We start from the raw sequence: 57,671 nt of genomic DNA on the forward strand, positions 1-57,671 counted from the left end.
AGCGCGGGCGCCGCAGATCAGGGCAAAAGCAGATCAGTCGTCCTTTAAGGGAAGCACAAAGGCCTTGATGCCCGCAACTTTAGGTTCGGATTCGCCGTGCAACGCGTAGAGGTCGCAGAAGGCGAAATGATACTCTTTCCCCGCGGCGTTGCGGGGGCGCATCGTTCCGTGGACGGCGCCTTTGCCCTCGCTGAAAATGATGTCATCGACGTGCATCTCCAGAGTCGTCATGCCCTCCATCTGCTTCATGGCGCGGGTGAAGGCGGCCTTCCCCTCAATAATGGGCTCGCCCACCATCTCCCAGCGCACGTCGTCGGTGACGTTGTTGACGATGAAGTCGAGATCGGGGGCAATGAAGGCATCGTTGTACGCGCGAAGAAACTCGAGATGGGTTTGATGCATAGGATTCTCCCGGGGGTGAAGCGACGGCGCTTTTGCAGCTCAACGCCTGGATGCGCGTTGGGCATACGCGCCGTCGCGGACGACGCGACCCCTTGCCGCGTCTACCTACAGGTCGAATCATGGGCACGTGGATCGACACCGCCGGGTAAATGCGAGGCAGGTCTTATTCTGCCCCTGCCAGTGCTGCCTCAAGCTCATCGAGACTTTTGAGCCAGGCCTGGTAGTCGTCGGACTCTTCCCAGAGCTCGGCGAGTTCCGAGTTGGTACGCACGCGTGCGATCGCGGCGCGGGCGACGGGAGCATGTTTTTCGTAGAGTTCGGCGATGACCTCGTCGTCCTGATCGTCGATCCACTCGATGAGATCGTCGGGAAGGTGCCCGTCATTGTACCCGTCGAGCGCGGCGACCAGTGCGGCGGCGGCCAGCGCGATGCAGCCCAGATCCGCTTCGAGGTATTCGTCAGGTTCTGTGCCGGCGGCCTCACCGAGGGCTTCGATGAGGGGCTCGTCGTCTTCGGCGTCGAGCATCTCGTTGAGCCAGTCCATTGCGTCGTCATTTGAGAAAGGTTCGTGGCCCCAGGCGCCCATGGTGTCCTCGGTAGGAAGATAGAGATGGTTTCGACGGAGTGTTTTGCGTGATGAATCGCTTCTACACGGGAGGAGGGCTCAAGGGCAACGTCGTTGGATGGGCTGTGCTGGCGATGGCGAGGCGTGCGATGTACCTTCCGCCCGGAGACGAGAAGACGTCGCCCCGGAGTCGAGGCGATTTGAGAATGTTCAACATGCAGGAGAGCGCGATGAGCAAGGTTCCGCAGGGTGAATCCACGCATGAGTGGGTCAAAGATTATTATGGCAAACTTCTGGCGAGCTCAGACGATCTTCAGACCAACGCCTGCTGTGCGGCGGGGGCGCCGGCCGGCTGGATCGCGTCGCGGCTGCAGCATGTGCATCCCGAGGTGAGCGAGCGCTTTTACGGATGTGGCTTTCCCATCCCGCAGGCGGTGGAAGGGGCGACGGTGCTGGACCTGGGCTGCGGCACCGGCCGCGACGCCTATGTGATCGCGCAGTTTGTGGGAGAGCAGGGGCGAGTCATCGGTCTGGACATGACCGACGAGCAGCTCAGCGTCGCGCGTAAGACGGAGGCCTGGCACGCCGAGCGATTTGGTTACGCGCAGCCCAACACCTCTTTTGTGCAGGGCTATATCGAAGATCTGAAGGGCGCGGGCATCGAGGACGCTTCGATCGATGTGATCGTGTCGAACTGTGTGGTGAATTTGAGCCCACGCAAAGATCTCGTGCTGGCGGAGGCGTATCGTGCGCTCAAGTCCGGCGGTGAGCTTTATTTCAGTGATGTGTTCGTGGATCGACGTCTTCCCGAAGACGTCGCCAACGATCCCCTGCTGCACGCCGAATGCCTGGGCGGGGCGCTCTACCAGTTTGATTTTGAGACGCTGGCAAAGGCCACCGGGTTTGCCGATCCGCGCGTTGTTTCCACGTCGCCGATCACCATCAACAACCCGGAGATTATGGCGAAGGTGGGCCTGGCGAGTTTTGTGTCGGTGACCTACCGCCTCTTTAAACTCGAGGGGCTGGATGCGCAGTGTGAGGACTACGGGCAGACGGCCACCTACCGCGGCGGGGTGGAGGGGGAGGAGCGGCTTTTCTGGCTCGATGATCATCACGCGTTCGAGGCGGGGCGCCCGGAGCGGGTCTGCGGCAACACCGCGGCGATGCTGGCGTCGACGCGTTTTGCTGAGTTCTTTGAGGGGAAGGGCTGTCGTCAGACCCATTACGGAGCTTTTGCGTGCGGGCCGACGATGGCCGCGGCGCAGTATGCGGGCCGCGAGGTGGAGAGCGGCGCTGTGGGGGCGACGATTAGCGCGCCGAAGACGAGCTGTTGCTGAGCGACGCTCGGATGTGAACGGGCGCCAGGCGAACCGACTGAAGATGAGGAAGGTATGACGCAGAGTTATAGCGACGCCATCGCGCTTAAGCGCGATGAAGGCGGGGTGTTTCACGGTCAGATCGACCGCAGCTGGTATCAGGGGCGCGGCGCATTTGGCGGGGTGAGTGGCGCGGCGATGGTGCGCGCGATGGAGCGCACGCTTGATGCGCCGGAGTTTGCGCTGCGGGCGCTGGCGGTGAACTTCTGCGCGCCGGTCACCGACGAGCCCTTTGAGGTGCACGTGGATGTGGTGCGGCGAGGATCGTCGGTGATCTGCGCGGAATCTCGAATCGTGCAGGAGGGGCAGGCGCGGATGGTGGCGATCGGCACGTTCGCAAAAGAGCGCAGCTCTGGCTCGGACTTTGAGCAGCGGGCGATGCCGGAGGTGCCGCCGGCGGGTGAGGTTCCCACTGCGCCGGAGAGTCCGCTCTTTCCAAAATTTGCGAAGTACTACGAGTATAAGTTCTGCCACGGGGCGATCCCGTATACCGGCCACGATGAGGCGGAGCTCGGCGGGTGGTGCCGGCTTAAAGAGGCGCCGGGTCCGCTGGATGCGGCGCAGCTTATCGGGCTTTTGGACATGTGGCCGCCGGCGGTCATCACGCGTATGACCAGCCCGGCGCCGGCGGCGACGGTGTCGTGGCAGGTGGTGATCAATGAGCGCCTGCCTCTGGAAGAGGCGTCCGCCGACGATTTCTACCTGGTGACGGCGCGTTCGGAGCGTGCGGTGGGCGGGTTCTCGGAGGAGCGGGCTGCGGTCTACAGCGCCGACGGGCGGTGTCTGGGGCAGGCGTTGCAGCTTGTGGCGATTTTTGGCGGCTAAATGAAACCAGCGCGCCATCTCAAGCCGGGGGGGAGGTCCCGGTGCGGCCTCGTGCTGCTTTTGGCGTTGTTTGCCGTGGCGATGCTCGGGGGTTGTGAGGGCGGCGATGATGCTGCGAAGCCCGCGCCCTTGCAGATCTTTGTGGCCTCCTCGTTGACGGAGGTCTTTGAGACGTATGCGTCGATGTACGAGGCGTCGAACCCGGGCCTGGATGTGGTGGTGAGCGCGGCTGGAAGTCAGGCTTTGCGACTGCAGATCGAGGAAGGCGCACCCGCAGATGTTTTTGTGAGCGCGAATATGGCGCACCTCGACGCCCTGGTGCAGTCGGGGCTGCTGGAGGCCATGGAGCCCTTTGCGAGCAACCGACTCACGATCATCACCGAGAAGGGGAACCCGCTGAAGATCGAGAGCATCGACGATCTTCAGCGGGCAGAACGTCTTGTGGTGGGCGCGCCGGAAGTTCCCATCGGGGCGTATACCGAAACCTTGTTGGAGAAGGTGGCGCAGCGGCAGCCCGAGCTTGCCAGCGCGCTTCGGGGGCGGGTGGTCTCAAGGGAGCGGAACGTGCGTCAGGTGCGCGCGAAGGTCGAGATGGGCGAGGCCGATGCGGCGATCGTGTACCAGAGTGATGCCCGGGGGTATGAGGGGGTGCAGGCGGTGGCGATCCCCGAGACGCTGGAGGTGAAGGCGACCTACGGGCTGGGGGTTGCCCGGGGGGGGCATGAGGCGCGACGCGAGCGTGTGGAGGCATTTTTGATCCTCCTGAGATCACATAAGGGTCAGGAGGTGCTGCGTCAGCATGGGTTTGAGGTGGTGAGTCGATGAGTGAGCGGGCCTCAAAGCTGTGGGGTGGAGCGGGGACGCTGGCGGCGCTGGGGCTGCTCGGCGCGCTTTTACTTCCCCTGCTGGCGCTGGCCCTGGCCAACGCTCCGCAGGCGTTGTGGGAGGGCGTGCGGGATGCGCGTTTTGGCCCGGCGCTCCTGTTGAGTTTGCGCACCTCGTTGTTGAGTCTGGGGTTGGTGGTGGCGGGGGGGCTTCCGCTGGGGTGGTGGCTGGCGCGATCGCGTTCGCGTCTGGCGAGCGTGGTCGAGGTTCTGGTGGATCTTCCCCTGGTGCTTCCGCCGGCGGTGGTGGGGGTGGGGCTGTTGATGGCGTACGGGCGCCGCGGTCTGCTGGGAGGTGTGCTGGAGGGAATGGGGGTAAGTCTTCCCTTTACGAGCGCCGCAGTGGTGGTGGCCCAGGTGGTGGTGGCGGCGCCCTTTTTCGTGCAGGCGGCGGCCACCGCGTTCGGGGCCGTGCGTGAGGAGCAGCTGCTGGTGGCGCAGACGCTGGGGGCGTCGCGCGCCGAGGCGATCTGGAGCGTGGCGGTGCCGGCGGCGCTGCCGGGGCTCATCGCCGGGGCGTCGCTGGCCTGGGCGCGCGCGCTCGGGGAGTTCGGGGCGACGTTGATCTTTGCGGGAAGCCTGGCCGGGGTTACCCAGACGATGCCCATCGCGATCTATGCGGCGCTGGAGCGCGATGTGAGTCTGGCGGTGACCTTTGCGCTGGCGTTGGCGGCGATCGCCACGGTGCTCTTGCTCGCGCTTCGGCTCGGGCCACGGCGGATCTTGAGGGTGGGGAGGGGGCGATGAGCGGGTTCGCGATGCGCCTGAAGGTTCGTCACCGCGTCGGGGCGATGGTCCTGGAGGTGGCGTTGGAGGTTGGCGCGCGGCCGGTCGCGTTGATTGGCCCCAACGGGGCGGGGAAGAGCACGCTCTTGAAGATCATCGCGGGGGGCGTGCGGCCCCGGAACGCGACCATCGAGGCCGGTGGGAAGTGCTGGGTCGACAGCAGCGCTGGCGACTTCCTGGAGCCGGCGCGTCGTCGGGTGGGCTATGTGCCCCAGGGGCCCAGTCTTTTTGAGCATCTGCGGGTGTGGGAGAACGTGGCGTTCGGGCTTGAGGGTAGCCGGGAGGAGAAGCGGGCCGCGGCGCTGGGCTGGCTAAAGCGGTGGGGGGCCGAAGGGCTGTCGGAGCGCCGGGTGGGGGCCCTCTCCGGGGGGGAAGCGCAGCGGGTGACGCTGGTGCGGGCGTTGGCCGCCAGTCCGCAGCTTTTGCTGCTCGATGAGCCGCTCTCGGCGCTCGACGCCATCGCCCGGAGACAACTTCGCGGCCAGCTCGCTCAAACGATCGAGGCGCTAGGTCTGCCGACGATCATCGTCACCCACGATTGGCGCGATGTGGCCGCGCTTGGCGCCGAGGTGGTGGCGATGGAGGAAGGGCGAGTGGTGCAGAGGGGGGAGCTTCAGGCGTTGAGTGAGACTCCGGCGTCGGCGTTTATTGCAGAGTTTTCAGGGGTTTAGGTCAGGTTTTTGAGTGCGTTGGGATCGTTGCCTTCCAGCCCCTCCAGCCAGATCTCGCATGCGCGCGAGGGCTCACCGTTGATGTGGGCCTCCAGGCGGTGAAGCCCGGTGTAGACCTTGCGGGTCGAGCGGTGGGCAAAGCTGTGAGTGGTCTGCAGGGTTTTTGATTGGCCCGGCCCGAGCTCGAGATCGCTCCAGCGGAAGACCTTTGAGAAGGTGCGGCCGCTTTTGGTAGGGCCGCTCAGCGCGTAGTCCACGCGCAGCGCCAGGGGGCGAGCGGTGGGGTTGTGCAGCGTCACGGAGAGGGTGAGGGTGTCGCCGGCTTTGAGCTCGTCGTGGGAGAGGGCGAAGTCGCCGATGGTGGCCAGGCCGGGCTCAAAGCCGAAGATGCGCAACACGCGGGGATGGCCGGCTTTGAGCTGGCCGCGAGCGGCGTGGCGCACAACCCACAGCAGGTCGCCCTCGCTCGGATTGGACTCGCCGTCGGCCGCCCAGCGCTCCAGCGTGTCGAGTCCTGTGGGGAGGTCGTCTTTGACGATGTCCTGGAGGTGGTTGGCGACCGAGCGCTGCACGTAACGCTCGGGGTCAAAACGCAGCGCCTCAAGTAGCTTCAAGCGTCGGGACTGGGCGCCTTTGAGCCCGCGTACACCGCTTGCCCAGGGGAGGCGAGTGCGGGTGCCCTCGCTGATCCAGCGACGCACGTGCTGGTTGGGGTGATTCAGCAGGGATTCAAGGCGCTCCAGGCTCTCGTCGAGCTTCGTTTGAAGAAAGGGGCGGATGGCAAACTCCGAGGTGAAGCGCATGGTGAGCTCGGTCATGGCCTCAAAACTCGCGTCAAAGTCGTCGAGGCCCTGGCGGGCAATGAACTCGCCAAAAGGCCAGAAGCGGTAGCCCTTTTCCACGGAGCCATCGGCCTCGGGGAGCATCGGAGGAAGCGCGGCGATAAGCGTCTGCATGCGTTCAGCGGTGGGCCAGGGCATGGCAAGGGCCATCGCGTCGGCGATGTGCAGGGTGCGATCTTTGAACTCGAGCGTGTCGAGCCCGTGGGTGGCCTCGCGGCGAAAGAGCGCCCGATCGAAGTCTTCATGAGCAGCGCGCAGGAGCGTGGCGAGCTCGTCGACCAGCGCTGCGTCAAACCAGAGCTTGTAGGGTGTGCGAGTTGTCTCAGATTGGGTGCCAGCGACCACGTCGGCCTCCTTGAATAAACGTCGTGATGTGGCGTGACTATGGCGAGGATGTGGGCTGAACGCAAGTGCAGTCTTTGAGGTCGTTCGTAGCGCGTAGCGGCAGGGGCGGCGCATAAAAAAGCCCGGGCCCTCCGTGTTGCGAGGGCCCGGGCTTACGCTCAGGCACGTTCAGCGCCTGATCACCATTACTCGATGTAGCTGAGCATGTTGCCGCCGGTGACCGCCGCGGTGGTGCCGGGCGGGGTGGTGCCGATAAGGCACATGTTGCCGCCCACGCTCACACCGGCCGGGCAGGCGTACTGCGCGGTGAAGTAGAGCATGCCCTGCCAGATGAAGGGCTGGTGGCCGGGGATGGGCTGGGCGATCTGGCAGTTTGCGCCATCAAACCAGCCATCGGGGCAGACCCCGCCGGGGAGCGCGGTGGTGTAGAGGTGCCCCTGCCAGATGAAGGGGCTCACGCCGGGGGCCGGCGTGAGCACGTGGCAGTTGGCGCCGTCGTAGTTTCCAACCGGGCAGACGGGCGACTTCTGGGTGTACCAGGTGCGGCCGCTGACCTGGACGTTGACCGAGGCGGGCGCGGGGGTGACCTCACAATGGTTCGGAGCCTCGGTGGCACCCATGGGTTGGCCGTTGGCCATGATCGCCGGTTGCGTGCAGCGCTTAAAGCAGCTGTCGGCCGGGTTGTGAGTGCTCAGCGGGTTGAGGAAGGGGGTGCGTTTGTTGAGGAAGTGCGGGTGGACCTCGTGAATCGCCGCGAAGCGGTTAAAGAAGTCCAGCAGGTCATTGCCCTGAGCGATGGAGAAGTGGCTGCTGAAGCCCTTGCTCGGGTCGGCCTTAAAGGTCCAGAGCAGATCCCAGAAGTCGTAGTCGATGTTGCTCCAGTAGCACTGGGTGGGCAGGGTGGTCCACGGGTCGACCGGCGCGTGACCTTCCCAGCTCGCCGCGTTCCAGAACTGGAAGTTGCGGCGGGCGAAGTTGTCGGCGGTCAGAAGTTTAAGGCCGTGGGTGACGCCGTCGTCCTGGCGGATGGTGCGGTAGACGGAGTCGAGCGGGGCCTGACCTTCGCTGACGCAGGTCGCGTCGTTGGTGAGCCCGGGCATGCTCAGGGGGTTGGTCTCGGAGTTGATGTCACAATGCGCGGAGTTGAAGATCGCGCCGCAGAGCGCTTCGTGAGCGAAGTACTCGGCGAAACCTTCGAGGAAGGCCACGTTGTCGTCTTCCTGGCAGTTGTGCGTGTTCCAGCCGTTGATGAGGCTGGTGACGATGTTGGGGATGTTGCCGCTCTTATGCTTGTAATGCCAGGTGTGGGCGGTTTCGTGGACCACCGTGGAGATGTCCCACCAGTTCTCCGAGACGAAGATGCCGTGTGCGGTGGGGAAGGGGTTGATGGGGCTGAGCACGTTGGCGGGGTTGGGCGGGGCGATGCCCACGTTATTGAAGGGCACCGGGTAGTGGAACATCACCGGCCCGTTGAAGCGCAGCCAGCTGTTCTGGGCGCCGGCGGCCTGGTCGATGCGGCGCATCGCATCAAACGATACGGCCTGCTCGCGGCGCCAGCTCTGGCCGAGGGCCCCGGGCTGGCCCGGCGCAAAGATCATGTTGCCGGCGTTGTAGCCCGAGGAACTGTGGGAGTGCCATCCGACCTCCTTGACGATGGAGAAGCCCTGCCGGAAGAGCCCGTCAAAGGAGAAGGTGTTCCAGGTGGCGAAGTGGCCGTCGCGCAGACGGTACTGGATGCGGGCCCGGCGCTTGGCCCCGGCGAACATCCCGGTGAACTTGCGGGAGATGCTAAAGCAGCCCTGGGAGTTGGTGCGCGTGGTGGCCCAGGGGCGGTAGAAGATGCCGTCGACCGTGGTCGAGACGCGCACGTCGATGTTGTGCAGCGGCTCAATGGTAGTGTTCTGGGTGAACTCCGCCTGGTTTTCGAACTTCAGGCAGCCGGAGTACTTCCAGGTTTTGTCGGGGAAGAACCAGCCGAAGATGGGGGCGATCACAATGCCGGTGTTCCCGATGCCATCGCCGGGGGCCTGCAGCGCGAGCAGGGTCTCCGCGCTAAAGCCTTCTTCGGGGGCTTTGACACGCACGAGGTTCTCGCCGAGCTGCTCAAACTCAAGCGGTTTCTGGCTGCCGTCCTCCATGATCATCAGAGCGCGCTCGGGGCGAGCGGGGTTGGCGTATTTGAGGGTGACGGTGCCGCGCTCTTCGTCGAAGGACTCGACACTGAGCGAGCCGAAGACGCTGCGATCGTCGACGTAGTCGGTGATGAGCTCGGCCGGTGAGGCGTCTTCGTGCAGAGCGGGCATCGCGTCGAAGTTGGAGGTGATGCAGCTGCTGTGGGCCTGGAGCATACAGGCGACGTCGTCGGAGGCGCACTCGCGCTCGGCGCCCTCGCAGCTCAGCGGTTCATCGAGGACGGCCAGGGCGAAGACGTTGTCGCCCAGGGCCTCGAGGTCGGCGTCGGCGGTGCCGAGCAGGAGGACGCCGGCGGCAGGGAGATCGCTGGCGAGGATGCGCAGCTCGGCCATGCCTCCGTCGACCTCTTCGATGGCGTAGGAGACATCCTGAAGGCGACCGCCCGTGTCGCGCAGCTTGAGCTTAAATTCAGCGCCGGCGGCGATCAGAAGATGCAGATCGGGGCTGTTGGGGTGGCGGATGTACACCGGTTCGCGGGCGTCGGCGTAGTCGATGATGGGCCCCTGAGTGACGAGCTGGACGGGGCCGCGCGTTGCATAGAGTGGGGAGAGCGCCTCGTTGAGCGAGCGGACGTCGGCATCGGCGATCAGTCGACTGAGCTCGTCGAGGTTGCCGCGAGCGTCGGCGCCTGCCGAGGCGGTGGCGGCGACGGCCTCCAGCGCCTGGCCGGCCTGTGCCGGGGCGGTGGAGTCATCGGGGGAGGTGTCTGTGGCGTCGCCACAGGCGATCGCCGTGCAGGCCAGCAGGCCGGCGGCGATGAGGGCAGGAGAGCGCTTAAAAATGACATTCATACAGTTGCTCCTTCCGCGGTATGCGGATGTTTTGCACCGGCGCCCCGGGCAGGGCTCCGCCAGGGCCTGTTACGATGCGTAACGGCGAAGGTGAGGAGCACGGCCCACGCGGCGACAATCGCCACGTGGCGCGGTGGTGCGGGTTATAGGAGCAGGGAAGCTTATCTGCGGGGGGGAGTGCAAAATGTTTTTAAAAATAGTGCAATTCTAAGGGGTTAGTCGGGGTGGGGTCCGGAGTCCTAACCGGTGGGTCAATTGTCCCCGGTGCAATTTAAGTCTTCTCGTGGATATCAGAGAGCGGACCGCCCTGGCGCGAGGTGCGCAGCGCGTTGATCACAGCGAGCAGGTCGATGCCTTCCTGGGCCAGGGCCCCGGCGATGGGGGGGAGCATGCCGAAGGCGGCAAAGCCCATGCCGATCATGCTCAGCGCGATGCCGCCGACCGCGCTCTGCAGGGCGACGCTGCGCATGCGCGCGGAGATGTGCAGCAGCTCGTCCAGGTGGGTGAGCGTGGGTTCCAGCAAGACGGCGCCGGCGGCCTCGGAGGTGACCTCGTGGGCCTGGCCGAAGGCCACGCCGACTGTGGCTGAGGCCATCGCCGGCGCGTCGTTGACGCCGTCGCCGACAAAGAGGATCTGCGCGGTTTCGCTTTCCTTTCGCACAATCGCGACTTTGTCTTCGGGGCTCTGCTCGGCGTAGGTGCGCTCGATGCCCATGAGGTTGGCCAGGTAGGCGACCTCGCGCTCACGATCGCCGCTGACGAGCAGCACCTCGTTAAAACCATGGCGAGGCTTGAGGTGCTGGATAAAGGGGCGACCATCGGCGCGGGGGGCGTCGTGAAAACGCAGGGTCGCCTGGTAGCGGTCGTCGACCAGGATGACGCACTCCAGCCCGGACTCGACCGGGGGGATGGCGTCGAGGTCGGGGTGGTTGTGTTTAGCGAGCTTGCTGCGGCTGGTGACGACGACCTGGCGACCTTCGACATTACCGGTGAGCCCCTGTCCCGGGGGCTCGCTGACCTCGGTGGCCGGGAGTGGCGCGAGGTTGCGGGCGTCGCTGGCGCGGATGATCGCTCGGGCCAGGGGATGCCGCGAGTAGTGCTCCAGGGAGGCGGTCAGGGCGAGGACGTCGTCTTCGCTGAGTTCCGCTCCGACGACGACTTCGGTGAGCTCGGGCTCCCCTACGGTGAGGGTGCCGGTTTTGTCGATGATGAGTGTGGTGCAGCGCGAGGCGCGCTCCAACACCCGGGGATCTTTGATGATGATGCCGCGTTTGGCGGCCAGCGAGATCGAGCCGATGAGCGCCACCGGGATTCCGATGAGCAGGGGGCAGGGGGTGGCGACGATGACCACCGCCAGAAAGCGCACCGGGTCGCCGCTTAAGGCCCAGGCGATAAGGCCCATGGCCACGGCCAGCGGGGTGTAGAAGGCGCCGAGCTGGTCAGCCAGGCGGCGAAGGCGAGGGCGGCGCTGCTCGGATTCTTGCATCACACGCATGATGCGGGCGTAGCGAGAGTCTTCGGGAAGTCGCGTGGCGCGGATGGTCAGGGCGTGTTCACCGTTAATCGCCCCGGAGATCACCGCCGCACCGGGGGCCTTTGAGATCATATAGGGCTCGCCGGTGAGAAAGGACTCGTCCATAGACCCGTGGCCCTCCACAACCTCGCCATCGGTGGGGCTGGGCTCATGGGGGAGCACCACCAGAAGATCGCCCACGGCGATGTCTTTGAGCTCGATGTCGACCATCGCGTCGCCTTCGCGGCGGTGGGCGATGTTGGGCATCCGCGCGGCCAGGGCTTCCAGCACTGAGGAGGCGCGGCCGGCGGCGTAGCGCTCCAGGGCTTCGCCGCCGGAGAGCATCAGCACGACGATGCTTCCCGCCAGATACTCTCCCAGGAGCACCGCCGAGACGATGGAGATGCCCGCGAGCCAGTCGGCGCCGAAGTTGAGCTGGCGAAGTTGCTGGAGGAGCTGCCAGATCAGCGGAATGCCTCCCAGGGTCAGCGCCGCATAGAGCGGCCAGTCCTGGAGGGCGTCGGGGCCGGGGCCGAAGCGAAAAAGAAGATGCACCAGAATCGCCACCACAGTGAAGATGGCGATGAGGCTCTCCTGGCTGAGCCAGCTGCGTTGAAAGATCACCGGGTGCTCCAAAATTGGTATCTGTAAAAACATCGCGAGCCAGTACTAACGACGCGCGCTCTAAAACCCACCCCCCGATGTTTTTTGTTGGCCTGCAAAATACGGGCAGGTTTCGGCCCCCCCCCCCCGGCACCGGCTCAGCGGGCCTCGCCAGGGGTCAGACTGTAGATCTCACGGACCTCGCTGAGCAGGTCTTCGAAGTTGATGTTGAGATCTTTGAGCAGGCCGCTGGAGAGGTCGTAGACCCAGCCGTGGACGGTGGGGGCGCCGCGCTCCAGGAAGTTGCGCTGCACCTCGGCGGTCTTGATGACGTTGAGGCATTGCTCGCGCACGTTGAGCTCGACCAGGCGGCGGTAGCGCTGGTCTTCGTCGGCGATGGCGTCGAGCTCTGTGCGGTGGAGGCGGTAGACGTCGCGGATCTCGCGTAGCCAGCCGTTGAGGACGCCCAGATCTTTGGACTGCATCGCGGCCATCACCCCGCCGCAGCCGTAATGGCCGCAGACGACGACGTGTTTCACTTTGAGGTGGTCGACGGCGTAGTTGATGGTGGAGGCGACGTTGAGGTCGGTGTTGACCACCAGGTTTGCGACGTTGCGGGTTACAAAGACTTCGCCGGGTTCCACGCCCATGATCGTGGAGGCGGGTACGCGGCTGTCGGCGCAGCCGATGAAGAGGAAGTCGGGGTTTTGCTCGCGGGCCAGCTTTTCGAAGAAGGTGGGATCTTCGGCGTTGCGTTCTTCTACCCAGCGGCGGTTCAACTCAAAGATGCGCTGGTACGTCTCGTTGCTCATGTTTTTACTCCAATCAGGGTTATCAGCGTTCAGTTCAGGCTGACCTGCCAGGAGACGCCAAAGCGGTCGTTGCACCAGCCGAAGCGCTCGCTGAAGGGGTAAGCATCCAGGGGCATCATGACTTTGCCGCACTCGCTCAGCGCGGCGAAGATGCGGTCGACCTCTTCGGTGCTCTCGCAGCGCACGAAAAATGAGATCGAGGGGGTGAAGGTGAAGCTGTGCACATCGGGGCTGTCGGTGAAGAGCAGCGATTGATTATGCACGCGAAGCTCGGCCTGCATGATCTGGCCCTCCATCTCGGGGTTGGAGGCGTCGTAGCGATCGATGCGCACGAGTTCGGCGTCATCGAAGATCGAGGTATAGAGCTCGATGGCCTCCGAGGCCTTGCCGATGAACATCAGGGAGGGGGTCAGAGTGGTGGTCATGGCAGAGCTCCTGATCAGGGCGAAGGGGGGCGGATAACGCGTCCGGCGAAAATGTTGCGCCGAGACTATACGCGCATGCCCGCTCGGGTCGAGTCGCGCGCGAAGGTGATGACGCGGCATGTAACTCGACCCGAGCTTGCTGATCCGGCTCTCGGCTATGATCAGGGTCGCATCACAACCTTGACGCACTCATCCTGTTTGTCGCGGAAGGTTTTGTAGGCCTCCGGGCCATCTTCCAGGGTGAGGCGGTGGGTGATGAGGAAGGAGGGATCGATCTCGTTTTTCTCGATCCTGGCGAGCAGGGGCTTGAGGTAGCGGTGGACGTGGGTCTGGCCCATCTTAAAGGTCAGGCCCTTGCTGAAGGCGGCACCGATGGGGAGCTTGTCGATGATGCCGCCGAAGACGCCGGGGACGACCAGGGTGCCGCCTTTGGCGCAGGCCATGATGGCCTCTCGGAGCGCGTGGGGGCGTCCGGTCTCCAGGCGCAGGGTCTGTTTGGCCTTGTCGTAATAGTCCATCAGGCCGGTGCCGTGGGCCTCCATGCCGACGGCCTCAATGCAGGTCTGGGGGCCGCGGCCATCGGTCATCTCTTTGAGCGCTTCGAGGATGGGGTCGTCGGTGAAGTTGAGGACTTCGGCGCCGGCCTGGTGCCGGGCCATGGCGAGGCGCTCGGGCACGTGGTCGATGGCGATGACTTTTTCGGCGCCGAGCATGTATGCGCTCTTGATGGCAAAGAGGCCCACCGGGCCGCAGCCCCACACCGCCACGGTGCTTCCCGGCTGAATGTTGGCCACATCGACGGCCTGGTAGCCGGTGGGGAAGATGTCGGAGAGGAAGAGGACGTCTTCGTCGCTGAGTGTGTCGGGGACTTTGATGGGGCCCACATCAGCAAAGGGCACGCGCACGTATTCGGCCTGGCCGCCGGCGTAGCCGCCGTAGAGGTGCGAGTAGCCAAAGATGCCGGCTGGCGAGTGACCAAAACTGCGCTCGGCCATCCAGGCGTTGGGGTTGGAGTTGTCGCAGAGCGCGAACTCGTCGGTGTGGCAGTGATGGCAGTGGCCACAGGCGATGGGGAAGGGGACGACGACGCGGTCGCCGACCTTTAAGTTTTGCACCTCGGGGCCGACCTCGACGACCTTGCCCATGAACTCATGGCCCAGGATGTCGCCGGACTCCATGGTGGGGATGTAGCCATCGTAGAGGTGCAGGTCGGAGCCGCAGATGGCGGTGAGGTTGACCTCGATGATGGCGTCGTGAGGGTTAATGATCGTGGGATCGGGGACTTCCTGGAGGCGGACGTCTTCTTTTCCAAACCAGCAAAGCGCGCGCATGGGGGCTCCGTGGCAAAGGGATAAGCGTCAGAGTATGCCGGGATGAGGGGTGTGACCCGGGGAGGTTCAGCGGTTGGTGAGCATGCTCAACCCCTGCTCACGGTTCTGTGTGCCGCCGTAGGGTTGACCGCGTACTGTGGCGACTTCTCCGGCTTCGGCGAGTTGTTTGAAGGCGCGCAATTCCTCGCGGAGGATCTGCTCGGGGATGGCTTTGAAGAAGCGCTCGATCGCGGCGCCGAACTCCCCGCCGGGGGGCTGGTAGCGCAGGCGCAGGTGCACGCGGGTTTGCCCATCGTCCAGGTTGAAGAAGCTGACCACGCCGGAGCTCACAAGCTCGGAGCCTTCGATGGAGCGCCAGGCGATGAGCTCGTCTTGTTTGTCTTCGGTGATCTCGGCGTTCCAGCACAGCTCCATATCGCCCGGCACCTTTGCCACCCAGCGGGTGAGGCGTTCGCCGAGGTGCTCGACGCGTTTGATGTGGCGGAAGAAGCGGGGGATCTGCTCCGGGTCGCGCCACATGTGGTAGAGCTCGGAGGCGGGGCGAGCGATGGTGGTGGTGATGTCGATCTCGACGGGCTCGGTGGCGGCGGTGTTGGCCAAAAGACGTTTAAATCCTTTGTCGAAGCCGGGTTTGAGGCCGGTGTAGATCAGGCCTGCGCCGGCGGCGGCAAAGAGGATCTGCTTGAGGCCGTGCTGGCGGGCGATGGCCCAGGTGGCCATGGCCGTGCCGACGCCGATTGCCGGCCAGCCCAGCTCCTGGAGGCCGGGCTCGGTGTCGGGGGAGGCGGTGCGCTCAAGGGCGCGCTCCTCCTCTTCGATCATCGGTGTGTGCTGGGCGTGATTGGTCGACGTTTGAACCATAGGAGTCTCCCCGGATCCGAAGTCATTGGTGTGACCGTCGCGTCGATGCGAGGGCCGACCAGGTGTCGGGTGGTCCTATGAAAGGTAGAAGCAAAACGCCCGGCCCCAAGCACTTTGCCGGCGCGAAGGACCGCGCCTGCTGCGGCGCGTTAGCCCGTGCGCTCGAGGAGGCTCAAGGCGATGGCGGTGCCGGCCAGGTGGCCTGTGGTCCAGGCGTTCTGGAAGTTGAAGCCGCCGGTGACGCCGTCCACATCGAGAAGTTCGCCGGCGATGAAGGCGCCCGGGCAGATGCGGCTCTCCATGGTGCGCATGTCCACGTCGTCGGTGGGGACGCCGCCGGCGGTGACGAACTCGTCTTTGTGGGTGCTCTTGCCGGTGACCTTGAAGCGGGCGTCGGTGAGCTGGGCGATGAGGGCATCGCGGGGGCCGGCCTGAAGCGTGGCCCAGGTCTGCTGCTCGTCGATGCGGGCGGCGGCCACCAGGCGCTGCCAGAGGCGTTTGGGGATGGCGTCGAAGGGGGAGCGGGTGTGCACGTGGCGGGTGCCCGCCTCTTTGCGCAGCGCGGCGAATGTGGGGGCGGGATCTTCGCCGTGGAGCCAGTCCACGCTCAGGGTGAAGGTGTAGTCGAGCTCGTGCAGCGCGCGCGCCCCCCAGGCTGAGAGCTTTAAGATCGCCGGGGCGCTGAAACCGCGGTGGGTGATCAGCAGCGGACCTTCGTTTTTGAGGTTGGCCTCATCGATGCGCACCGCCACCGGATCGACGGCCAGCCCCTGAAGGTCGCGGATGCGCCAGTCGTCGACGTGAAAGGTAAAGAGCGATGGCACGGGCTCAATGAGCCTGTGGCCGAGCTGTCTGGCGAGCTCGGCGCCGCCTCCGGAGCGCGCGCCGCCGGTGGCCAGGACCACGTGGTGGGCGCGCAGCGTGGCGTCGCCTCGGAGCGTGACTTCAAAGCGAGGATGGGTGGGGTCGCTAACTTCCAGGGCTTCGATCGAGCGCACCGCCGCGCGGGTGCGCACGTTGACTCCGGCGGCGTCTGCCGCGCCGCGCAGCACGTCGATCACCGACTGGGAGTTGTCGGTGGTGGGGAACATGCGCCCGTCGGCCTCGGTCTTAAGAGTGAGGCCGTGGTCGTTAAACCAGGCCACCGTTTCGGTGACGCCGAAGCGGTGCAGGGGGCCGATCAGCGCTTTATCCCCCCGGGGGTAATTCGTCGCCATGCGCTTCGGATCAAAACAATGGTGGGTCACGTTGCAGCGACCGCCCCCGGAGATGCGCACCTTGTCGAGCACCCGCGGCGACTTCTCCAGGATCAGCACCCGCGGCGAAGCGCCGTAGAGCGCGCTCTGCTCGGCGCACGTGATCGCGGCATAGAAGCCGGCGGCGCCCCCGCCGATGACGATCAGGTCGAAGGTTTCGGTCATGGCAAAAACTCATCGGCTCATAGACGCAAAGCGCGCCCGCAGAGCCATCTTCAGGCAGGGGAGGGAGGCAGAAGGAATCAGCCGGCCGGAGCGTCGTCGCGCTCCTCGCGAAGCTCAATGCCCAGCATCGTGCCCCCTACCACAGCCACCGGCATCACCAAAAGGTTGACCAGCGGGATGAGCATCAGGAGCGCGCTTCCCACCCCGAAGCCCCCGGCCAGGTCGAGGTGGGCGCGCACCCGGGCGATCTTTTCTTTGAGCGAGAATCCCTGGCGGTCGAGGGCGGCGTCACTGTACTCAAAGGCCAGAAAGATCGCGCTGACAGCGGTTCCCAGCACCGTGTTGAGCAGGCTGCCAAGGCCCGGGATCAGGTGCAAAAAGAGCAGGGGGATGATGCAGGCCAGGTAGGCCAGGAGCGTCACCAGGCTGATGACAATCGAGCGCATAATACCCGAGATCATCGACTCGCCATCGCGGGCATCGGCGACGGTGCCGCGGAGCTCGCGCTCGGTGATCACCGAGAGCTGGTCGTTGAAGGGGCTTGCGATCACGCCGGCGACCATCAAGACCGCGAAGTAGGAGAGCACCACCGAGGCCAGGAGCACCACCGCGAGCACCACGTACCAGACGACCTTGAGCCAGGTGGCCTCGGGTTGGGCCCACAGCCAGCCCAGAAGCTCCGGGGCGTTCATCGCCAGCGCCACCGCCGTGATCACGAAGAGCACGAGGTTGATCAGCGCCGGAATGATCATCCAGGGCCACATCTTCGGGTGGGCCGCGATAAAGCGCATCGCCTTGAGCGGCAGTTTGATGCCGCCGATGAAGCGTCGCATGCCCGATTGGCCGCGCAGCGCGCGGAGTTCGTCGAGGATGGTCGTCGGGGCGATAGGGGTTGCGGCGGTGGTCATAGAGAGGCTCGCGGTGGCGTGGGGGCGCGTCGGAGGGTAGGGGAATGGTCGGTGTGTGCGCATCTTCAGAGAAGATGGCCCGTGACGCCAACCCGAAGATTCTACGCGATGAGGCCCGACGATGATTCGATTGCAAGGTGCGAGGTATTCGGTGCGCGATCTTGAAGAAGCGCGGCGATGGTATCAGGAATGGCTCGGCCGCTCACCTGCGCACGCCGGCGACGATAAGGTGCGTTTTGAGGCGGGGGCGAGCCAGCTTGTGCTTGTGAACGCGCCGGAGGTGGACGAGGGGGCTGGCGAGCTGTGGGAGGTGCACGATCTGGCATCGAGCTGGGAGCGCCTTCTGGAGATCGGAGCAGAAGCGATCGAAGAGCCCATGGAAGGTGAGGATGGCGTGTGGGTTGCTGCCGCCCGGGATCCTTTTGGCAATCGCCTCAACCTCGTCGAGGGTGTGAGGGGTCCGGGGCCTGTGGTGATGGCGGCGTCGGGAGAGTCGAAGCGGGCCATTGAGGTGGAGCGCATCATCTCGGCGCCGCGCGCGCGGGTCTGGCAGGCCTGGACCCGCCAGGAGGAGCTCGGCGCGTGGTTCGGCAGCGACGCCCGCTTTGAGCTTCGGGTGGGCGGACCTTTTGAGATCTACATGCTGGCCGAGCCCGCCGGGCTGCGCGGAAGTGAGGGATGCCGGGTGCTCAGCTACCTGGAAGAGCGCATGCTCAGCTTTAGCTGGAACGCGCCGCCCGATCATCCCACGCGGCCCTGGCAGACCCGGGTGGTGGTGGAACTCTCAAATATCGACAGCGTCAAGGCGGTCACCCGTGTGCGACTGACCCACACGGGCTGGCCGGTTCTGAGCTCCGACCAGGGGCAAAAAGACGCCGCGCCGGGAGAGCCCGGCGCGGCGGAGTGGGACGCGACTTTTGCGTATTTTCAGCGGGCCTGGCCGCAGGTGATGACCGCCCTGGAGCGTCATCTGGGCGGCTCAGTCGGGCACTGATATTGAAGGTCAGCCGGTCCAGCAGGTTCCGGCCGTGGGGTAGTGGCAGCATTGCCCGGGGCCGTCGGGGTTATCCTCACACGCGGAATATCGGCAGGTGTAACACTTGAGCGTGCGCTGCTGGCCACAGCTGTCGGTGACGGTGTGCTGATCACAGCGGTAGGGGGAGGCCGCGCAGAGAGTTTCATCGCTCTCGGGCTGACAGCAGGTCAGGTCCGGGGCGCAGACATTCTGACCGTTGCAGGCGTTGCTGCCGCCGCAGTCGATCTGGCGCGTGGTGCCACAGTTGTCGACGTGGTCGACGATCGTGCCGCACTCGGCGCCCTGATCCTGACAGATTTCCTCGTCGCTTTGAGGCTGGCAGGCTTCGCACTGGTTGTTTTCGTTGCAGATGTCGCCGTTGTTCGGGCACTCCCCGCATTCAATGGGGCGCGTTTCGCCACAGTTATCGGTGATTGTAATCGTGCCGCACTGAGCGCCTTCATCGGTGCAGAAGGTCTCGTCGGGGAGCGGGTTGCAGACGCATTGATTGTCCAGCGAACAGCTCTCGCCAGTGCCGGTGCATGTGCCGCAGTTGATGGGACGAATGTCGCCGCAGTTATTTGGTGCGGTGACCTCGCCACATTCGGCAGCGTTGTCGGCGCAGAAGGATTCCTGGGATTGAGGGGGGCAGTGGCACTGGTTGTCTTGGGTGCAGGACTCGCCAGTGCCGGTGCAGCCGCCGCAATTGAGTGTGCGCTCTTCACCGCAGTTATCGGTCACGGTGAGGGGGCCGCATTGGGCGGACTCCAGCTCGCAGAGGTCTTCTTCGGAGAGGGGCGTGCAGACGCAGAGGTTGTCGAGAGTGCAGGACTCACCGGTGCCGGTGCAGCTGTCACAGTTGATCTCGCGGGTCTGGCCGCAGCCGTCGACCACGGTGCGCGTGCCGCACTCCAGGCTGTTTTGCTCGCAGAGCTCGCTGACCGTCTCACCCGGGCAGGTGCAGCGGTTGTCTTCACCGCAGAGGTAGCCCTCCTGGCAGTCGCCGCAGGAGACGGTGCGCTCGTCGCCGCAGTTGTCCGGAGCGATGACTGTGCCGCAGTCGGCGGCCAGGCGCGTACAAAAGGCGTCGTTCTCTTCGGGCTGGCAGACGCAGACGCCGCCCTCGCAGAGCTCGTCGTCTTCGCAGCTGCCGCAGCTGATGGCGCGTTGCGCGCCGCAGCGATCGACGACTTCCAGCGGACCACAGCTGAGGACGGCATCTTCGCAGAGCTCTTGCTCGGTGGGAGGCTCACAGCCGGTGTCCGTGTCGGGAAGATCGGTGTCGGTGTCGGGAAGATCGACGTCTGTGTCGGGAAGATCGGCGTCGGCGTCGGGCGTGCCGATGTCGAGGTCATCGGGGGCGACCCAGAAGCCGTCCTGGCAGGTCGCGCCATCGCGCTGCTCCCCCTCGTTTTCGCAGCGAATCTCCGAAAAACTCGCGGGTTCAAAGGAGCATGCAGCGAGGCTGAGCAGGGTGAGCAGGCTCAGCGCACGTAGCGTGCGGGCGAAGAAGGGGCGATTTAAGTCGGGCGGCATACACACAGCGAGCTCCGGGGCAAGTTGGCACGCGCGGCGCAGAGACACTTCAAGCGTAGAACGTGCGCTAAGGCTAGCGCGCGCGGCGGTCCATGCCAACAATCCTCTTAAACTGAGTGCTCACCCGGTGTTGGGCGATGGGCCCGGCGGTAGGGCTCAGCTGTCGACGGCGCATCCCTCATCGGTGCAGGTAGCGTCGTCGTCGGTGGAGCTGGCGAGGGGGGCCGACTGGCCCAGGGCGTCTTCCAACACCTGGAGGAAGGTCGCCGGGGGCTGGGCGCCGCTGATACCGACGCGCCGGTCGATAACGAAGAAGGGAACGCCGCGGATGCCAAGCTCGCTTGCGAGCGCCTCATCGTCGCGGACCGCCCGGGAGGTGGCCTCATCGTGGAGCGCGCGCTCGGCTTCGCCGCGCGAAAGGCCAACTTCTTCGGCCAGGGCGATGAGCATGTCCGGATCGCCGATGGGCTTGCCCTCGGTGAAGTAAGCCTCGAGGAAGCGCTCTTTCATCGCGTCGCCCAGGCCTTTGTTTTGAGCGAGGTGAATGAGGCGGTGGGCGTTGAAGGTGTTTCCGCTCTTTGCGGCGTCGAGGTCAAAGGAGAGCCCCTCCTCGCCGGCGGCGTCGCTGACCTGCGCTTGAATCTCGCGGGCGCGCGCCACGCTCATGCCGTACTTTTTGGCCAGATGCTCGACCATCGGCTCGGTGCGCTGCTGCGGGGCGTTGGGGTCGAGTTCGAAGCTGCGCCAGGCGATCTCCACATCCAGCTCGGGGTGGGCGTTTTGGAAGTCGGAGAGGGCGCGCTCAAAGCGGCGTTTTCCGATGTAGCACCAGGGGCAGACGACGTCGGACCAGATCTCGATGAGCATAGTGTTCTCGGGAGGTGGGGAGGAGTTTAGCGGTCCCAGTGTTTACGGCGCGAGCCCTTGCGGGTCCGAAGTTTATTCTGTTTGCCGCGCTCTCGCCGGGCGTTAAGGCGCTCGGTGCTCTCGGCGGCCAGCGCCTCGGTTTCGGCGAGTTCTTCGAGGGCGCGCAGGTAGCGCTGGTAGCGAGCTTCGTCGATGGTCTCATCGTCCAGGGCCGCGAGCAGGCCGCAGCCGGGCTCGTCGACGTGGGCGCAGTCGCGGAAGTGGCAAGCTTCGGTGGCGGCGTGAATCTCTGGGAAGAGTTTTGCGACGCCCTCGCGAGCGTCCCACAGGCCAAACTCGCGCATGCCCGGGGTGTCGATGATGAGCGCGCCGCTCGGGGCGCGCCAGAGCTCGCGGCGGGTGGTGGTGTGGCGGCCGCGGTCGTCGGTGTGGCGCACCTCACCGGTGGCCAGGCGGTCGGTCTGCAGGATGCGGTTGGCCAGCGTGGACTTGCCCACGCCCGATGAGCCCACGAGCGCCAGGGAGGTGCCCGGGGTGAGGTAGGGCTTAAGCTGGTCGATGCCCCCGGGCTCCAGCGCGCAGGTGAAGTGCACGGGCACCTCGATGCCGAGATCGTTGATCAGCGCGTCGATCTCGGTGCGGTCGTGCACGCGGTCGATCTTGTTGATGACGATCACCGGCGCGATGTCGGCAGCGAGGCTGCCGATGAGGTAGCGCTCCAGGCGGCTTAAGTTGAGGTTGAAGCCGATGGCGGTGACGATGAAGAGGTAGTCCAGGTTACAGACCACGACCTGGGCGCGGCCCTGGCGGCCGGAAGCACGGCGCAGGAGTGCGCTTTTGCGGGGCAGCACCTCGGTGATGCCCGGGGTGCCCTCGCGCACGATCAGCGCGACCCAGTCGCCGACGGCGGGCTGAGCGGTGGAGTCGAGCTCGGTGCCTTCGAGCCTGGCGAGCGTGGGGGCGTCGATGGCGGCGGCATCTTCGACGACGAAAAAACCGCCGCGCTCCACCGAGGCGACGCGGGCGGGACGCGTGTCGGGGCTGGCCAGGCGAAGGAAGTCGGCTTCGAGGGCGTCGTTCCAGCCAAGCTCCAGGAGACCTGTACGTTGCTCCGGGGTAATTCGCGGCGCGGAGGTGGCTGCGGGATCGTGTTCGCTCATAGGTGCCAGAGGTGGTGCCTTAGTGGGGCTTGGACGGAGGAGTGGGCGCGCGACTCGCGCGGGTAACGGCCGGGCCAGACGAACTATGCCCGACCTTTAAGAAGTTGTGTGACGGTGCGTCTCAGCGCGGTGTCGCCTCGTCGTCGTGTTCGGCAAAAAGCAGCTCGACGTGCTCCTCGGCGCTCAGAAAATCGATCAGCGCGCGGATGCGCTGGGCCAGGTGACGGCTTGCCGGCCAGAAGAGCGAAAAACGCCCGGTGGCGCTGCCCACCTCCGGCAGCACGCGTTGTAGCAGGCCGGCGCGCACGTGGTCGCGCGCAAAAAACGTGGGGACCTCGCCAATGCCCGCCCCGGCGATGAGCAGTTGCACGACCAGGCCAAAATCGTTGACGCGCATGATGGGGCGAGGCGTGTGGGGATCGAAGATGCTGTTGCGCTCTCGCAACATCGTCTGGTGGGCGACGAAGCGGTGCTCCGCGAGCTCGTCGACGCTGGAGGGGCGCCCGTGCTGCTTTAAGTAGGCGGGGCTTGCGTAAAGTCCGCGCTCCACGCGGGTGAGCGGGCGGATCATCAGGCCGGCGTCATCGGGGAGGTTGGGGCCGTGGGCGCGAATCGCCGCGTCAAAGCCCTCTTCGACGAGATCGACGACGCGGTTGGTCAGCTCGATGCGCAGCTCAATGTCGGGGAAGTTCGCCTCAAAGCGGGTCATCAGCTCGGCGAAGCTCGCCATCGCGCCGAAATCGTGGGGGGCGGTCAGCCGCAGGATGCCCGTGGGTTTGAGGGCGGTGTCGGCCAGGGCGCGCTCCACCTGGGAGAGCTCCCGGATCGCCGGCGCGCTGCGGGCGTAGAGGTGGCGGCCGTCGGCGCTGAGCGTGTTTCCCTGGTTGGAGCGATGCACCAGCGTCACGCCCAGAGCTTCTTCCAGGCGGGCGACGCGGCGGCTGACGGTGGAGCGGGGCACGCCGAGCTCGTCGGCGGCCGCGCTCATCGTCTCGGTCTCGGCGACGACGACAAAGGTCTGCAAATCGGTGAGGTTCATCGCGCGCTCCAGAGGAGACTTAAAAAAACAGTGGCGAGCTGTCGATAACGTGCAGAAGAAGAGGGGGGCGCGTCAACTCCGGCGCGACTCCCGTCAGGGGGGCGGGCGTAAGACCAGGGTGGAAGTCATGAAAAAACCGCCGGGCGGGGCGCGGCGGTTTTTCACGGCTTGCGACTTCTCAGTCAACTCACATCGAGATGGAGCCCTTGCGGAAGTCGGTCTGCTCGATGTGCAGGTTGATGACCACCGGGCGGCCCTCTTTGGAGAGCTTCTTGGCCTTGTCGATGGCGCGGTTGATGTCGCTCTTGCGCTTCACGAGGATTCCCTCGGCGCCGTAGCCTTTTGCGACGGTGTGGTAGTCGTTGCGGGTGAGCACGGTGGCCACATCGTCGCCGAGGATCTCGACCTGCTCACGGGCAATCTGGGCCCAGGCGCCGTCGTTGCCGATGACCGCAATCGGCGCCAGGCCGTGGCGCACGCAGGTATCAAACTCCGCCAGGCTGTAGGCCGAGGAGCCGTCGCCCCAGATGAGCCAGACCTCGGCGTCTTTTCGCGCCAGCCCCGCGCCCAGCGCGAAGCCGCCGCCGACGCCCAGGGTGCCGAAGACGCCCGGGTCAAGCCAGGCCATCGGGCTGCGTGGGCGCAGCACGTAGGCGCCGGTGGCCACAAAATCGCCGCCGTCGACGACCAGCACGCTGTTATCGTCGAGCTTTTCGTCAAGGCGTTTGAAGAAGTCGATGGGGTTGACCAGCCCACCGGCATCCTGCTCGCCCATGGCATCGATCTCGGCGTCGCGGGCGTCTTCGCGCTGCTTAAGATCGCCGAACCAGGCCGGTCGCGAGGCGGCCGGGCCCATGCGGTAGGAGAGCTCGCGCAAAAAGTCGCCGGGGTGGATGTTGAGGCCGATTTCCGGACGGCGGTTCTTACGCAGGTCTTCCTGGGAGAGGTTCGCCGAGACCACGCGGGTCTTCGAGCCGAAGGCGCGCCCGTAGCCCATGCGGAAGTCGAAGGGGAAGCCGGCGACGATCGCGAGGTCTGCGGCGCGCAGCGCCTTGGAGCGTTTGTGGCGGAACTGAAGATCGCTCGAAGCGCCCAGAAGTCCACGCGCGCCGCCGCCCAAAAAGGTCGGGATGCCCAGCTTCTCCACGGCCGTGGCGAGGCTTGCGGCTTCTCCCGGCGAATAGTTCACCAGCGCCTGGGAGCCGATCACGAGCACGGGGCGCTCGGCGCGGGCGAGCTCGTCGGCGACCTGGTCGATCTGTTTTTCGGGGTCGGTGAAGTCGGGCAGCGGCAGCGAGGTGTCGGCAAATTTGAGCGGGTTATAAGGCGCGTTGAACTGTCGCAGAAGATGCGCGCGCAGGTAGAGCTCAAGCGCCTTGGCGCTGACGCCGCTCATCTTATCGAGGCCGCTCTCCTTGATGAACCACTCCTCGACGATGGTCTGCGGGTAGAGCAGATCGACGGGGATCTCCAGAAAGACCGGACCGGGGGTGCCGCCGGTGGCGACCTCCAGGGCGTAGTCGATGGCCGGAGCCAGCTCGCTGACCATCGAGAGCGATGCGGCCCATTTGGTGATCGGGCGCATCAGGCTGATCTGGTCGATGTCCTGCAAAGCGCCGCGCCCTTTGAGGACGGTGGCCGGAGCGCCGCCGATGATGAGCACCGGCGACTGCGCCATCTGCGCGTTTTTAACCGCGGTGACCGTGTTGGTGACGCCGGGGCCGGCGGTCACCGCAGCCACGCCTGGCACGCCGGTCATGCGCGCCATGGCGTCGGCGGCGAACACCGCAGACGCCTCATCGCGGACATCGACCACCTCGATGCCCTCGGATTTGGCGCCGGTGAAGATTGGCGAGATATGGCCTCCGCAGAGGGTAAAGAGGTGGGAGACCCCTCGACGTGAGAGGCGCTGAGCGATCACTTCACCACCGTGCGCGTGCGACATAACACTCCTGAAGGCAACAGATTCAAAGCAGGTTCGAGCCAGTAACCGTGGTATTGAGCAGGTTTTGAGCTGCTTGTCCAGCCTGTCGCCGCAGCAGAGGGCTGTGAGGGCGGTGAAAACACGAAGAAGTTGCCGGGCAGGCTTGTTCCAGGCGCGGATCGGGTTATGGTGACTGGCGAGTCTGTAAACGTGCAACGCACCGGCGCCCCGCAGATGGGAGCGTCGATTGAGGAGAGAGTGAGTCTATGAACGATCTTTTTAACCCGACCGAAGAACATAAAGTGCTGCGTGAGATGGTGCGCTCCTTTGCCGAGCGCGAGGTCGCGCCCCAGGCCGAGCATCACGACCGGGAAGAGCGCTTTAATATCGAGCTCTTCAAAAAGCTCGGAGAGCTGGGCCTGCTGGGGGTGACCGCCCCGGAGCAGTTCGGAGGATCGGGGATGGACGCCACCGCGGCGGTCATCGTGCATGAGGAACTCTCTGCGGCTGACCCCGGGTTTTGCCTGGCGTACCTGGCTCACTCGATGCTTTTTGTGAACAACCTGGCCGTCAACGGCAACGACGACCAGCGCTCGCGTTATCTGCCCGGCGCCTGCAGCGGAGAGCTCATCGGCGGGATGTGCATGAGTGAGCCCAACGCCGGCACCGACGTGCTGGGGATGGGCTCGGTCGCGCGCCGCGACGGTGAGGACTACATCCTCAACGGTCAGAAGATGTGGATCACCAACGGGGCGGTCTCCGAGGGGGAGCTCGGCGATGTGTTTCTGGTGTACGCCCGCGAAGAGGGCGGCGACCGCGCCGTCTCGCTCTTCCTGGTGGAGAAGGGCATGGAGGGCTTCTCGCTCGGCCAGAAGATCACCGGAAAGCTGGGCATGCGCGCCTCGACCACCGCGGAGCTCGTCTTTGAAGACGTGCGCGTGCCGGCGGCCAACCTCGTCGGCAAGCCGGGAAGCGCGGTGCGCTCAATGATGCGCAACCTGGCCATTGAGCGCGTCACCCTGGCCGCGATGAGCGTGGGTATCGCCCGCCGCTCGGTGGAGATCATGAACCGCTACGGCGCGGAGCGCGTGGCGTTCGGCGAGCCGATTAACCGTTTCGGGCAGATCCAGCGCCACATCGCCGAGAGCTATGCCGAGTACATGGCCGGACGCAGCTACCTCTACAAGACGGCCGCAGACTTGAGCCTGGACGCCTTCGGCAGCCGCGCGGACTCCGACGGCGTGAAACTCTACTGCTCGACGATGGGCAAGAATGTGGCCGACCGCGCCATTCAGGTGCTCGGCGGCTACGGCTACGTGGCCGAGTACAACGTGGAGCGACTGTGGCGCGACGCGAAGTTGCTGGAGATCGGCGGCGGCACCAATGAGGCGCACCAGAAGAACATCACGCGCGATCTCTCCAAAGTCGAGCGCCTGCTCTGATGGAGCGCGTTCGCCGGTAGCAACGATGCCGATGATGTCGTTGCTACCGCAGCAGGAGCTCGAAGCCGTCGCCCTTAAAGGGCGGCGGCTTTTTCGTGGGCGGGTGCGTCTTCGGGCACGAGGGTCAACGCGTGCTCCAGGGTGTGGATGCCCGCCCCCTCGCGCCAGGCGTTCTCGGAGAGGTGGCGGCGGTAGCGGCGCGCGCCGGGCTGGCCGGAAAAGAGCTGCAGCATATGCCCGCTGATGTGGGAAAGTTTGCCGCCCTCGCTCAGATGCTGCTCGATGTAGGGGAACATCGCCCGGGCCACCTCGTGGCGCGTACGGGGCGCGGCCTGCTCGCCATAAAACCTCCCATCAACCTCCGCGAACTGATAGGGATCATCGTAGGCCGCTCGCCCGATCATCACCGCGTCGACGTGCTCCAGGTGCTCTGCTGCCTGGTCCATGGTGAGGATGCCGCCGTTGATCTCGATGATCAGCTCGGGGCGCTCCTCTTTGAGCCGCCAGACCTCGGGGTAGCGCAGGGGCGGGATGTTGCGGTTTTCTTTGGGGCTTAATCCCTGCAACCAGGCCTTGCGGGCGTGTACCGAGAAGCGGGTGCAACCGGCGGCGGCCACCGTGTCGACGAAGTGCAGCATATGCGCGTAGTCGTCGAGCTCATCGACGCCGATGCGATGCTTGACCGTGACCTCAATATCGACGGCCTCGCGCATCGCCTCGACCGCGCGGGCGACCGTCTCGGGGGTCTTCATCAGACAGGCGCCGAAGTTGCCGTTTTGCACCCGGTCGCTGGGGCACCCCACGTTGAGGTTGACCTCGTCGTAGCCCCACTCCTGCGCGATCTTTGCGCATTGAGCGAGTTCGACAGGATCGTCGCCGCCGAGCTGCAGGCTGATGGGATGTTCGAGCGCGTCAAAGCGCAGGTGCTGCTCGCGATCGCCGTGCAGAATGGCCCCGGTCGTCACCATCTCGGTGTAGAGGAGGGTGCGCTCGGAGATCAGGCGCATGAAGAAGCGAAAGTGCCGGTCGGTGCGCTTCATCATCGGGGCGATGCTGATGGGGTGTTTAAAACTCATAGGGTGCTCTCTCGAAGATCGTCGGGCGCATTGTAGGCAAGGGCGCGCAGATGAAAAGCGCGCTTCGCGCGGCGACGGTCAGCCCGAGCATGATTGTGCTTGACCGAGAACTTTCCGTGCTCACTCTCGGATTTCCTATCAGGCTGGTAGGATATTTTTTGAAGTCCCGAAGTTATCCCCAATCCCTTCCGTAAGACGAGGACATCATGACGCTTCAACTCGGCGACACCGCACCCAATTTCCAGGCGACCACCACCGCAGGCGACATCGACTTCTATGAGTGGGCGGGCGACTCCTGGGTGATCTTCTTCAGTCACCCGGCCGACTACACCCCGGTATGCACCACGGAGCTGGGCACGGTGGCGCGCTATAAGGAGGACTTTGACAAGCGGGGCGTCAAGACCATCGCCATCTCGGTCGACGGGATCGAGGACCACCACGGCTGGGTCAAAGATATCGAAGAGACCCAGGACACCACCGTGGAGTTTCCGATCGTGGCCGATGAGGATAAGTCGGTGGCCAACGCCTACGGCATGATTCACCCCAAAGCTGACACCACCGCGACGGTGCGCTCGGTCTTTATTATCGATCCCGACAAGAAGATTCGCCTGACGCTGACCTACCCGGCGGCCACGGGCCGCAACTTCAAAGAGCTCTTGCGCGTGATCGACGCGCTGCAGCTGACCGATGGCCATAAGGTGGCCACCCCGGCGAACTGGGAGCAGGGCGATGATGTGATCATCGTGCCTTCGCTCAAAGATGAGGACGAGATCGCCCGGCGTTTTCCAAAAGGTTATCAGGAGATCAAGCCCTACCTGCGTCTGACCCCGCAACCGGATAAAGCCTGAGCGGTTGCGTCGGTCTTAACTCGGGTCGCGACCTTCGGCTGGCGAGACCGGCGAGGGGGAGGGGGGCTCCGCGCTGCGGGAGGCCTCCATCGCGATGGGGAGAAAGACCGAGAAGAGGGTGCCTTCTCCCGGAGCGCTCTCAACGTCGATAAAGCCTCCGTGCGAGCGCACGATTGAGATCGAGGTGGAGAGCCCGATGCCGGTGCCCTGGTTTACCCCTTTGGTGGTGTAGAAAGGCTCGAAGACGCGCACGATGACGTCAGCGCTCATGCCGCGGCCGTTGTCGCGCACGTCGATGCGCAGGTAGTCGCCGGGGCGGGCGTCGGGATTTTGCTCGGCCTGCTCCGGTGTCACTGAGGCTTCGCGCAGATGCACCTCGATGCTGCCCTCGCCATCGATGGCGTCGCGGGCGTTGACGCCGAGGTTGAGCAGCAGCTGGTGGATCTGCGTGGGTACGCCCATCACCCGGTCGGATGGGGCGTCATTGTGAATACGCGTGGAGATTCGGTGCGCGTGGCCGCGGGTGACGATGCGCAGAGCGTCGCTGACGAGGCGGTGCAGGTCGAGGGCTTCGCGGGTGGCGTCGTTGCCGCGGGCAAAGTTGAGGATGTGGTGGAGCATCGAGCTTGCGCTGCGCACGCTGCCGGCGACCTCGTCGAGCACCTCTTTTAGTGTCGTGTCGCCGTGGGCCAACTCCCCGCGCAAATATTCGACGCCGAAGTGGATGGGGGCGAGCACATTGTTGAGGTCGTGAGCGATACCGGCGGCGACGCTTCCCATGCTCTCGACGCGCTGGATGCGCAGAAACTGAGATTGCAGATGATGGCGCTCGGTGATGTCGCTGCCCACGATGAGGATGGCGTGGGGCTCGTCGTGCTCATCGCGCAGCAGTGTCCAGCGCTCCTCGAGAATGACCTCATTTCCCTGGCGATCGTAGCGATGCACGACCCCACTCCAGCTTCCGCGGCGTTTGAGGCCTTCGAGAGTGGGGGTGTCGGTGTTGCTCTCGTGTTCGCGAAGCGCGCGGCCGACGACGTTTTCGCGGGATTTACCAAAGATGCGCTCGGCGCCCGGGTTCCAGAAACGCACGATCCCGTCGAAGTCGCGAACCCAGATGGCGTCGTGGGTCTGTTCAATGAGCCGGGCCTGGCGGCGGATGGTGGCGCTGGCCTGCCTGCTGGCGGTCACGTCGTTGATGCCGCCGATCAGGCGCGTGGGGCGATCACCCTCAAAGGCGATCGCGAAGCCGCGGTCGACGACCTGAGCCCAGCTGCCGTCGGCTCGCCGAAAGCGGTACTCTTCCACCCAGGCCGACTGTCCCATCTCTACGGCGTTATGCAGGGAGACGACAACGCGCTCGCGATCGTCGGGGTGGACGTGCTCCGCCCAGGCGTCGAGCGTCGGGTCGAGTGTGCCTTTGTCATACCCGAGCACATCGTGGAGACCGGCGTGCCAGAAGAGCGCGCCGCTCTCGCAGTCCCACTCCCAGATGGCGTCGTGGACGCCGTGAGCCATAGTGCGAAAGCGGTGTTCGTAGCTCCCCTGCGCGCTCAACTCGGTAGATGCGGCCGGGCTGGGAGGCTCGACCGTGACGACGACGTCATCGCTCTCCCCGAAGAGGTAGGCGCGCAGCTTCCAGGTGCCGGCGGGCTCTAAGTGAAGCGGCGTCTCAAGTGCGACGGCCGGCGCGTTTGCTGTGAGTCCGGAGAGCGCCTGGGCGACGTGTGCACGTTGGTCAGGGGCGACCAGAGCAAGGAATGAGTCTGCTCCCACCTGATGAGGGGCAATCGGCGCTGAGCGGAACGCCGCCGCGTCATTGCGGTAGATGATCTCCCCTGAGCGTGCACAGACAAAGGTAGGGGTGGGCGAGTGCCCGAAGCTCCGATGCAGCGCGTGCATCGGAGGAAGGCTCGACTCTGGCGAGGACATAAGCGTCGGGGTGAGGGTGAGCGCCAGTTTCCTTACAAACGGTAACATTTGGAATGTGTGCCGCGCAAATTTCGCGCGTTCAAGCCCAAGTATTACCCCGAAGGTGGGTTGTTGAGGGGGCCGGAAGAATGGCGTCTCTGCGACTTATGCGACTTATGCGACTTAGCCCGGGTCACCCTGTGCGGGTTGCATCAGGGTGCTGGCCAGAAAGAGGGTGGCGATCCAGAGAACCTGGGCCACCAGAAGGTGCAAGAGCTGCACCCAGCCCGGCGCCGAGAGGAGGATGTTGAAGACGCCGACCATGGTCTGCCCGATCACAAGCGCGATGACCACGTTGGCCCAGGTGAGGGCTTGTGGCGAGGGCTCGCGCAGCTTCACGATCCATCCCACAACGAGGAGGTAGGCGGCGGTGCCAACGGCGATGACCGGGTGGAAGATGCGCAGGCGCACCAGGAAATGGTTGGCCGCGGAGAGGTCGTCGCGGACGCGATCGAGCAGGCCGTTGCCCAGGGTGGGGTCGACCGGGAAGAGGGTGTCGCCCAGCGCCGTGACCGCCCCGGACATGCTGGTGGCGATGAGCCCGAGCATGCCCACCAGCAGCAACCCCCGAAATGCGCCGCCCCATCGCAACCTCGGCAGCGCTCGCCCCGTGGAGAGCCAGGCGGTAAACGCGGTGGCCCCGCTCAAGATCAGCGTGTTGACCAGGTGAATGGCGATGACGACCGCGCGGGCCACCGAGTCGTCGTCTGCCACAAGTTCCGCGAGCACCAGGCCCGCGCCAATGGCCCCCTCAAAGAGAATAAAGATGAAGGTGATGACGCTGGCCCAGAAGGCCGGGTGACTTTTAAAAAGTCGCCAGGACCACCCCATGAGGATGATGCCCAGAATCCCCAAAAAGCCGCTGGTGAGACGGTGGGTGTATTCGATCATTGTCTGCACGCTGGGCGCCGGAGGAATGATCTCCCCGTGGCAGGTCGGCCAGTGCGATCCGCAGCCCGCGCCGGAGCCGGTGATGCGCACCCAGGCGCCGAAGAGGATCACAGCGAGCATGTAGACGAGGAAAAACCAGGCGTAGGAGGTAAATGCGCGGCTGGTACGGGGCGTTGTGGTGGACATCGTGACTTCCGGGAAGAGCCTTCGGGGGGCATGGGCGTTCTCAAGATGCCCATAACATTGTGGGGCGCGGTGGTCATCCATCTCAGGGTGGGGCGATTCGCCGCACGCCGGTGGCGCTGTCCTTGCCCGGGGAGCGAACAGGGTGGTAACTAGCCGTGGATAACGCGCGCAGCGACGTCGGATGACGTCCTGGCGACGATGTCTCGGGGCGACGACTAACTTCGAATGAAAAGGTACGTGAGATGATCAAAGGATTGCTGGAAGGCCAGACGCCCACGGGCACCGAGGTGCTCATCAAGGGTTGGGTGCGCACGCGACGTGACTCCAAGGCCGGGTTTTCGTTCATCAATGTGCATGACGGCTCGTGTTTTGACGCCATTCAGGTCGTCGCTCCCAAAGAGCTTGAGAATTATGATGAGGAGATTCTCAAGCTGACCGCCGGCTGCTCCATTGAAGTGCGTGGCGAGTTGGTGGAGTCGAAGGGCAAGGGGCAGTCGGTGGAGGTTCAGGCTGCCAGCATCAAGGTGGTGGGCTGGGTCGATGATCCGGACACCTACCCGATGGCGCCCAAACGCCACAGCATGGAGCATTTGCGGGCGAACGCGCACCTGCGTCCGCGCACCAACCTCATCGGGGCGATCACGCGTGTGCGTCACCGCCTGGCGATGGCGACCCACCGCTACTTTGATGAGCAGGGTTTCTACTGGGTGCACACGCCCATCATCACCGCCTCGGATGCGGAGGGTGCCGGGGAGATGTTCCGCGTCTCCACGCTCGATATGGCCAACCCGCCGCGCCTGGAGAATGGCGAGGTCGACTTCTCCCAGGACTTTTTCGGGCGAGAGGCGCACCTGACGGTCTCGGGCCAGCTCAACGTGGAGGCGTACTGCCTGGCGATGAGCAAGGTCTATACGTTCGGTCCGACTTTCCGGGCCGAGAACTCCAACACGTCGCGCCATCTGGCGGAGTTCTGGATGATCGAGCCCGAGATTGCCTTTGCCGACCTCAACGATGACGCCGACCTGGCGGAAGATTTCTTGAAGTATCTCTTAAAAGATCTTCTGGACGCGCTGCCGGCGGATATGGATTTCTTCAACAAATTTGTGAAGAAGGGCGTCAAAGACCGCATGGAAGCGCTGGTGGACTCGAGCTTTGAGCGCATGGATTACACCGAGGCCATCGCGATTTTGGAAAAAGCCGCAGAGAAGGAGAAGTTCGAGTTTCCGGTGAAGTGGGGCGTGGACCTGCAGTCGGAGCATGAGCGCTTCTTGAGCGAGAAGCACGTCGGCAAGCCGGTGGTCGTGATGAACTACCCGCGTGATATCAAGGCGTTTTATATGCGCCAGAATGACGACGGGCGCACCGTCGCGGCGATGGACGTGCTGGCGCCGGGCATTGGCGAGATCATCGGCGGAAGTCAGCGTGAGGAGCGCCTGGATGTGCTCGATGCGCGCATTGAGCAGATGGGGCTGCCGAAAGAGAACTACGGGTGGTACCGCGACCTGCGTCGTTACGGGACGGTGCCGCATGCGGGCTTCGGGCTGGGCTTTGAGCGCCTGATTGCGTACGCGACCGGCGTCGATAACATCCGCGAGGTGATTCCCTTCCCGCGGGCACCGCGCAGCGCTGATTTCTAAAGCATTGCTTTGGGTTTTGGCTGAAAGTTTGAAGGAAAGATGGCGAGCGCTCGCATGGCGAGGCTCGCCATCTTTGATCCGGGAAGACGGCGGTGGTAGCCACTACGGGTTAGCGAGAACCTGAGAGGAAGCCGAGGAGTCGAGACGTGGGACGATGGCAGGCGTGGTGGTGTGTGGGAGTTGTGTGGGCTGTGGGATGTTCCTCGCCATCGACGGAGCCTCAGGAGTCGGACGCGGGTGTCGACGGGCTTCAGGCCACCTGTGAGGCGGCCGGCGGCGACTTCTATGTGCGGCCATCGGCGACGCTTTGCGTCTTTGGAGAGCGGCAGGGCACTTCGGTGGGGGCCGAGTTTGCGTGTCCGGAGGGATTTCCCAACCGTCTCGGTGACGCCGGGCTGCTTTTCTGCAACGCCAGCGATGTCTTTCTGATGGAGACCTTGATTGAGATCGACGCGCGTTATCCAGAATGCGTTGATTGTGAGGGGGATGCGGGGGATGTGGGAGGGGATGCCGACGCCGACGTTGGCGATACGGAAGAGCCGGAGCGCTTCGCCAGCTGCGCGATGCCCGGTGAGCTCGTGTGGGTGGATGGTGTGGCCGAGGCGGAGGGAAGTTTTGTCGGGACGCCCCCTGACGAGTCGTTGAGCTGCGATGCCAACGCGACGGTCGGGCATGTGTACGCGCTCACGCTCGAGGAGCCCGGCGACCTGGTGGTGGAGGTTGAGGCCGACGAGGGCACCTTTGTGCCGGCGCTCTCGGTGCGCACGGTCTGCGGGCAGCGCGCGTCATTGCTGCCAGGTTCGTGTGTGGGGCATCGCGCGCGTCCGGGTCAAAACGCCGCGGTGCTGCTGAGTGCAGAGGCGACAACCTATTATGTGTGGGTGGCGACCCCGGCCGCCGAGACTGGCACCTATCGACTTCGGGCGAGCTTCAGCGAGCGGGAGGGGGCGCAGCCGCTGGAGAGCTGCGAGGGGTTGCCGGCGGTGACGCTGCGCGAAGGGGAGCGCCTGGGCTTAGGCGTGAGCGCGCGCGGGCAATTCGAGGTTGGGGGGACGCTCTGCGAACACGAGGCCACCTCACGCGCCGAGCTTCATGTCGATGTGCAGGCCGACGGGTATTGGACCGTCGATCTTTTGCGTGGCGAGGGGCAGGGTTTTGCCGCGAGGACACGTCAGGTGTGCGGCAGCGCGGAGGGGGAGGTCTGCGGCGACATCATTGTGGGAGAGCGTCGCCGGAACTTACTTCAGGCGGAGGTGGATGCGGGCATCAAGACGCTCTCGCTTGGCAACCTCCCGAACTCTTCGCTTCCGGGTTACGGGCTGGAGCTTCGCCATAGCGCGGAGACGGCGGGAGAGAGTTGCGATCGCCCCGAAGTCCTCGACGTGAGCACGCGCGATGAGGCGGGCGTCTTCGAGGCGGTGATCGCCTCCTCGCTGCTGAGCTACGACGATAACGCGGCTGCGCCGTGCGGCATCAACGGTCGGGACCGGGTCTGGGAGTTGGAGCTGGAGGAGGCCTCCGATGTGCGCGTGGAGGCGCTGAGCGCGTCAGGTGACCCGCTCAGCGTGACGCTTACGGCGGGGTGTGACGCGCCGGGCTACTGCGCGGTGGAGGGCGTGGAGCGCGCCGGGCTGGAGGCTGGAACGTACTATGTACGGGTCGACGGTGATCTCGACGATCCGGCGGCGTTTGATCTGGCGGTGAGTATCCGTCCGGCGCTTATCGGAGGTAGCTGTGCGGCCCCAGGAGAGCCTGTGGTGCTTTCGCGTGGTGAGCCGGTGGTCGTGAGCCTTCGCGAAGATGACGGCCCCTCCGGACTGCTCAGCTGCGCCTCGGAGGCCGCGCGCGACCGCGTGGTGCCGCTCAACCTTGTGGAAGGCGGCGATCTGGCGCTCTCGGTCACAGGTGAAGTGTCACTTGAGGGTCTGGTGGTTGAGCATGCCTCAAGCTGTGAGGAGAGCGGGTCTTGTGGGGCGATGGACGGGGGCATCGCCGCGCTGGAGGCGGGGGATCAGGTCATCAAACTTGGCAGCACCGACGCGGCTCAGGAGGGCGATGTTGAGGTGGAACTTAAACTTCTTAACCCCGGTGAGCGCTGTTTTGGGGCGCAGCCGCTGGCGTTGAATCAGGACCATGCTCTGACCCTGCAAGGCTATCAGGCTGACGCGGCACCGAGTTGTGCCGGCGCACTTCAGGCAGACCGCGCGTTCTCGTTTGAGCTCGACGCGACCAGTACGGTGATTCTGGCGCTTACGCCCGCTGATGTGGAAGATGGTGCGGCGCTGTGGGTGGAGCGCGACGTTTGTGGACAGTCCCAGGAGTTGAGCTGTGACGCTGCCGACGCTGGTCAGCCGGCCACCCTCGTGTTAGGGGCGCTGCAGCCGGGCATCTACCGGGTCTGGGTCGGTGGCGATCCGGGCGATTACACGCTTAATATCTCGACGAACTAAAGGAACACGGCCGATGGCGCATTACCTGTTTACGATCTCTGAGTCCGATGCTGGCGAGCGTCTCGATAAGGCGCTGACGCGTCTTCTTGACGAGCAGCATCCCGGCGGGTTCTCGCGCAAAAAGACCAAGGCGCTGCTCGACGCGGGCCAGGTCAAACTCAACGGGCAGGCGCAGCGCATCGCCTCGTTTACGCTCTCGGAGGGGGATCGCCTGGCGGTGGAGGTCGAAAGCTCGGCGAGCAGCGAGGCGTCGTCGGAGGGGCGATTTGAGCTCGATGCCTCGACGGTGCTTCTGGAAGACGGCGACCTTCTGGTGATCGCCAAACCGGCCGGGCTTCCCAGCCAGGGCACCCGCGATCGCAGCCGCGACCACGCGGTGGACGTGGCCAAACGCTACCTGGAGGCGAAGGGTAAGAAGAAGCCATATGTGGCGATTCACCACCGTCTGGATGTGGGAACCTCCGGGGTGCTGGCGCTGGTGACGGCGCGTCGCTCCAACAAGGGGATGGCCCGCGCGTTTCGCGAACATCTGGCGCGGAAGACTTACGTGGCTGTGGCGCGCGCGCTGCGTCCGGAGTTGGAGCGAGAGGTCGGTGAGCGCTGGGAGGTTAAGAACCACCTGGGGCGTGTGGGTGAGCGCCGTCAGGGTGAGGTTAAGGCCGGTGGGGATTGGGCCGAGACGTCTTTTGTGGTGCGCGAGCGCTGGGGTTCCCTGCACCTGATTGAGGCGCGCCCGCTGACCGGGCGGATGCACCAGATTCGCGCGCATCTGGCCGAGGGGGGCCTGCCGATTCTGGGCGATAAGGATTACGGCGGCGTGCGTCGGGTGGGCTCGCAGCGCTTTACGCGGGTGATGCTGCATGCCGAGCGTCTGGAGCTGCCGCACCCGCATAACGGCGATCCGGTGGCGGTGAGTTGCCCCTGGCCGGCGGATTTTCTGGAGGCGCGCGAGGCCTTCAACGAAGCGTAAAACGCGGATTGCGTCCCGGTCGGTGTGCAACCCGGGGTTGAGGCTCGCCGGCTGTATCAGGCTTCGCCGAGCTGCTCTCGGAGCTCGGCGATGGCGCCGGTGGGGAGGTTGTGGGCCTGGCCCTTTGCGACGTAGTCGTCGAGGAACATGCGGGTCTGAGCGCCGACCTTGGTGAAGTGCACCTGCAGGTAGACTTCAAAATTAAAGGGGGGAACGCGCGGGGCGATGCGGGTCAGCAGCTTGACCGTTGCCGGGGTAAGAAGACGCATCGGCAGCGGGGCGCTTGCGCCCAGTGTGGCCTCCAGAATGGCGCGGATCTGCGACATCGTGGCGACCAACTCCGACAACTTCTCGTCGCGCAGGCGATCGAGGCGCCACCCCACGGTCTCCATATGGGCGACGATGGGCATGAGCAGGCCGCTGCCAAAGGCCGCTTTTTCGGCAAGACCACGGACGCTCTTTGAGCTCATATGCCCGCGTTTGAGGGCGTTGACGATGGGGGTGACGCGGTTGCTCGGCCCCTCAAAGAGCGCCGGCGTCAGCGGCGGAAACCAGTAGGCCGTGCCCGGTTGCGGGCAGGACTCGCCAGGGAGCGGGGCCGGGTAGCTCACCGACGTGATCAGTCCGCGCACGATCTGGTCGCGGTCGATGTGTTCGGCGATGATCGCGACGTCGTCGAGCCCCGGGGTGAGCGTGATCAGGGTGGCGTCGCCGAGCGACCTGGCGAGCGAAGCGAGCCAGGGGCCCTTCAGACCGGTCGAGGGTATGGCGAGGATGACCGCGTCGAAATGGCCTCGGGGAAGTTCTTCGGCGTCGGTCCAGACCCCGTCCGGGGTGAAGATGGCGTGCTGCTTAAAGTCTCGTCGCCGCTCGTAAAGGCGATAGCCGCGGCGAGCGCCTTCGGCATAGCGGGGGCGCACCAGGACATGAACTTCCTCGCCGGCGCGGGCGAGATGAAGTCCGTAGAGTTGTCCGACGCTGCCGGCACCAACGATCAAGATTCGCAAGGGGGACTCCATCTCTGAGGACACATTTAAGCGACGAGCGCGCCAAAAGCCGCCGCCCACCCCGGGGCATTGTGGGCGGGCAGGGCGATGTTGAGGCGCCTGGCGAGCGCGACGAGGTCGTCTGCCAGCGGGGCGATGAGGGGATCTTCGGGGAGGGCGTCGTCGCTCCCGGGGTTGAAGAGCCCCAGGGCGTGCAGCGCCTGGCGAGGGTGCAGCGCGCAGGGGATGCGGTTGTAGAGCGTCTCCCCGAGCAGGGGGTGCCCCGCGTGTTGAAGGTGCGCGCGAAGCTGGTGGGTGCGCCCGGTGAGAAGCTCCAGCGCGACCAGGCTGTAGTTGCCATCGGGGCTTGAAGCCCAACGCCATACTCGGGTCTGCGCGGACTTTCCAGAGGGATGCACATCGACCACCGAGCGCCCCTGCAGCGAGCGTTTGCGCAGGGGCGCGTCGATGAGGCTGCGGGCCTCATCGGGTGTACCGTGCACCAGCGCCACATAGATCTTTTTGGCGCTGCGGGTGCCGAGGAGTGTTTGCCCACGCAGGAGCGCGCTCTTTTTTGTGGCGAAGAGGAGCAGCCCGGTGGTGTCGCGGTCGAGCTGATGCACCGCCCAGACCATGCGCCCGGCCCAGCGCATCGCAAGGGCCTGGGCGCAGTCGGGGTCGTTGAGGGTGCGACCGGTGCTGGGCAAGCCCGCGGGTTTATCCCAGGCCACCAGACCCCGGTGCTCGGCGACGATGCGCCGGGCGAAGTCGTCGTTGAGTGGGGAAGGCAATCTCAGCCCTCGGCCTCAAGGGCCTCGGCGACGTCATCGGAGAGCTCGAGGTTGTGGTAGACGTTCTCCACGTCGTCGTCCTCTTCGAGCAGGTCGATGAGCTTCATGTTGCGCCGGGCGGTGGCCAGGTCGGGGGAGAGGTCGGTCTCGGCGACTTTGGTGATCTCGTCGCTTAAGAAGTCCTCGTAGCCGGCGGCGTTGAGCGCATCGCGCAGGGTCATGAAGTCGTCGGGACCGCTGGTGATGGTGATGACGCCGTCTTCGACCTCGAAGTCTTCGGCGCCGTTTTCCAGGGCGACCTCCATGAGCGCGTCGTTGTTGTCGACCTTCTCCTGTTCAATGCTGATGATGCCCTTGTCGTGGAACATCCAGCCGACGCAGCCATTTTCGCCAAGATTTCCGCCCTGCTTGCTGAAGAAGTGGCGGATGTTGGCGACGGTGCGGTTTTTGTTGTCGGTGGAGCCTTCGAGCAAGAAGGCCACGCCGCCCGGGCCGTAGCCCTCATAGGTGAAGTCGGTGTAGGTGACGCCTTCGAGCTGGCCGGTGGCTTTGAGGATGGCGCGCTCGATGTTGTCGTTGGGCATGTTGGCCGCTTTGGCCTTCTGAACCCACAGGCGCAGCTCGTTGTTGGTATCAAGATCACCGCCGCCGCGGCGCGCCGCCGAGGAGATCTTTTTGCTCAGGCGGCTAAACACTTTACCGCGTTTTGCGTCCTGAGCTGCCTTCTTATGTTTGATGTTGGCCCATTTACTATGTCCAGCCATAAAAGCTCCTTCGGAGGGAAAAGGTGGGTCGGTGCCGAGGCGGCGGGACTATAACACCGGGCCCACGGGCGCTAAAAGTGGCGAGTGGAGCGCACGCGATACCAGCCGGTGATGCTCAGGCGCTCGGTGTGGGCAGGCAGGACCTCGTGGTAGAAGCGTGAGCTTAAGAAGGTCACAAGCGTGCCGCCGCGCGGCTCAAGGTCGATGTAGGGCTCCATCTCTGCGCCGTCAAGGTAGAGGCGCAGCTCACCGCCATCGCCGGGTTGCCAGTTGGGGTTGAGGTAGAGGATGGTGGTGAGCTGGCGTTCGCGGGCGTTGGCGAAGACGTCGATGTGGCGTTTGTAGAAGGTGCCGGGCGGGTAGAGCGCCAGGTGTCCCTCCCAGTCGACCAGGCCCATCATGGTGGCGCGGTTGATGCGCTGACGAAGTTCATCGAGGGCGTCGAAGTAGACTTTTTGCGGGGCGCTGAGATGATCGTTGTCCAGCCAGAGGATCCGGTCGCTGCGCACCTGAGGGCAGCGCTGGCGGTTTGTGCCGGTGCCGATGCGGGCGAACTGAAACTCGCCATCGTCCCAGAGGCGAAGGGTCTCGGCAGCGAGCGCGTGCACCTGGGCGGGGCTCAGAAACCCGGGGACGCAGGCGTAGCCCTTCTCAATGAGCGCATCTTCGATAGCTTCCGGGGTATCGGGCGAAAGGGCAGAGAGTGCAGGGGAGGCGGGCTGACGCATGGGCGACGCTCGGTGTCAGGGGGCCGCGGTGGCCGGTCGTGGGGCGATAGAGACCTCGGGCTGTGTACGAAAAATTTGCAGCGTGGAATCGCGGGAGAAAACGCTACGCACCGTGTGAAATTCGGTCAATGAAAAGCAGCGATTCCGCAGAGATATTGCAGGGATCGGAGGAAAATTCTCGCCAGAGGTCGCTGCATGTAGGAGGCCGGCATGAGCGCGTGAGATGACGCGTGGCGAGGCCGGACGGGTTGAGGTGCTCGCGGGAGTGCAGCAGACTGCCGGGATGTTGAGCGAGCACGGGTGCCTCCGGAGCGTAATTCGCGCCGGAGTTGCACTGCTGACGATACCCGCTGGCGAGTTTTGCAGGCGCGCCACGATGTTTCAGGAGATTTCATGTCTGACCCGACGTCCCGACCGCTACATATTGGTGTGAGCGCCAACTGGCTGCACGCTGATCCCACGCGCGTCATCTACAACGGTCGTCCGCTGCTCTATGTGGAGCAGTCGATGAGCGACTGGTTTCTGGCCGCCGGCGCGCTTCCGCTGATGCTGCCGGCGCCTGGCCCTGAGTGTGAGGCTGCGGTCGATGCCACGCAGATGGTCGCTGCCCTCGACGCGCTGGTCATCGCGGGAGGGGCCGATGTGTGGCCGGGTAGCTATGGCGAGCGTGCGTTGCAACCGGAGTGGGAGGGCGACCGGCTGCGCGATGAGGCGGAGATCGCCCTCGTGCACGCCGCGCTTGAGCTGGATGTGCCGGTGCTCGGGATCTGCCGTGGCCATCAGGTGCTCAACGTGGCCCTGGGCGGCACGCTCTTTCAGGATATCGCCACCCAGGTGGAGGGTGCGCTCACCCACCGTGATGCGGAGCGCTATGCGCGAAACTCCCACGCGGTCACGCTGGTTAAGGGAGGCTACCTCCACGGGCTCTACGGAGAGGAGCGGGCGCAGATCAACAGCGTGCACCATCAGGCCGTTAAAGATCTGGCCCCCGGGTTGGTCGTGACCGCACGCTCGACCACCGATGGCATCATTGAGGGCGTGCGACTCGAAGATGGCAGCGAGCGCTGGGCGGTGGGCGTGCAGTGGCACCCGGAGTTTCAGCGTCCGGAACAGACCGAGCTGCTTCCCACGGCGCCCTTGATGAACGACTTTCTGGAGGCCGCGCGCCGGCGAGCGATGGGTCGGTCGTAGTTGGGGCGCTGAGCGCGGTGTGTTACCTTCCGCAACATCTGCACGACGCGCTGCGTAATCGGCGCGATCGGGATTCAACACAGAAGAGGCTGTTTTTGGAAAATCCGTATAAATTCAACATCCTGGAGCCGCTCGAAGACTTCGGTGGCCCCGATGATCGTCGACTTCATATTGTGCTCCATGAGCCCGAGATTCCGGGTAATACCGGCAATATTGGCAGGCTCTGCGCGGGTACCAACGTGTGGCTGCACCTGGTCAAACCCCTGGGGTTTGACCTGGACGATCGCTACCTCAAGCGCGCCGGGCTCGATTACTGGCCGCACGTAAAGATCAGCCTCCATGAGAACTTTGAGGCCGTGGAGGCCATCTTTCCGCGCGAGCGCATGCATTTTTTCACCAAGAAGACGACCCGCGCCTACGACCAGGCCAACTGGCAGGGGGGCAGCGTGCTGATCTTCGGGAAAGAGACCAAAGGGCTGCCGGCGGAGATCCGCGAGCACTATGAGGATCGATGCTTTCGCATCCCGACGACGGACAAAGTTCGCAGTTTGAACCTTTCCAACGCGTGCGCGATCGTGTTGTATGACGCGATGCGTCAGTTGAACTGGGAGCCCCTTCAGGGATAGACCGCGCGGGTGAGCGTGGTTGGTGTGGTGAGACGTTGTGAGCGAGTCGTTCGGGACATACATGCTGGGAGAGCGCATCGGCGTGGGCGGGATGGCCGAGGTGTTTCTTGCGCGCAGCGTCGGGGCGGAAGGGGTTGAGAAGACCCTGGTCATCAAAAAGATTCTTCCAAAACTGGCCACCGATGAGCGTTTTGTGGAGATGTTCATCGCCGAGGCCAAGATCGCCATGGGGCTCAATCACCCGAATGTCGTGCAGATCTACGACTTCGGGAAGGTTGGCCAGGACTACTACCTGGCCATGGAGCATGTGGACGGGGTGGACCTGGGGCATCTGCTGCGGGCCGGCCAGCGCGCCGGACGAGCGCTCTCGCTGGGCGATGCGCTCTTTGTGGCCATTGAGCTTGCGCGGGGGCTTGATTATGCCCACCGCCGCACCGACGGGTTCGGGCGCAGCCTGGAGCTTGTGCATCGCGACATAAGTCCGCAGAACGTGCTGATCTCACGCGATGGTGCGGTCAAGCTGGTGGACTTCGGTATCGCCAAGGCTACCAGCGTGCGCGAGGACCGCCCGGGGATGGTCAAGGGTAAGTACCGCTACATGAGCCCGGAACAGGCCCGTGGCGAGGAGGTCGATCTTCGCAGCGACCTCTTCAGCCTGGGGGCGCTGATGTTTGAGCTGGTGTGCGGTCGACCGCTCTTTCGGGCCGAGAGCACAGATGATCTTCTCAGCCTGGTATCGGGGGCGGTGGTGCCCGACATTAAGGCGCTTAATCCGATGATTCCCGAGGCGCTTGAACATCTGATCTACAAAGCCCTCTCCGGCGATCGCGAAGAGCGTCCGGCGAGTGCCCGGGAGATGCAGCGGGCGATGACGCGGGTGCTCTACGGGCTCAGTGAGATTCACGATGAGATGACGCTCTCGCAGCATCTTCGAGAGGTTGGTCCGCACCTCGATCGGGAAGCCCGTGCCGGTGAGAGTGTGTCGGCGGGGCTGGAGGCGTCGGCATCCACGGTGGTCGGCCGTACGCGGGTGGCGCGCGGCGGGGCGTCGGCGCGCGCGGCGAGCCTGCGCACCTCGATGCAGGTGACCCCGGCGATGGTGCAGCGCCGCAAAGAAGTGGTGACCATCGCCGGCAGGCTGGAGGGCTTGCAGGAGCTGCAGCGCGCACTTAGCCCGGAGCGCTGGCGCCACCTTGTGGCGGAGATGACGCGGATTGTGGACGCCATCGCCTTTAAGAATGACGGCGTCTTGCACAGCATGGATGCTGCGGGTTTTGTGGTCGTGCTGGGGCTGCCGATCTCCAGTGAGAATGACGGGGTGCGGGCTGCCCGGGTGGCTCGTGATCTGCACGAGGCGGTGGCGGGCATGAACTTCAGCCTGGATGTGCCGCTCCTGGTCAGCCTGGGCATCGCCACCTCGGAGGTGCTCATTGAGCACCCGGGAAGCGGTCTAAAGCAGGGTTACCGCTGGGAGTTTCTGGAGCGCGGCGATGCCGACGCGCGCTCGCTGGCCTCGGCTGCGCTGGCGCGGGAGACGCTGATCGGCCCGCAGGTGTTTCAGCGGGTCCGGCGCGCCTTCTACTGTGAGGCGATTCAACCGGTGGCGGGCAACGATGAGGCCCGGTCGGCGGGTAGTGCGCCGGCCTACCGGCTGGTGGGACCAAAGAGCGCCCGGGAGCGCATCAAAGAGCTGCGCCGATCGGTCACCTCCTTTTACGGCCGCGATGTGGAGCGGCGGGTCGTGCGCCAGGCCTACCGCCGGGTGGCGATGGATCGGCTCGCTGGTGCGCTGGTGCTGGTCGGGCCGGCCGGGGTCGGGAAGTCGGCGCTCCTGGAGGAGTTTCTCTCGGGCTTTGACAGCGGGCAGGCGCGCGTCCTGCGCGCGGTGGCCTCGCCCTATGAGCGCGATCAGCCGCTGGGGAGCGCGGCGGCCTTTTTTGCCGAGGCGTTGGAGCTGGGATCCCGCGATGATCTTCGGCAGCTGGCTGCCCGTCTGGAGAAGGTCATTGAGACGATCTTTGTCGGTGAGGATGAGGAAGAGCGTGAGCTGCTCTTCGACTCGCTGGCGACGGTCTTCGGCGTGCCGGTGGCCGAGCGCGCCTTTGCGCGCCTTGACCGCGATGAGCGGCAGCGGCGCATCTACCTCTCGTTGAGCAAACTTGTAAGCGGGTTTGCGGCGTCCGGTCCGGTGATCATCGCCATCGATGACGCGCACTATATCGATCCGGTGATGCTGGAGTTTACGGCGCGCTACTTTGAGACCGACCGTGAGGCGCCGGTGTTTATGGTGTGCACCGCCCGCGACCTGGGGCCGCACACCGAGAGTGACGCCTGGCAACGTCTGGTCAGCAGTTCGCGCGTTGAGGTTGAGTCGGTCGGTGAGCTCTCGGGGCGTGAGTCACGTCGGCTGGTGCGCGACCTGTTGCGCCTCGATGTGGGTGAGGATCAGGCGCTGGTCGAGGAGGTACTGCATCGAACCGGCGGAAACCCGCTCTACATTCGCGAGGTGGTGGAGGCGATCCGCGATCGGGTGGGTTTTGGTCTTTCAACTGACTCGGTGGAGCTTAGCGATGAGGCGGTGTGGTTGCCGGCGAGCGTCGAGGGGATCATCGGCGCGAAACTGGAGCGGCTGCCCTCCGAGGCGCGGGCGGTTCTGGTTCGGGTGGCGCTCTTCGGGGTGCCTTTTGAGCGGGAGCGAGCCGAACGCCTTCTGGAGCAACCCTGCGGGGAGGCCATCGCGCTGCTGGTGGAGTCGGGGATCCTGGAGGAGGTCGGCGCTCAAAGAAGTCTGCGTTACCGCTTCTGCAACGAGTTGACCCGGGAGGTCGCCGCGCGCGGACTTCTTGCCGAGCACGCCGCGGAGCTGCACGGGCGCATCGCCGCGGATCTCATGGCGCAGGAAGGGGAGGGGGCGCTGCGCAAGAGCGCGCTGGTGGCGCGGCACCTCGAAGCCAGCGGAGATGGGGAGGGCGCCCGGAGCTACTATGTGCGCGCCGCCCGGGAGGCCTCGCGGCTGGTCGGAGCGCAGGTCTGTGTGCGCCACTGCGACCGGGTCCTGGAGATGGGCGGGGCTCCGACCGATGAGCTGATCGAGGTGCTCTTGCTCAAGGAAGAGGCCTGTCAGGAGATCGGCGATGATGCGGGGGCTCGCAGTGCGCTCGGTGCCCTGGAAGACCTTATATCGTCGGGGGAGGCCGATGCGCGGGCCGCCGAGGTGTGGCTGCGCCTGGCGCGCTATCAGTTTCAGCGCGCGAGCTTTCGCGAGGCACGCGACTATCTCAGCCGCGCCGAAGAGGCCGCCGAGCGCCTTGCGGATTGCATCAGCCTTGCGCAGGTTGCGCGTCAGCGTGCGGTGATCGATCTGACCGAGGGCCATCGCGACGGCGCGCTGGAGGTGGTCGACGCAGGCTTGCTTCTGCTCGATGAGGCCAGCATTCACGGCGTGGATCCCCGACGCGCCGGTGAGGTTGCGGTTGAACTCTACACGGTGCGCGGGGTTGTGCTGCGGCAGACCGGACGTCATCGCGAGGCGCTTATCGCCTACGATCGTGCGCTGAGCCGGGCCCGCGAGCTTGAGCTTCCGCGCCATCAGCGCCAGATTTTGACCAACTCCGGGTTGGCCCTGGCCTATGTGGGGCGCTTTACCCAGGCGATGGCCCGCTACGAGAGTGCGCTCGCGATGTGCCGCCAGCTCGGGCATCGGCGTGATGAGGCGTTGTTGCTGGTCAACATCGGCCATGTGAACTTTTTGCTCGGGCAGACGCGCCAGGCGATCTCCGAGATTCAACGCGGGCTGCATCTGGCCCGCCGCACCGGCTACACCACCACCGAGGCCGATGGCCAGATTTCCCTGGGGTTGTGTTACCTGGAGCTGGGGCAGAACGACCAGGCCGAGCACGCGCTCCACGAGGGGCTTCGCCTGGCGGACTCGATTCCCCACGCCTACCTGGCGGTCTGCGCCACGCTGGCGCTGGCGCAGGTGAAACTTCAGGCCGAGAGCCCGGGACACGCCCGCGTGGCGTTGCTGCAGGCAGAAGATGCCATGGAGCGCGCCGAGCAGGCCGATATGCGCTGGGGCAGGGCGTTTGCGTTGAGCCTGATGGCCCGGGCCCACGCCTGCTCGGAGCGCTTTGACCAGGCGCTCACCCTCTCACGTCAGGCGCTGGCGATGCTCGATGAGGTCGAGATCTATGGCGAGGATGAGGTGAACTTTGCCCACGCCCACATTTTGCAGCTGATCGGCGATGATGCGCTGGATGCCGAGCGCACCCGCTCGCTGCGGCGCGCCCGGGCCATCGTGCAGGAGCGCGCCTCAAGCATCGACGATGAACGTCTGCGACGCGACTATCTGGCCCGACCGCTCAACGCCCGCATCACGGCCGCGTCGGGCGATGAGCCTGCTGAAGTCGCCGATTAGCGCCAGTCGCGGCCGGCGCGCAGCGCTTCGAGCGCCTTCTCAAAGTCTTCGGGGTAATTCGCCACGCAGTGCACGCGCTGACCATCGGGGTGCTCAAAGCCCAGGGTGCGCGCGTGCAGGGCCTGCCGCCCGATCAGCGAGCATTGCGCGGTGCGCCGCCCGCCGTAGAGCGCGTCTCCGAGAAGCGGCGCGTCAGCGTCGGCAAAATGCATGCGGATCTGGTGGGTGCGCCCGGTCTCCAGGCGGCATTCCACGAGCACCGCGCCGCTGTCATAGCGCTCCATCACCCGGTAGTGCGTCACCGCGTGGCGTCCCTTCGGCACTCGCCCCGTAAAGCGCATGCGGTGGTTGGGATCGCGACCGTGCAGCGTGTCGAAAGTTCCCTCATCGGCGAGCCCCGGACCAAACACCAGGGCGTGGTAGACGCGGTCGATGCTGTGGTCGCGGAACTGGGCCGAGAGGTGGTGATGAGCGCGGTCGGTCTTGGTGACCGCCAGCGCCCCGGAGGTGTCTTTGTCGATGCGGTGCACGATCCCCGGGCGCAGCTCCCCGCCGATGGTGGGGAGCTCGTCGAAGTGGTGCATCAGGGCGTTGACGAGCGTGCCGTCGGGGTGGCCGATCGAGGGGTGCACGACCATGCCCACGGGTTTGTCGACCACGGCCACCTCGTCATCCTCATAGAGGAGGTTGAGCGCGATGGCCTGTGCCTTGATGCTGGGTTCGGTGGGAGGAATGTGCGACCAGAAGATGCGGTCGTCTTCACGCAACTTATAGCCGGCCTTGACCTGCTGGCCGTTAACCGTGACCTCGCCGCGGTCCAGGAACTTTCGCACCTGAGAGCGGGTCAGGGGAGGATCATCCTGCTCGGCCAGATACACGTCGAGGCGCTGGCCGGCGTCTTCCGGCTCAACCTGAAAGCTGAATTCGGTGGTGCTCAAAACATGCCGGGGGCAGCGGGTTACCAGATCGAGCTTTCGATATGGCCGCAGTTGGCGAAGACGATGTCGATAAACGCCTTCTCCAGGATGTTGGTGTTCTCCAGCATGTCTTCGTCGACGTACTGACGCATGTGCGTGAGCGCCTCGCGCCAGATGCCATCGAGCTCATCGAAGAGGTTGTCGTTCTTGATGCCCGCTTCGATCTTTTTCTGGATGTCCGGGTAGATCGTGAGGTCGGAGGCGATAACGCGGGCGCGCTGAGCGGCCTTCTTCGGGTCGGTGATCTTGGACATGCGTTCCTCAGGGCGAGGGGTTCGACGTGAACTCGGGCCGAGGAGCCCGGCAAAAGGAGGGCGGCGTGGCGCCGGCCCGTTTCGGCGACCTTATCACGATTGATCGAGATATCGGAAGTATTCTTCGATCAGGGGTTGAGCCGGGACATCAAAGACACGGGCGACCTCGCGCAGGTAGCCGCGCAGGTAGACCGGGCGCGGGAGCACGTCGAAGTCGACGGTCTCAATCGCGGCCAGGTATTTGACGCCGATGTGGGTTCGCGAGCTCAGCTCCTGGAGACTCAGGCCGTGGCGGCGTCGCAGCGCGGCGATGGCGTCGCCGGGAGACTTTGTGCCGGCGGCGCGCCGCGGCGCGCTGCCTTCTTCAGCGGCGGGCGCATCGTCGCTGCGCTCCTCATCGGCGGGTTTCGCCGAAGGCTGGGCCGGGGGCGTGAACTCCGGCGGTCGGGGGGGCGGGGGGGTGGGATGCTCCTGGCGGGCAGGTATGGCGGTGCGCTCCCGCTCGTAGTTGCGCACCGCCTCATCGACCTCCGCCCTGGAGAAGTTCTCGCTGGGCATGGTGAGCACGTGCCGGTAGAGCCCCTCGAGCTCTTCGGCGATCTCCATGCGGCGGGTCGGCTCGGTGAACACCAGGCTGATGGAGGCCTCGCGCCGGTAGCCCTCCCAGAGGCGGCGGCAGTACTGACGCACCTCATTGCGACTGAGCTCGGGGTTGAGCCCCATCGTCAACGCGGGATGAGCATCGCCGCGGGTGGGGGTGGGGCGCGGGTAGCGCATGTCGACCAGCTGAATGTCGCGAATATGCCGCGAGAGCAGCTCAATATCGTTGGTCAGCCCCTCCTCATTGCGCGAGGTGCCCGTGCCGGTGGTGCGGCGGTTGTAGAACCAGCGGCGGTCGGCGTAGTCGATGCTGGCGAGCACGCGCGGAAAGACCTGCAGCTCGCGGTGGAGCGCGTGGCTGAGCACAAAGCCCAGGTCATGCTCGGCGCCCTCCCGCACCATGTTGACCACCATGTAGACCTCGAGCTGTCGGGCGGTCTCATCGATGATCGCGCGCGACTGGGCCGAGGGGGCGTCGTAACGAAGCGAGCGGGTGTTCAGCCACAGCGGTTGCTTGTAGAGGACCTCTACAAGCTCCTCTTCAAACTCGGGAGCCTGAGGGTGGTAGCCGATGGCGCTGAAGAGAGACGCGCGCAGAAACTGGGCCATCACGCGAATCGCCGCCGGGTCGGGCGTGCCCACCAGAATGGGCGTGTCGCTCAGCGTAAAGAGCCCCACATCGAAGGGGGAGAGGCTGGGGGGAAGATCGATGAGCACCCAGTCGAAGTCGAGCTGGTGCAGCTGGGCGATGATCTCTTCGGGGCGCACCCTCGGTCGCGTAAAAGGATAGCGCCGCGCCGACGCCAGCGACGCCAGGTACACGTTGGAGTAAGCCGTTCCCACAATGAAGTCGGCGATGTGCGAGCCCTTCTCCCCGAGGCAATGCGATCCGTCTGCGCTCAGGTCAAAGGCCGGCTCATTGGCCCCCAGCAGGATGTTGAGCGTTGGGGTATGCCAGGAGGCGTCGATGCAGAGCACGCGTCCCTGATAGCGCGTCAGCGCGCGGGCGATGTCGGCACACAGGGTGCTCTTGCCGGTGCCGCCCTTGCCGCCCCCGAAGGTGACGACGCGCGGGCGGTCTGGATGTTGGGGGGGAGCGATCTGATTCAACGGGCCTACTCCGCGTGGCGAGGGCATCTGAGGCCGGGCTCAAGCCCGAGCGGGCGCGCCATCTTCGTCCACCGATCGCCACTTGGCAAGGGGGCTTGTGCGGGTTAGGTTAGGGGCGCTTTCAGGCTGAAAATTCACGCGCGGATGTGCGCTATTCCGAGGCATCATCCAGCGTCGCTGAGAGCCCGACTTTCGCCCCTACACAGACCTACGCCAGCGCCGACGCATTCGAGCCAAGGTGGACACGTGCCAAAGCTGATCTATCAGGATCCCGAGATCGGGACCGAGGTCATCGTTGAGATCAACTCGGAGGTTCCCGAAGTCACCATCGGGAGAAATCCGGGCAACATCATTCGTATCAACAACCCTTCGGTCTCCCGTCGACATACCAAGTTTGTCTACGAGAACGGCCGCTGCACCCTCTACGATCTCAACAGCTCCAACGGCACCTACGTCAACGGGATGCGCATCCAGAGCCAGGTGCTGGAGCATGGCGATCTTGTGCGCGTGGGTGAGTTCCCGCTGGAGTTTGCCGAAGAGCAGCCGGTGGTGAGCACCCAGGTCGAAGATCCGGGGATCGCCTCGATGGCCAAAGCCACCTCGATGGGGATGGGCTTTGGTATGGATGATTTCGGCCCCGAAGAGATCGAGCTCGACGCGTCATCGCTGGTCGAGGAGCACGAGCTCGACGATCAGCCGATGGTGTTGGGGGAGGAGGAGATTCACGAGGTGCTCGACCCCGACGAACTCTACCCGGAGCTTGAGCCGGAGTCCTTCGGAGACGACACCGTCGATGGGGGCGCTGAGATCGCCGCCAGCCTCGCCGCGCTGCGCGCGGCCGCTCAGGAGTCGGCCGGACCGGACGCTCACGAGCACACCCAGCGTGCCGATGGCCACGCGCTCAACCTCCAGAACTGGGAGCGGGAGTTCAGCAGTGGCGAGCATGAGCAGCCGCCGATGGACGCCGCCGCGCCTGTCGCAGCGCCGGTGGCTCAACCTGTCGCGCAGCCCGCCGCGCAGCCCGGCGGCGGCGCCCCTCCGCGCCAGAGCGTGGCGATGAGTGAGGCTGTGCCCGACGAGGAAGTCGAGGCGCTGCGCGCCGAAGTCGCCTCGCTCCGAGAGATGCTCGACGCCGGTGTCGCCGACTCCGAGGATATGCAGGTCGAGCGCCTGCGTGGGGAGCGTGATCGTCTGATGGACGAGCGCCGCACGCTGGTGCGCCAGCTCAACGAGACCCGCCAGGCGCTGGAGCAGGCGCCCACCGATGAAGCGATCGCCGAGGCTCAGGCCGCGCTCGACGCCGAGCGCCGTCGCGCCGAAGAGGCCGAGGCGCAGATCGACGCGCTCAGCCAGGAGTCCGCGTCCCGGGCGCAGGCGATCGAAGAAGCTTCCGCGCGCGAAGAGGCGCTCCAGGAGCAGCTCGAGGCCCTTCAGCAGGAGCTGCAGTCGCATCAGCAGGCTCAGGCGCTGGTGGATTCCGAGCGCGCCGAGCTCGGCAGCCAGGTCAGCGAGCTGCGCGATGAGATGCAGAGCTTTGAGGACCGCTACCATCAGGCGCTGCTGCGCATCGATGACGTCACCGAAGAACTCAGCGCGAGCCTCGCGAAAGTTGAAGAGCTCGAAGAGGCCGCGCAGATAGGCCAGGCCGAGCGCGACGCGTTGCAGTCGGAGCTGGCCGATCGTGTGCATGATCTGGAGCTTCGCGACGAGCGCATCGACGCGCTCAGCGCCTCGCTGGAAGCTGAGCAGCAGAAGGTCGCCGAGCTCAGCGCGACCATCGAAGCGCTCAATGAAGAGCTCTCGCGCCGCCCGCCGGAAGATGAGGCCAACGCGCTTCTGGCGCGCGCCACAACTCTCGACGCCGACCTTGTGGCCATGACCTCGGCGCGCGACGACCTTCAAGCCCAACTCAACGAGACCAACGCCGAGTTGACCCGGCAGCGCCAACTTCTCGAAGACCTTGAAGCGCGCCATAGCCGGGTCGCCGCCGAGCGCGACCAGGTCACCCGGGAGCGCGATGGGCTCAAGCAGGAGAAGGCCGCCTTCGCCCGTGAGACCGACTACCTGCAGGTTGAGCGCCGCAAACTCGGCGACGAGAATCAGTCGCTTAAGGCCCGTGTCGAGGAGCTTGAGAAAGATCGCAAACGCAAGCGCAAGATCTTCGAAGAGCTCTCCGGCGACCTTCGCGGGTTGGTCGAAGAGAACGACCGCCTGGGCGGCGAGCTCGCGAAAGCGAAGGAAAACCTCGAGCAGGCACCCACTGGCGAGGCGCTTGAGGCGTTGAGGCAGGAACTCGCCGAGCGCGAAGAGCTCATCACCTCACTCTCCGCCCAGATCGAGGAGCTGGAGAGCGACGCCTCAAACCTCACTCGCGATCTGGGGCAAATCGCCGAGGAGCGCGACGCGCTGGCCGAGCGTGAAACCGAGCTCCGAGAGCAACTCGAGGCCGCCCGGGCCGCCCAGAGCGCCGACTTTGAGGAAGGCGAAGCGCTGGAGGCGTTGCGCGAAGAGATGGCCGAGCTGCAGTCCCAGCTTGAGACCGCTCAGACCGACCTGGAAGAGGCGCGCCAGGCCGCTGCCGAGGCCGCCGAAGCCGCCGAGGCAGGAGCAGGTACCGACGCCGAGAGCGCTGAAGAATTGGCGGAACTTAAAGCGGAACTTGAGAGCGCCCGCGAGCAGATCGCCGGCTTTGAAGAGGAGCGCGACGCCCTCACAGCCCGCCTGGCCGAACTTGAAGCAGAGCTTCAGGCCCGCGACGAAGCGAGCGAGGAGGACGGGAAGGGCGGTGCTTCGGACGATGGCGAGCTGGCCAGACTCGTCGACGAGAAGACCGCGCTGGAGGCCACGCTGGCCGAGATCATCCTGGAGCGCGACCGTCTCGAAGATCAGCTCCGCCAGCTCGCTGAGGCCTGAGCGCTCAGAGCTCCCAGAGCGTGAGCACTCCCAGGTGATCGGAGGCTTCGGCGTTCTCCAGTACCCGGTGGGCCAGGGCGCGCGCGCCCTGGCCCAGCACAAAGTCGATGCGCCGGTCGGGCTGATGGGCCGGGAAGGTCTCGACGGCCTCCGGCGCGCCCGGATCCTCGCAGATTTCCACCAGCGCCTGCAGCCACTCGGTGCGCTCGGGCTCGTTGAAATCCCCCATCACAAAACGTGCGATCGGCGCGTCGTCCGCCCCACAGATGGGCGCCGCGCAGATGCGCTCGCGCAGCACCTCGCCCTGCTGCGGGCGATCGTCGACCAGGTACGAGAGGTGCGTGCACCACACCTCCACCGGACCGGCCGGGCTCTCAATGAGCGCGCGAGCCAGGCGCCGCGGCTCGTCACGAAGTTGCGGAAGCGGGTCGATGGCGACCTCCAGAATCGGCCAGCGACTCAAAATCGCCTGGCCGTAACGCGCCGGCTCCTGGCCGGGGCGCTCCTCGATGATCGCCGGGATAAAGACGTGATGCTCAAGCCCCGTCAGCGCGCTGAGCCGCGCGGCGGAATCGCCCGCAGGCCCCATCTTCCAGTGATGCCCAACCTCCTGAAGCGCCACGACATCGGCGCCGGCCTGCTCAATGACCTTTGAGATGGCCCAGAGCCCCTGCTGAATGCCCAGGCGGATGTTGTAGGTCATCATACGAAGTTGGTGTGGCATCGAAGCCTCCCGACGTTGGTGGGGGTGGGGAAGTGTGCTAGGGCTCGGAGGTGGTTCAGGCAACTCAAGGGGCTCTCCAGGTTGAGCCCGACGACGCGGAGAGAAGTATGGTGGAGAGGCGGTCGGAAGGGAAGAAGTCGCACGGGGCGTTTCGCTCGGTGCCAAAAACCGGCGTGATCTATGTGATGAGCGAGGCCGGCCGCCACGGCTACCGCCCCGGTGACCCGGGCTGGACCAACCTCGGCCAGGGCCAGCCCGAGACCGGCATGCTTGAGCATGCCCCGGCGCGCATCGACGCCATCAGCATCACCGAAGATGATCACGAATACTCTCCGGTCACCGGATTGTGGGAGCTTCGCGAGGCGGTGGCCGACCATTACAACCGCCGCTACCGCCGAGGCATGGCCAGCCAGTACTCCGCCGAAAACGTGGCCATCTGCGGCGGTGGGCGCACCGCGCTCTCTCGCCTGGCCGCAGCGCTCGGGCCGATCAACCTGGGGCATTTCCTGCCCGATTACACCGCGTACGAAGAGCTCCTGGACCTTTTTCGTCTCTTTAACCCTATCCCCATTTTGCTCGACCCCCGTCGCGGCTACGCGTTCAGCGCGGGAGAACTCGAAGACGAGATCAAGGGGCGCGGGCTCTCGGCGATTTTGCTCTCCAACCCCTGCAACCCCACCGGGAAGCTGGTCGGTGGCGATGAGCTTGGCCAGTGGCTGCGCGTGGCGCGCGAGCTCGACTGTGCCATGATCTTCGATGAGTTCTACAGCCACTACGTCTGGGGCAAGTCCATTGAGGAGGCCACCGCGGCGCGCTACGTCGAAGACGTGGAGCGCGACCCGGCGGTGATCGTCAACGGCCTGACCAAGAGCTGGCGCTACCCGGGCTGGCGCCTCTCCTGGACGGTGGGCCCGAAGAAGGTCATTGAGCGCGTGGCCAGCGCCGGCAGCTTCCTCGACGGCGGCGCCGCACGCCCCCTGCAGCGAGCGGCGGTGAAGCTGCTCGACGATGAGGTCACCGACGCCGAGATCCTCGCGATTCGCGAGCGCTTCGCCGCCAAGCGCCAGATGATGATGTCGCGCCTGCAGAAGATGGGCATCAAGCTCGACCTGCCCGCCCAGGGCACCTTCTACGTCTGGGCGAACTTAAGCGAGCTTCCCCCCGGGCTGCGCGACGGGATGGACTTCTTTTCGCAGGCCCTCAAACGTCAGGTGATCTGCGTGCCCGGTGAATTCTTTGACGTGAACCCGGGCCAGCGCCGCGCCAACCGCTACAGCCGCTTTAAAAACTACGTGCGCTTTAGCTTCGGGCCGCCCCAGGCAGAGCTTGAGGCGGGGCTGGACCGTCTGGAGCAGATGATCGCCGAGGTGGCTCAAGCCCAGACGGTAGGCGCCTGATCGACGGGTTCCGAGTCTCAATGGGGCTTTGCAATCGGGAGTTCAAAGCAGAAGCGTGTGCCCCGGCCGACCTCGCTCTCGACGCTTAATTCGCCACCGTGCTCCTCGATGATCTGCTGGGTCATCGGGAGCCCCAGGCCGGTGCCCTGCGATTTGGTGGAGAAGAAGGGCTCAAAGAGGCGCTCCAGCCCGTCGGGGGGGATGCCTTCGCCTTGATCTTCGATCGCGACGCGGGCCACACCATCGACGCGGGCCACCCGCACCACCACTTCATCGCCGGGGGAGCTGGCTTCGACGGCGTTCTTAATGAGGTTGAGCAGCGCCTGTCGCATCTGGTTGGCGTCGGCCTCCACCCGGAGTGGGGTGTCGTCGATGATTACGACCACCTCCACGCCATGCTGGCTCCACTCCCACTGGTGGAAGTCGATGAGCCCCTGAACGATATCATCGAGGTTTTCGGCCTGGGTCTTCGGCGAGGGCAGGCGCGCGTAGATCAGATACTCCTCGGTGATGTCGCGCAGGCGGTCGACCTCTTCGATGACCGTCTCCAGGAGCGGGCGGATCTCCTCATCGGAGGCGTCAATGCCGCGCTCCTGCAGGGCTTCGGCGAGCATCTCGACGTTGAGGTTGATGCTGGAGAGGGGGTTGCGAAGCTCGTGGGTGATCAGGCTGGTCATGCGCCCGATGGTGGCCAGGCGCTCCGACTTGAGCAGGGCTGCGTGCTGGCTGCGCAGGCGCGCGTCGCGCTCGGCCAGGCTCAACGCCATCGTGTTGAACTCGGCGGTGAGCAGCGCGACTTCATCCTGTCCCATACGCGTGGAGGGGCTGGGCAGCGGGCGGTAGTCCCCCTCACCGATGCGGCGGGCGGCCTGGGTGAGCGTGGTCAGGGGCCGCAAGGTCCAGATGATGAGGATGAGCACCAGCAGCGCCACCGCCAGCGCCGCAAGGCTCAGCGCGCCGAGCGCATAGACCGAGCTTCGCTCGGTGTCATCGGCCCTGGCCAGCGCCTCATCGGTGGCCACCCGCAGCTCGGCGCGGAGCTGGGTGAGGCGGTTATCCAGCGCGCGGGCCTCCGCGCTGAGCTCGGTCTGCGTCTCCGAGATGGACTCTGAGATCTCCGAGCCCTGGGGGCGCTCCCTTAACACCTGGGCGGTGAACGCGCTGGCCGCTCTCGAGAACTCGCCACCACGCGATTGCAACGCGGTGAGGTCCTGATGAAGGGAGGCAAACGCCTCACTCTGGGCTGCGGGCACCTCCTCAAGCTCGCTGAAGTCGGCCAGCAGCGCGGCCTCGCCAAGCTCTTCGTCGAGGTTGTCGGGCAGGGCGTTGAGCAGGCGCGTCAGCTGCAACGAGCGGCGCAGCACGGCCGGGTCGCGTTCGTTGAGCACGACGTGGAAGCTGCGCAGGTCGTTTTGCACATCGCTGAGCTGAAGCCCCAGCGGCACAATGCGGTGATTGATGGCGCGGAGCTGCCCGTAGAGGGTCTGGGTGCGCTCGACGCCGAACATCACCACCGCGCTGAAGATGATGGTGACGCCGGCGAAGGCGATAAAGACTTTGGTGGCCAGGCTCAGGCGCATGGGGAAGATGTCTCAACGAGGGCGGGGCAACGCGACCGGGATGCCCGAAAGGGGCCGAAATACAGGGGTTACTCCCGATGGTCTTCGGGGCGTGGGTTGACGCTTAAATCGCCGTTATGCTAGTGAACGAGGCCGTTTTATCCACGCGAGTCGCGCGTTTTTGAGGCGTCGCTCCCGGGTCGCGAAGTAGACCCGGTGCAGCGCGTAAGTCGTCGTGCCCATGCTCCCTGAGCGGAAGCGGTTGGGCCGGAGGGTTGAGGTATCATGAATTCTGTCAGTATCGCGAGCCGCGCCAGGCGTCCGCTGGGTGCGTTGCTCTTTATCCTGGGGTTTGCCGCGCTGAGCGCGCCGGCCTGGGCTCAGGGCGGCGAAGAAAGCGGTGAAGGGGAGCAGCACGCCGCCGAGGAGACCGCACAGCCGGCCGGTCCGACCCCGCGCCTTTTTATGCTGCCGACCGACAGCGTCGCCGGTGAGATCACAAGCATCATCCCCGAGCGCGTTGATGATGACACCCGCGCGCGGCTCAAGGAGCAGCGCGGGCTGGAGCTCTTGCCGGGCTACCGCCAGATTCAAGAGCGCCTGGGCGGCGGTCGCAACGCCAGCGCGGCGGTGGCCGAAGCCGAGCGCCTCTACACCTCCGGGATCGGCTCACTGGCGGCTGGCGACTCGCAGAGAGCTGCGGAGACCTTCCAGCGCGCGCTCGATATGATGAACGAGCACCTCTCCGATCTTCAGAACTTCGATGTGTACGCCGACACCCTGGCGAACCTCTCGCTGGCTTACTTTCAGAGCAACTTCGATCTGGACGCCCGCAAGCTGATGCAGCGCTACGCGCAACTTCGGCCCGGCGCCACGCTCGATCCGGAGAAGTTCCCGGCGGACCTGCGTGAGGTCTTCACCTCGGAGCTCGACCGGGTGGAAAAAGCCGGCCCCGGCGTGCTCGCTGTGGTGGGCAACGTCGACGGCGCGGAAGTTTACCTCGATGGTGAGCTCAAGGGCGTGACCCCGGCGCGCATCGACGGGGTGGGCTTTGGGCATCACTACCTGGTGGTGCGTGGCGGTGGCAGCGTGTGGGCGCAGGAAGTGCGCGTGCGCGGCCGCGGCACCGAACAGGCCGTCTCGGTGGAGCTGGGAGCTCCGCGTGAGGCGCAGGCCTCCGCCGACGAGGATCTTCCCGCGTTTTACCTCGACCTGCGCGAGACGTTGCGCTCGGGACGCTTCGGCGCCGAGCTCAGCCCTTATCTTGTGGAGTTGACCACGCGCACCGGCGCCGACTTCGTGGCCTGGGTCATTATGGTCCGCGACGGGCGAGACTACGCCGCTGCGCCCTTTGTGTACCGCGCTCGCGACGGGATGGTCGTGCAGGGCGAAAACGTCAGCTTCAACATGGAGATGTCCAACCAGCGTGTGGGTGTGAGCCGTCTGGCGACCGAAATCGCCACGGCCGTGCGCACGATGCCCGCCGATCGCGCCGTGGTCGACGTCGACCTTGCGCCGGCCCCGGCCGTCGCGGTGGAGGTCCCGGTGGAGAGCGGGGAGGCGGGCACGGATACCGGTTCGACCTCGGGTGTGCGCGAGGTCAGTGAGGAGGAAGTTGCCCGCGCGCCGCTTCCCACGCCCGGTCCTGCGGTTGAAGATCCGGAAGTTATCGCCGCACCGGCCGCAATGCCCTCGGAGGGACGCAGCAACACCAAGCGCTACCTCGCCTACGGCGGCGCTGCGGTGCTGGCCGGTGGCGCCATCGCCGGAACTCTCTTTTTGATTTTGCGTAGCAGCGCCTCGCAGCCCGCGGCGTTTGAGGCGGAGGTGGAGTGGTGAGCACGTTGAACTTTAAGACGAAACAGATGTCACGCCTGGTGGCGGGCGCGCTGCTGGTGAGCGCGCTCGGTTGCGGCCCCGATGAGGCGACGCCTCGGGTGCAGGTCAGCCTCTTTGGCTGGGGCCCGACCGCGCAGGGCGGTGAGGGGTTTGTCACCGGCATGCCCGCCTATGAGGGCGCGCAGACGGTGCGCGTCAAGGTCACTCAGCCGATGGACCGACGCATTCTCTC

At 65.2% G+C, this 57,671-nt stretch carries 46 protein-coding genes (1 of these 46 cut by a window edge); 18 read left to right on the forward strand and 28 right to left on the reverse strand.

Annotated elements, in window-relative coordinates:
- Positions 1-33: 33 nt before the first annotated feature.
- A complete protein-coding gene (locus FRC98_RS07255; protein WP_146980639.1) occupies positions 34-402 on the reverse strand; it encodes a nuclear transport factor 2 family protein in 369 nt (122 codons plus the stop codon).
- A 163-nt stretch (positions 403-565) separates the two neighbouring features.
- Positions 566-988, reverse strand: a complete 423-nt coding sequence (locus tag FRC98_RS07260) for a DUF4259 domain-containing protein (protein ID WP_146980640.1) — start codon at positions 986-988, stop codon at positions 566-568.
- Positions 989-1,197: 209 nt separating this feature from the next.
- Here FRC98_RS07260 and FRC98_RS07265 point away from each other — a divergent pair, with 209 nt between their 5' ends.
- From FRC98_RS07265 to FRC98_RS07285, 5 genes are read left to right on the forward strand one after another with little or no spacing between them, the layout of a single operon-like run.
- Positions 1,198-2,304: a methyltransferase domain-containing protein gene (locus tag FRC98_RS07265; protein WP_146980641.1), complete on the forward strand. Its 1,107-nt coding sequence runs from the start codon at positions 1,198-1,200 to the stop codon at positions 2,302-2,304.
- A 54-nt stretch (positions 2,305-2,358) separates the two neighbouring features.
- The gene (locus FRC98_RS07270; protein ID WP_146980642.1) at positions 2,359-3,168 is read left to right on the forward strand and encodes an acyl-CoA thioesterase; all 810 of its coding nucleotides are present in this window, start codon (positions 2,359-2,361) and stop codon (positions 3,166-3,168) included.
- A gap of 60 nt (positions 3,169-3,228) precedes the next feature.
- Positions 3,229-3,993, forward strand: a complete 765-nt coding sequence (gene modA, locus FRC98_RS07275; RefSeq protein WP_230467387.1) for a molybdate ABC transporter substrate-binding protein — start codon at positions 3,229-3,231, stop codon at positions 3,991-3,993.
- Positions 3,990-4,799: a molybdate ABC transporter permease subunit gene (gene modB / locus FRC98_RS07280; RefSeq protein ID WP_146980644.1), complete on the forward strand. Its 810-nt coding sequence runs from the start codon at positions 3,990-3,992 to the stop codon at positions 4,797-4,799. Before modA ends, modB begins: the two co-directional genes overlap by 4 nt.
- Positions 4,796-5,509 carry a sulfate/molybdate ABC transporter ATP-binding protein gene (locus FRC98_RS07285; RefSeq protein ID WP_146980645.1) on the forward strand — a complete coding sequence of 238 codons (714 nt, stop codon included), beginning with the start codon at positions 4,796-4,798 and terminating at the stop codon, positions 5,507-5,509. Before modB ends, FRC98_RS07285 begins: the two co-directional genes overlap by 4 nt.
- On the opposite strand, the gene FRC98_RS07290 is transcribed toward FRC98_RS07285, so the two are convergent.
- From FRC98_RS07290 to FRC98_RS07330, 9 genes are all read right to left on the reverse strand, one after another.
- Entirely contained in the window at positions 5,506-6,696 is a 1,191-nt protein-coding gene (locus FRC98_RS07290) for a YhaZ family DNA alkylation repair protein (RefSeq protein ID WP_146980646.1), read from the reverse strand. The genes FRC98_RS07285 and FRC98_RS07290 overlap by 4 nt on opposite strands.
- A 185-nt stretch (positions 6,697-6,881) precedes the next feature.
- Positions 6,882-9,680, reverse strand: a complete 2,799-nt coding sequence (locus FRC98_RS07295) for a hypothetical protein (RefSeq protein ID WP_146980647.1) — start codon at positions 9,678-9,680, stop codon at positions 6,882-6,884.
- 271 nt (positions 9,681-9,951) lie between these two features.
- Positions 9,952-11,817: a heavy metal translocating P-type ATPase gene (locus tag FRC98_RS07300; protein ID WP_230467388.1), complete on the reverse strand. Its 1,866-nt coding sequence runs from the start codon at positions 11,815-11,817 to the stop codon at positions 9,952-9,954.
- Between the two features lie 137 nt (positions 11,818-11,954).
- Positions 11,955-12,608: a carbonic anhydrase gene (locus tag FRC98_RS07305; protein ID WP_146980649.1), complete on the reverse strand. Its 654-nt coding sequence runs from the start codon at positions 12,606-12,608 to the stop codon at positions 11,955-11,957.
- Positions 12,609-12,637: 29 nt separating this feature from the next.
- Positions 12,638-13,033: a VOC family protein gene (locus FRC98_RS07310; protein ID WP_146980650.1), complete on the reverse strand. Its 396-nt coding sequence runs from the start codon at positions 13,031-13,033 to the stop codon at positions 12,638-12,640.
- 161 nt (positions 13,034-13,194) lie between these two features.
- On the reverse strand, positions 13,195-14,364 hold the full coding sequence (locus FRC98_RS07315; RefSeq protein WP_146980651.1) for a zinc-dependent alcohol dehydrogenase: 1,170 nt from the start codon (positions 14,362-14,364) through the stop codon (positions 13,195-13,197).
- A 66-nt stretch (positions 14,365-14,430) separates the two neighbouring features.
- Positions 14,431-15,225, reverse strand: a complete 795-nt coding sequence (locus FRC98_RS07320; protein ID WP_146980652.1) for an SRPBCC family protein — start codon at positions 15,223-15,225, stop codon at positions 14,431-14,433.
- 149 nt (positions 15,226-15,374) lie between these two features.
- Positions 15,375-16,646 (reverse strand): BaiN/RdsA family NAD(P)/FAD-dependent oxidoreductase, encoded by a 1,272-nt coding sequence (locus tag FRC98_RS07325; RefSeq protein ID WP_146980653.1) that lies wholly within the window; start codon positions 16,644-16,646, stop codon positions 15,375-15,377.
- Between the two features lie 77 nt (positions 16,647-16,723).
- Positions 16,724-17,554 carry an EI24 domain-containing protein gene (locus FRC98_RS07330; protein WP_230467389.1) on the reverse strand — a complete coding sequence of 277 codons (831 nt, stop codon included), beginning with the start codon at positions 17,552-17,554 and terminating at the stop codon, positions 16,724-16,726.
- Positions 17,555-17,675: 121 nt separating this feature from the next.
- Here FRC98_RS07330 and FRC98_RS07335 point away from each other — a divergent pair, with 121 nt between their 5' ends.
- Positions 17,676-18,548, forward strand: coding sequence for an SRPBCC domain-containing protein (locus tag FRC98_RS07335; protein ID WP_146980655.1), 873 nt, complete (start codon positions 17,676-17,678; stop codon positions 18,546-18,548).
- A 9-nt stretch (positions 18,549-18,557) separates the two neighbouring features.
- Here the strand turns inward: FRC98_RS07335 and FRC98_RS07340 are convergent, their stop codons facing one another.
- From FRC98_RS07340 to FRC98_RS07360, 5 genes are all read right to left on the reverse strand, one after another.
- Positions 18,558-20,111, reverse strand: coding sequence for a hypothetical protein (locus tag FRC98_RS07340; protein ID WP_146980656.1), 1,554 nt, complete (start codon positions 20,109-20,111; stop codon positions 18,558-18,560).
- A 150-nt stretch (positions 20,112-20,261) separates the two neighbouring features.
- Positions 20,262-20,972, reverse strand: a complete 711-nt coding sequence (locus FRC98_RS07345; protein WP_146980657.1) for a DsbA family oxidoreductase — start codon at positions 20,970-20,972, stop codon at positions 20,262-20,264.
- 26 nt (positions 20,973-20,998) lie between these two features.
- Positions 20,999-22,132, reverse strand: coding sequence for a ribosome small subunit-dependent GTPase A (gene rsgA, locus FRC98_RS07350; protein ID WP_146980658.1), 1,134 nt, complete (start codon positions 22,130-22,132; stop codon positions 20,999-21,001).
- A gap of 121 nt (positions 22,133-22,253) precedes the next feature.
- On the reverse strand, positions 22,254-23,171 hold the full coding sequence (locus FRC98_RS07355; RefSeq protein ID WP_146980659.1) for a LysR family transcriptional regulator: 918 nt from the start codon (positions 23,169-23,171) through the stop codon (positions 22,254-22,256).
- A gap of 187 nt (positions 23,172-23,358) precedes the next feature.
- On the reverse strand, positions 23,359-25,116 hold the full coding sequence (locus tag FRC98_RS07360; protein WP_146980660.1) for a thiamine pyrophosphate-binding protein: 1,758 nt from the start codon (positions 25,114-25,116) through the stop codon (positions 23,359-23,361).
- A gap of 245 nt (positions 25,117-25,361) precedes the next feature.
- Here FRC98_RS07360 and FRC98_RS07365 point away from each other — a divergent pair, with 245 nt between their 5' ends.
- Complete coding sequence (locus tag FRC98_RS07365) at positions 25,362-26,537, forward strand: acyl-CoA dehydrogenase family protein (RefSeq protein ID WP_146980661.1); 1,176 nt, start codon at positions 25,362-25,364, stop codon at positions 26,535-26,537.
- 74 nt (positions 26,538-26,611) lie between these two features.
- Here FRC98_RS07365 and dusA read toward each other — a convergent pair whose 3' ends face one another.
- On the reverse strand, positions 26,612-27,613 hold the full coding sequence (gene dusA / locus FRC98_RS07370; RefSeq protein ID WP_146980662.1) for a tRNA dihydrouridine(20/20a) synthase DusA: 1,002 nt from the start codon (positions 27,611-27,613) through the stop codon (positions 26,612-26,614).
- Positions 27,614-27,819: 206 nt separating this feature from the next.
- On the opposite strand from dusA, the gene FRC98_RS07375 reads away from it, so the two are divergent.
- The gene (locus tag FRC98_RS07375; RefSeq protein ID WP_146980663.1) at positions 27,820-28,461 is read left to right on the forward strand and encodes a peroxiredoxin; all 642 of its coding nucleotides are present in this window, start codon (positions 27,820-27,822) and stop codon (positions 28,459-28,461) included.
- A gap of 15 nt (positions 28,462-28,476) precedes the next feature.
- Here FRC98_RS07375 and FRC98_RS07380 read toward each other — a convergent pair whose 3' ends face one another.
- Positions 28,477-30,234 carry a PAS domain-containing sensor histidine kinase gene (locus FRC98_RS07380; protein WP_230467390.1) on the reverse strand — a complete coding sequence of 586 codons (1,758 nt, stop codon included), beginning with the start codon at positions 30,232-30,234 and terminating at the stop codon, positions 28,477-28,479.
- A 318-nt stretch (positions 30,235-30,552) separates the two neighbouring features.
- Positions 30,553-31,506, reverse strand: coding sequence for a COX15/CtaA family protein (locus FRC98_RS07385; protein ID WP_230467391.1), 954 nt, complete (start codon positions 31,504-31,506; stop codon positions 30,553-30,555).
- 242 nt (positions 31,507-31,748) lie between these two features.
- Between FRC98_RS07385 and asnS the strand changes: the two genes are divergently transcribed.
- The 3 genes from asnS to FRC98_RS07400 all read left to right on the forward strand — a co-directional run bounded on the left by asnS (position 31,749) and on the right by FRC98_RS07400 (position 36,563).
- Complete coding sequence (gene asnS / locus FRC98_RS07390) at positions 31,749-33,143, forward strand: asparagine--tRNA ligase (RefSeq protein ID WP_146980666.1); 1,395 nt, start codon at positions 31,749-31,751, stop codon at positions 33,141-33,143.
- Positions 33,144-33,289: 146 nt separating this feature from the next.
- Positions 33,290-35,593, forward strand: coding sequence for a hypothetical protein (locus tag FRC98_RS07395; RefSeq protein ID WP_146980667.1), 2,304 nt, complete (start codon positions 33,290-33,292; stop codon positions 35,591-35,593).
- A 13-nt stretch (positions 35,594-35,606) separates the two neighbouring features.
- Positions 35,607-36,563, forward strand: a complete 957-nt coding sequence (locus tag FRC98_RS07400) for an RluA family pseudouridine synthase (protein WP_146980668.1) — start codon at positions 35,607-35,609, stop codon at positions 36,561-36,563.
- 56 nt (positions 36,564-36,619) lie between these two features.
- Here the strand turns inward: FRC98_RS07400 and FRC98_RS07405 are convergent, their stop codons facing one another.
- The 4 genes from FRC98_RS07405 to FRC98_RS07420 all read right to left on the reverse strand — a co-directional run bounded on the left by FRC98_RS07405 (position 36,620) and on the right by FRC98_RS07420 (position 39,832).
- A complete protein-coding gene (locus FRC98_RS07405) occupies positions 36,620-37,570 on the reverse strand; it encodes a ketopantoate reductase family protein (protein WP_230467392.1) in 951 nt (316 codons plus the stop codon).
- Positions 37,571-37,596: 26 nt separating this feature from the next.
- A complete protein-coding gene (locus FRC98_RS07410) occupies positions 37,597-38,340 on the reverse strand; it encodes an RluA family pseudouridine synthase (protein WP_230467393.1) in 744 nt (247 codons plus the stop codon).
- 2 nt (positions 38,341-38,342) lie between these two features.
- The gene (locus tag FRC98_RS07415; protein WP_146980670.1) at positions 38,343-39,104 is read right to left on the reverse strand and encodes a YebC/PmpR family DNA-binding transcriptional regulator; all 762 of its coding nucleotides are present in this window, start codon (positions 39,102-39,104) and stop codon (positions 38,343-38,345) included.
- 71 nt (positions 39,105-39,175) lie between these two features.
- Positions 39,176-39,832, reverse strand: coding sequence for a 2OG-Fe(II) oxygenase (locus FRC98_RS07420; protein WP_146980671.1), 657 nt, complete (start codon positions 39,830-39,832; stop codon positions 39,176-39,178).
- 393 nt (positions 39,833-40,225) lie between these two features.
- Here FRC98_RS07420 and FRC98_RS07425 point away from each other — a divergent pair, with 393 nt between their 5' ends.
- The 3 genes from FRC98_RS07425 to FRC98_RS07435 all read left to right on the forward strand — a co-directional run bounded on the left by FRC98_RS07425 (position 40,226) and on the right by FRC98_RS07435 (position 46,066).
- A complete protein-coding gene (locus tag FRC98_RS07425) occupies positions 40,226-41,023 on the forward strand; it encodes a gamma-glutamyl-gamma-aminobutyrate hydrolase family protein (protein ID WP_146980672.1) in 798 nt (265 codons plus the stop codon).
- Positions 41,024-41,145: 122 nt separating this feature from the next.
- Positions 41,146-41,649, forward strand: coding sequence for a tRNA (cytidine(34)-2'-O)-methyltransferase (locus FRC98_RS07430; RefSeq protein WP_146981039.1), 504 nt, complete (start codon positions 41,146-41,148; stop codon positions 41,647-41,649).
- 37 nt (positions 41,650-41,686) lie between these two features.
- Positions 41,687-46,066, forward strand: coding sequence for a serine/threonine-protein kinase (locus FRC98_RS07435; RefSeq protein ID WP_146980673.1), 4,380 nt, complete (start codon positions 41,687-41,689; stop codon positions 46,064-46,066).
- Here the strand turns inward: FRC98_RS07435 and FRC98_RS07440 are convergent.
- The 3 genes from FRC98_RS07440 to FRC98_RS07450 form a co-directional block, all read right to left on the reverse strand.
- Positions 46,063-47,004 (reverse strand): RluA family pseudouridine synthase, encoded by a 942-nt coding sequence (locus tag FRC98_RS07440; protein WP_146980674.1) that lies wholly within the window; start codon positions 47,002-47,004, stop codon positions 46,063-46,065. The two genes, FRC98_RS07435 and FRC98_RS07440, sit on opposite strands and share 4 nt — an antisense overlap.
- 20 nt (positions 47,005-47,024) lie before the next feature.
- The gene (locus tag FRC98_RS07445) at positions 47,025-47,297 is read right to left on the reverse strand and encodes a hypothetical protein (protein ID WP_115602809.1); all 273 of its coding nucleotides are present in this window, start codon (positions 47,295-47,297) and stop codon (positions 47,025-47,027) included.
- A gap of 93 nt (positions 47,298-47,390) precedes the next feature.
- On the reverse strand, positions 47,391-49,007 hold the full coding sequence (locus FRC98_RS07450) for a helix-turn-helix domain-containing protein (RefSeq protein WP_230467395.1): 1,617 nt from the start codon (positions 49,005-49,007) through the stop codon (positions 47,391-47,393).
- A 246-nt stretch (positions 49,008-49,253) separates the two neighbouring features.
- Here FRC98_RS07450 and FRC98_RS07455 point away from each other — a divergent pair, with 246 nt between their 5' ends.
- Positions 49,254-51,920, forward strand: a complete 2,667-nt coding sequence (locus FRC98_RS07455) for an FHA domain-containing protein (protein WP_230467396.1) — start codon at positions 49,254-49,256, stop codon at positions 51,918-51,920.
- Positions 51,921-51,924: 4 nt separating this feature from the next.
- Here FRC98_RS07455 and FRC98_RS07460 read toward each other — a convergent pair whose 3' ends face one another.
- Positions 51,925-52,644: an endonuclease/exonuclease/phosphatase family protein gene (locus FRC98_RS07460; protein ID WP_146980677.1), complete on the reverse strand. Its 720-nt coding sequence runs from the start codon at positions 52,642-52,644 to the stop codon at positions 51,925-51,927.
- 107 nt (positions 52,645-52,751) lie between these two features.
- Between FRC98_RS07460 and FRC98_RS07465 the strand changes: the two genes are divergently transcribed.
- The gene (locus FRC98_RS07465; RefSeq protein ID WP_146980678.1) at positions 52,752-54,041 is read left to right on the forward strand and encodes a pyridoxal phosphate-dependent aminotransferase; all 1,290 of its coding nucleotides are present in this window, start codon (positions 52,752-52,754) and stop codon (positions 54,039-54,041) included.
- Between the two features lie 17 nt (positions 54,042-54,058).
- On the opposite strand, the gene FRC98_RS07470 is transcribed toward FRC98_RS07465, so the two are convergent.
- Complete coding sequence (locus FRC98_RS07470) at positions 54,059-55,621, reverse strand: sensor histidine kinase (protein ID WP_146980679.1); 1,563 nt, start codon at positions 55,619-55,621, stop codon at positions 54,059-54,061.
- Positions 55,622-55,885: 264 nt separating this feature from the next.
- On the opposite strand from FRC98_RS07470, the gene FRC98_RS07475 reads away from it, so the two are divergent.
- Together FRC98_RS07475 and FRC98_RS07480 are read left to right on the forward strand one after the other, a co-directional pair.
- Positions 55,886-57,439 (forward strand): PEGA domain-containing protein, encoded by a 1,554-nt coding sequence (locus FRC98_RS07475; protein ID WP_146980680.1) that lies wholly within the window; start codon positions 55,886-55,888, stop codon positions 57,437-57,439.
- A protein-coding gene (locus tag FRC98_RS07480; RefSeq protein ID WP_146980681.1) for a Kelch repeat-containing protein crosses the window boundary here: on the forward strand, positions 57,436-57,671 show its 5' end (the start). The gene runs 1,477 nt beyond the window's last position; only the first 236 of its 1,713 coding nucleotides appear in the window; its start codon is at positions 57,436-57,438; its stop codon lies beyond the right edge, outside the window. Before FRC98_RS07475 ends, FRC98_RS07480 begins: the two co-directional genes overlap by 4 nt.

Source organism: Lujinxingia vulgaris, assembly GCF_007997015.1.
Taxonomy (GTDB): domain Bacteria; phylum Myxococcota_A; class Bradymonadia; order Bradymonadales; family Bradymonadaceae; genus Lujinxingia; species Lujinxingia vulgaris.

Bases quoted from the DNA above. Each gene is read 5' to 3' on its own strand.
- FRC98_RS07255 (WP_146980639.1), bottom strand. From the start codon at position 402: ATGCATCAAACCCATCTCGAGTTTCTTCGCGCGTACAACGATGCCTTC.
- FRC98_RS07260 (WP_146980640.1), bottom strand. From the start codon at position 988: ATGGGCGCCTGGGGCCACGAACCTTTCTCAAATGACGACGCAATGGAC.
- FRC98_RS07265 (WP_146980641.1), top strand. From the start codon at position 1,198: ATGAGCAAGGTTCCGCAGGGTGAATCCACGCATGAGTGGGTCAAAGAT.
- FRC98_RS07270 (WP_146980642.1), top strand. From the start codon at position 2,359: ATGACGCAGAGTTATAGCGACGCCATCGCGCTTAAGCGCGATGAAGGC.
- modB (WP_146980644.1), top strand. From the start codon at position 3,990: ATGAGTGAGCGGGCCTCAAAGCTGTGGGGTGGAGCGGGGACGCTGGCG.
- FRC98_RS07285 (WP_146980645.1), top strand. From the start codon at position 4,796: ATGAGCGGGTTCGCGATGCGCCTGAAGGTTCGTCACCGCGTCGGGGCG.
- FRC98_RS07295 (WP_146980647.1), bottom strand. From the start codon at position 9,680: ATGAATGTCATTTTTAAGCGCTCTCCTGCCCTCATCGCCGCCGGCCTG.
- FRC98_RS07305 (WP_146980649.1), bottom strand. From the start codon at position 12,608: ATGAGCAACGAGACGTACCAGCGCATCTTTGAGTTGAACCGCCGCTGG.
- FRC98_RS07310 (WP_146980650.1), bottom strand. From the start codon at position 13,033: ATGACCACCACTCTGACCCCCTCCCTGATGTTCATCGGCAAGGCCTCG.
- FRC98_RS07315 (WP_146980651.1), bottom strand. From the start codon at position 14,364: ATGCGCGCGCTTTGCTGGTTTGGAAAAGAAGACGTCCGCCTCCAGGAA.
- FRC98_RS07320 (WP_146980652.1), bottom strand. From the start codon at position 15,225: ATGGTTCAAACGTCGACCAATCACGCCCAGCACACACCGATGATCGAA.
- FRC98_RS07325 (WP_146980653.1), bottom strand. From the start codon at position 16,646: ATGACCGAAACCTTCGACCTGATCGTCATCGGCGGGGGCGCCGCCGGC.
- FRC98_RS07330 (WP_230467389.1), bottom strand. From the start codon at position 17,554: ATGACCACCGCCGCAACCCCTATCGCCCCGACGACCATCCTCGACGAA.
- FRC98_RS07335 (WP_146980655.1), top strand. From the start codon at position 17,676: ATGATTCGATTGCAAGGTGCGAGGTATTCGGTGCGCGATCTTGAAGAA.
- FRC98_RS07345 (WP_146980657.1), bottom strand. From the start codon at position 20,972: ATGCTCATCGAGATCTGGTCCGACGTCGTCTGCCCCTGGTGCTACATC.
- rsgA (WP_146980658.1), bottom strand. From the start codon at position 22,132: ATGAGCGAACACGATCCCGCAGCCACCTCCGCGCCGCGAATTACCCCG.
- FRC98_RS07355 (WP_146980659.1), bottom strand. From the start codon at position 23,171: ATGAACCTCACCGATTTGCAGACCTTTGTCGTCGTCGCCGAGACCGAG.
- FRC98_RS07360 (WP_146980660.1), bottom strand. From the start codon at position 25,116: ATGTCGCACGCGCACGGTGGTGAAGTGATCGCTCAGCGCCTCTCACGT.
- FRC98_RS07365 (WP_146980661.1), top strand. From the start codon at position 25,362: ATGAACGATCTTTTTAACCCGACCGAAGAACATAAAGTGCTGCGTGAG.
- dusA (WP_146980662.1), bottom strand. From the start codon at position 27,613: ATGAGTTTTAAACACCCCATCAGCATCGCCCCGATGATGAAGCGCACC.
- FRC98_RS07375 (WP_146980663.1), top strand. From the start codon at position 27,820: ATGACGCTTCAACTCGGCGACACCGCACCCAATTTCCAGGCGACCACC.
- FRC98_RS07385 (WP_230467391.1), bottom strand. From the start codon at position 31,506: ATGTCCACCACAACGCCCCGTACCAGCCGCGCATTTACCTCCTACGCC.
- asnS (WP_146980666.1), top strand. From the start codon at position 31,749: ATGATCAAAGGATTGCTGGAAGGCCAGACGCCCACGGGCACCGAGGTG.
- FRC98_RS07400 (WP_146980668.1), top strand. From the start codon at position 35,607: ATGGCGCATTACCTGTTTACGATCTCTGAGTCCGATGCTGGCGAGCGT.
- FRC98_RS07415 (WP_146980670.1), bottom strand. From the start codon at position 39,104: ATGGCTGGACATAGTAAATGGGCCAACATCAAACATAAGAAGGCAGCT.
- FRC98_RS07420 (WP_146980671.1), bottom strand. From the start codon at position 39,832: ATGCGTCAGCCCGCCTCCCCTGCACTCTCTGCCCTTTCGCCCGATACC.
- FRC98_RS07425 (WP_146980672.1), top strand. From the start codon at position 40,226: ATGTCTGACCCGACGTCCCGACCGCTACATATTGGTGTGAGCGCCAAC.
- FRC98_RS07445 (WP_115602809.1), bottom strand. From the start codon at position 47,297: ATGTCCAAGATCACCGACCCGAAGAAGGCCGCTCAGCGCGCCCGCGTT.
- FRC98_RS07460 (WP_146980677.1), bottom strand. From the start codon at position 52,644: ATGCCACACCAACTTCGTATGATGACCTACAACATCCGCCTGGGCATT.
- FRC98_RS07465 (WP_146980678.1), top strand. From the start codon at position 52,752: ATGGTGGAGAGGCGGTCGGAAGGGAAGAAGTCGCACGGGGCGTTTCGC.
- FRC98_RS07470 (WP_146980679.1), bottom strand. From the start codon at position 55,621: ATGCGCCTGAGCCTGGCCACCAAAGTCTTTATCGCCTTCGCCGGCGTC.
- FRC98_RS07475 (WP_146980680.1), top strand. From the start codon at position 55,886: ATGAATTCTGTCAGTATCGCGAGCCGCGCCAGGCGTCCGCTGGGTGCG.